The following is a 55083-nucleotide window of genomic DNA, read 5'->3' as shown; positions in this document are numbered from 1 at the left end:
GACAAGGTCGTGGAAGCCGAGTTCGTCTTTCCCTATCTCGCGCATGCGCCGATGGAGACGCTTGACGGTTACATCGAATGGGACGGCACGCAGGCGCTGGCCCGCTTCGGCAGCCAGTTCCAGACCACGGAGCACGCGACGATCGCGACCGTGCTTGGGCTGCCGCCGGAAAAGGTGCAGCTCGAGACCATGCTCGCCGGCGGCTCTTTCGGCCGGCGGGCGCAGGTCAGCCAGCATCTGGCGGCAGAGCTTGCCATGTGCGCCAAGGCGATCGGCCCCAACCGCCCGGTCAAGCTGGTCTGGACCCGCGAGGACGATCTGGCTGGTGGTTATTACCGCCCGCTCTTTCTGCATCGCATGCGCGGCTGCGTGAAGGACGGCAAGATCGCGGCCTGGACCAACAGCATCGTCGGCCAGTCCTTCTTCCTCGGCACGCCGTTCGAGGCGATGACGGTGAAGGCCGGTGTCGACGCGGTGATGGTCGAAGGCTCGAAGGAGCTGCCCTATGAGATCGCCGATTTCTCCTGCGAGGTTCACGTCGCCAAGGTCGGCGTGCCCACTTTGTGGTGGCGTTCGGTCGGGCATACCCACACGGCCTATGCGGTCGAGTGCTTCGTCGACGAATTGCTGCAGGCGGCGGGGCAGGACCCGGTCGCCGGGCGTCTGGCGATGATGGGCAAGCAGCCGCGTCTCGCCGGCGTGCTGAAGGCCGTGGCGGAACTGGCGAAATGGACCGGGCCCGACGCCGGCAATGGCCGCATGCGCGGCGTCGCGGCCGTCGAGAGCTTCGATTCCTACGTCGCCCAGATCGCCGAGGTCTCGATCGGTCCCGATGGCGAGCCGAAGGTGCACAAGGTCTGGTGCGCGATCGATTGCGGCGTCGCGGTCAATCCCGACGTGATCCGCGCGCAGATGGAGGGCGGCATCGGCTTCGGGCTCGGCCATGCGCTCTATGGCGAGATCACGCTCGACGAGGGCCGGCCGGTCCAGGCCAATTTCGACACCTACCGCTCGCTGCGCATCCACGAGATGCCGGAGGTCGAGGTCGCGATCATCGCCTCGACGGAGAAGCCGACCGGAGTCGGCGAGCCCGGCGTGCCGCCGATCGGACCTGCCGTCGCCAATGCACTGGCGCGGCTTGGTCAGGGCCGGCCGAGACAATTGCCGATGGTCGGCGGAGGCGTGTCATGATGCGGCCCCTGATTTTGGCTGGCACGGCCGCGCTCATGCTCGGCCTCGGCGGCACCGCGCTGACCTTCGCGCAGTCGGCGGCGCAACCGCAGGCCGGCGGCAAACCGCTGCGTGATGCGGCTAGCTTTGCCGCGATTCCCGATACGCAGGCCCGCTCGGTCGCGCTCTTCGGCGAGATCGGCAAGGTTTTGACCCATCCGCGTTGCATGAACTGCCACCCCGCGACAGAGCGGCCGCGCCAGACCGATGCGCGACGCCTGCACCAGCCCATGGTCGTGCGCGGCAAGGACGGCCATGGCGCGCCCGGCCTGGAATGCGCGACCTGCCACGGCAAACAGAACTTCGACCCGGCGCGCGTTCCCGGCGACGGGCACTGGGCGCTGGCTCCCGCCTCGATGGCCTGGGAGGGCAAGACGCTCGGGCAGATCTGCACGCAGCTCAAGGACCAGAACCGCAATGGCAGCCGCGACCTCGCGGCGATCATCAAGCACGTCACCACGGATACGCTGGTGCTCTGGGGCTGGAATCCCGGCCCCGGCCGCGAACCCGCGCCGGGCACCAACGCCCAGTTCGGCGCACTGATGCAGGCCTGGGCCGACACCGGAGCGGCCTGCCCCACGCCTTGACGCTTGTGCATCGGATACCGCCGTCATCCCGGACAAGCGGCGCAGCCGCGCCGATCCGGGATGACGTGGTGTTTGCGGGCATAGCCGGGAGACTTACAGAAGGCGGCGAGCGCCTCGCCTTGCCGCATCTCGCATCAGCGCCTACAAGCCGGCAACTTCAAAACTCCGGGACAGACATCCATGCGACCCTCCAAACGCGCGGCCGACGAAATGCGCAAGGTCACGCTCGAACGCGGCGTTGTCCGCTATGCCGAGGGCTCCTGCATGGTCACCTTCGGCGAAACGCGCGTGCTCTGCGCCGCGACGGTCGAGGAAAAGGGACCGCCCTGGCTGCGCGGCACCGGCAAGGGCTGGGTCACCGCCGAATACGCGATGCTGCCGCGCGCCACCCATGAGCGCAATCGTCGCGAAGTCACCTCTGGCAAGCCGTCGGGCCGCACGCAGGAAATCCAGCGGCTGGTCGGCCGTTCGCTTCGCGCCGTGGTCGATCTCACCGCCATAGGCGAGCGCCAGATCGTGGTCGATTGCGACGTGCTGCAGGCCGATGGCGGCACCCGCACGGCCTCGATTACGGGAGCCTGGGTCGCGCTGCACGACGCGCTGAAATGGATGGAGGGCCGCTCCATGCTGAAGGGCTCCAATCCTCTGAAGGACCATGTCGCCGCGATTTCCTGTGGCATCGTCGCCGGCAATCCCGTGCTCGATCTCGACTATATCGAGGATTCCGGCGCGCAGACCGACGCCAATTTCGTCATCACCGGCTCGGGCGGCCTCGTCGAGGTCCAGGGCACGGCCGAGGGCGCGCCGTTCTCCGAAGAAGAGCTGCTGGCCTTGCTGAAGCTCGCCAAGGGCGGCGTGAGCAAGCTCGTGACGCTGCAGAAGGCTGCGGTGGCCTGAGCATGCCCGCCCATCGCCTCCTCACCGGCAAGGTCGTGATCGCGACCCATAACCAGGGCAAGCTCCGCGAGATGCGCGAACTGCTCGGGCCCTATGGCATCGAACTCGTCTCGGCCGGCGAACTCGGCCTGCCCGAACCGGTCGAGGACGGCATGATGTTCTCCGAGAACGCTGCGATCAAGGCGGTTGCGGCGACGAAAGCCTCGGGCCTGCCGGCGTTGTCCGACGATTCGGGCATCTGCATCGATGCGCTCGACGGCGCGCCGGGGCTGTTTTCGGCCAACTGGGCCGGGCCGGGCAAGGATTTCGCCCCGGCGCTGGCGCGCGTGCAGATGGAACTCGCCAAGCGCGGCGCGACCACGCCCGAAAAACGCCGCGCGCATTTCGTCTCTGCGCTGGTGATCGCCTGGCCGGACGGGCATGAGGAGTTGTTCGAGGGCCGCGTCTTCGGCGAAATCGTCGACGGGCCGCGTGGCGCAGGCGGGTTCGGCTACGATCCGATCTTTCGGCCCGACGGCTACGACAAGACCTTCGGCGAGATGAGCGCGGCCGAAAAGCACGGCATCCCGGCGGATGGTTCGGCAGGCCTGTCGCATCGGGCGCGTGCGTTCCATGTGCTCGCCGCCGCCTGCCTCCGGAAGCCGGCGTGAGCGCGCTTGCGGCCTTGCGCGAGCGGCCTGCCGCGCCCGACCACCCGACCGCCGACGCGGGCTTCGCGGTCTACGTGCACTGGCCGTTCTGCCTGGCCAAATGCCCCTATTGCGACTTCAACTCCCATGTCCGGCTGCAGCCGCCCGACCAGGCGCGCTATGTCGCGGCGTTCCGACGCGAGATAGCCCATCGCGCCCAGCTTGCGCCGGGACGTACGGTGTCCTCGATCTTCTTTGGCGGCGGCACGCCCTCGCTGATGGAAGGCCGCACGGTCGGAGCCATTCTCGATGCGATCGGCAAGCACTGGGCCGTCGATAAAAACTGCGAGGTCTCGCTCGAGGCCAATCCGACCAGCGTCGAGGCCGGGCGCTTCGCCGATTTCCGCGCAGCCGGCGTCAACCGGGTCTCGCTTGGCGTGCAGGCGCTGAACGACGCCGACCTGAAGGCGCTCGGCCGGATGCATTCGACGCAGGAAGCGCTCGACGCCGTCGCGATTGCCCGAAAATATTTCGAGCGCTACTCCTTCGACCTGATCTACGCCCGCTCGCCACAGCAGACGCCGGCCTTGTGGCGCGCCGAACTGGAACTGGCGATCAGCCATGCGGCCGAGCATCTCTCGCTCTACCAGCTGACGATCGAGCCCGACACCGCTTTTGAGCGCCTGTTCAAGGCCGGCAAGCTCGCGATCCCCGATCACGAGGCCGGCGCGGTGCTCTACGAGATCACCCAGGAGATCACGCAGCGCCACGGCCTGCCGGTCTACGAGATCTCCAATCATGCGCGGCCCGGCGCGGAATGCCGGCACAACCTCGTCTACTGGCACTATGGCGAATATGCCGGCATCGGGCCGGGCGCGCATGGCCGGCTGGTGACGAGCGAGGGCCGGATGGCGCATTCGACCGAGAAGCGCCCGGAAGCCTGGCTCACAAGCGTCGAAACTCACGGCCATGCACTGGTCGAGGACGAGCGCCTGAACCAGGAGGCGCAGGGCGACGAGTACCTGCTGATGGGCCTGCGGCTGGTCGAGGGCATCAGACCTGCGACATTTGCCGCGCTGTCGGGCAGGGAGTTGAATTCGGCTCGGGTCGAGAGCCTGATCGAAGACGGGATGTTGGCGCGCAAGCCCGGCGGCCGGCTCGCCTGCACACCCGACGGGGCGCTGCTGCTGGATGCGGTGGTCGCCGATCTGGCGGCTTGAAGGCGTAAAGCGTTACTTTACAGGCAACATCCTGCCCGCTATCGTGGCGTGAATGCGAATCCGAAACGTAAAGCACAAAGGTCTGCGTCGGCTCATCGAGGGCGACGACGCATCCGGGCTTCAACCGCAAGCCGCCGACAAACTCCGCAGGATGATCTCGTTCCTGCAGGATATGGAGCACGAAGACGAGCTTCGAGCGGTGCCGACTTGGAAAGCCCATCAGTTGACGGGAGACAGGAAAGGCATCTGGAGTCTGTTCGTCACGAAAAACTGGCGCCTGACTTTCGGGATCGACCGGACAGAGATCGATATTATCGATCTCGACTACGAGGACTATCACTGATGGACGACGAGACCACTTCGCCCCTTGGATATCGCCTGAAAAACCCGGGCCATCCCGGCAGTTTCCTGAAGACCGAAATCATCGAGCCGGCCGGCCTGTCCGTGACGGCGTCGGCTGCCGTGCTCGGCGTCACGCGCCCGGCCCTGTCGGCGCTGCTGAACGAGCGCGCTGCATTGTCGGCGGACATGGCGCTGCGGTTCGAGAAAGCCTTCGGTCTCTCGATGGATACGCTGATGCGGATGCAGAACAGTTACGACATCGCGCAAGCGCGCAAGCGTGCCGGCAGCATCAATGTCAAGCCGTTCGTTTCCGCTGCCTGAAGGCAGCCCCGTGGCGCAAGCTTACTCTACTGCGTGCGCGGCCCGAGATCCTTCGGAGCGGCGTTGATCGTCACGATCTGGCCGTTGCGCAGTTCGAGAACGGCGAGCCCCCGCTCGTTTTGACCATCGGGACGGAAGCGGAAGACGCCGTCGGCGCCGGCAAAGCCCGAGGCATTGGTCAGAACGCCTTCCGAGAAGCGCTGCGAGCCTTGGGTCCGGGCGAGCGCGGCCGCCAGCGAGACCGCGTCATAGGCCAGCGTCGCGGTGCGGGTCGGCGGGCTCGAGAAGCGCTGCTGGTAGCGGCCGGCGAAGGCGTTGAAGCCTGCCGTGTCGGGCGAGGCGAACCAGCCGCCCTGGATTGCCGGCACGCGCGCGATCGCCCCGTCGTTCCAGACGCCGGTGCCCAGCGGCTTGATCTTGGTGGGGTCATAGCCGCCCTGCTGCAAGGCGAGCCCGAGCGCCGGCATGGTGTCGGCGGCGGCCGGCACGAAGAGCGCATCGGACTGGCCGAAAGCCGGCGCGAGCTTGGCGACGGCGGCGCGCATGCTGTTGGCGTCGGCACCGAAGCGCTCGATGGCGACCACGCGCGCGCCGCGGTTGGCGACGGCCTGCTGGAAGGCGGCCTCGACGACCTTGCCATAGGCGGTATCGGGCACCAGCGCCGCGAAGGATTTGCGGCCCTGCTGCGAGGCATAGCCGATGACGCGGTTGACGTCGTTCTCGGGCGGGAAAGAGAGCAGGTAGACGCCGCGCGTCGCGACGTTGCTATCGCTGGAGAAGGCCATGACCGGCTTGTTGGCGGCGCGCGCGACCTGCCCAGCCGCCTGGACCGAGGGCGCAAACAGCGGCCCGATGATGAGTTCGGCGCCCTCGCGGATCGCTTCCTGCGCCGCGGCCTGCGCGCCTTCGGCCGTGCCGCGATCGTCCTTGACCAGCAGCGTCAGATCCGCGCCGGGAAATTCGGCGAGCGCCATCTCGGCTGCGTTCTTCAGCGCATTGCCGACGACCGCGCCCTGCCCCTCGGCCGTCAGCGGCAGGATGAGCCCGACCCTGACCTTGCCGGTCCCAATGGTCTGGCCAGTGCTGGCGGGCTGGCCCTGCGGGCTCGCCGTGCCGGTGTCGAAGCCCGGCAGGCCCGACGTGCCGCCGCTGCAGGCGGCGAGCGCCAGCGAAGCGGCGAACGCCAGCGCAGGCGCGCGAAACGGCAGGACCGGGTGCAGATGCCAGGGGCGCGACACGGGGCGATCTCCAGTCATGGACCGAACTCTCAGGGGCAAAACGCTTGGATCCAAACTCATAGACCGGATGGCGCAACGGCTATCCAGCGAGGCAGCCCCCCGACCGTGGGGCTTTCCTGCCAGTCCGCCATGGTATTTTCAAGTTGTTAACTCTGGGTTGCGCTTTGCCGGCGGCGGTTCGGCTGCCTGCGACCGTGGCGGAAAGCCCGCGCTTGTGGCAGCGTGCCGGCCATGTCGAGTTCCTCGCCCACGCCCCGCATTCCCAGCTACACCGCCTTCGGGCTCAAGGCCGAGGCCGAGCCGCTCAGCCCCGGGCTGCACATCGTGGCGACGCCGATCGGCAATCTGCGCGACATCTCGTTTCGGGCGCTGGCGACGCTGGCGGCCGCCGACGCCGTGCTCGCCGAGGACACCCGGACCTCCAAGACGCTGCTGGCGCATTACGGCATTTCGACGCCACTCTACCCCTATCACGAGCACAATGCCGAGCAGATGCGGCCGAAAATCCTCGGCAGACTGCGCGATGGCGGCACATTCGCGCTGATCTCGGACGCCGGCACGCCGCTGGTCTCCGACCCCGGCTACAAGCTCGTCGCCGATGTGGTGGCCGAAGGGCTGCCCGTCACCGGGATTCCCGGCCCTTCGGCCGTGCTGGCCGCGCTGGTGCTGGCGGGCCTGCCGACCGACCGCTTCTTCTTCGAGGGTTTTTTGCCGCCGAAAGCCGCCGCGCGGCGGGGACGCCTGACTGAACTCGCCACCATTCCCGGCACGCTCGTCTTCTTCGAATCGCCGCGCCGGCTCGCCGAAATGCTTGCGGACGCCATGTCCGTACTCGGTCCTCGCCCGGCCGCCGTGGCGCGCGAACTGACCAAATATTACGAGAACGTCCAGCGCGGCACGCTGGCCGAACTCGCGGCGCATTACGACGCGGAAGAGGAAGCGCGCGGCGAGATCGTCGTCATCATCGGGCCGCCCGGCGCGGAAGCGCTGCAACCGGCCGGCGACATCATCGACGAGAGGTTGCGCGCGGCGCTGGCAACCGTCTCGCTGAAGGAAGCGGTGGCGCAGGTCGCAGCCCAGACCGGCCAGCCGCGCCGCACGATCTATGCCCGCGCGCTCGAACTGACGCGGGAGCCTTGAGCCGGGCCGACCGCTCGGCGCGCGCCAGGCGCTCCGGCACGACCGGCGCGCGCTCGGAATGGATCGCGCTGCTTTGGCTCAACGCCAGGGGCTATCGGTTGTTGGCGCGGCGATTCGGCGGCAAGGGCGGCGAGATCGACCTGATCGTGAAGCGCGGGCGCACCGTCGCCTTCGTCGAGGTCAAGGCGCGCGGGGAGATTGAAGCCGCGCAATCTTCGCTCACACCACAGAAGCGCCGGCTGGTCGAGGCGCGCATCAGGCAGTGGCTGGCGAAAAATCCCTGGGCGATGGACCATCATCTGCGCGTCGATGCGGTCTTTCTCGCGCCATGGCGCTTTCCGCGTCATGTGCCAGATGTGTTCGAGCTTGTCTTGTGACGCAGGGCCTCCCACTTGCCGATGCGGCGCGTCGCGGACGATAAGAGCGCGCCGAACCCGGAGCGCTGCCCATGACCCTGAACGTCGCCATCCAGATGGACCCGATCGAGCGCGTCCGGATCGCCGGTGATTCCGGCTTCGCGCTGATGCTTGAAGCGCAGGCGCGCGGGCATACGCTCTACACCTACACCCCCGACAAGCTGACCCTGCGCGACGGCAAGGTCACCGCCCGGATCAAGCCGGTGACGGTGCGCGATCAGGAGGGCGACCATTTCAGCGCCGGCTCCGAGGAACGCGTCGACCTTTCGACGCTCGATGTGGTGCTGCTGCGGCAGGACCCGCCCTTCGATATGGCCTATGTCACGACGACGCATCTGCTCGAGCGCATCCATCCCAAGACGCTGGTGGTCAACGACCCCGCCCAGGTCCGCAATGCGCCCGAAAAGATTCTCGTCACGCATTTCCCCGAGTTGATGCCACAGACGCTGATCACCCGCGACAAGGCCGAGATCGAGGCGTTTCGCGACGAGTTCGGCGAGATCGTGATGAAGCCGCTTTACGGCCATGGCGGCGCGACCGTGTTCAAGACCGGCAAGGACGACCCGAACTTCGGCTCGCTCTACGACCTCTTCGCCGGCATCTTCCGCGAGCCCTGGGTGGTGCAGCGCTACATGAAAGAGGTTTCCGCCGGCGACAAGCGCATCATCCTGATCGACGGCAAGGCCGCCGGCGCGGTCAACCGCGTGCCGGCCGCCGGCGATCTGCGCGCCAACATGGTGCGCGGCGGCGCGGCAAAGCCGACCGACCTGTCGAAGCGTGAGCTCGAAATCTGCGAGGCGATCGGCCCAACCCTGCGCGAGCGCGGCCTGCTGCTCGTCGGCATCGACGTGATCGGCGGCAATTTGACCGAGATCAATGTCACCGCGCCGACCGGCGTGCGTGCGATCAAGAAGCTCGGCGGGCCCGATCTCGCGGCGCAGCTCTGGGACGTGATCGAGAGCAAGCGCTGACGATGGCGGGCACGACAACCGAAACGGCGGACGGCGCGGACACCTGGCGATCGCCGCTCACGGTCGATCAGGAACTCGTCACCCGCATTTCCTTTACGCCGGACATGGTCAGCGCCTACGCAACGCTCGCCAACGACACCAATCCCCTGCACCATGACGAGGCGCTGGCGCAGGCGACGCGCTTTGGCGGGCTGATCGCCAGCGGCACCCAGACGACAGGTCTGTTGCTGGGAAGCGTCGCCAATTTCCTGTTCCCCGGCAGCGCGTCGCTCGGCCTGGAATGCGCCTTCAAGCTGAAGAAGGCCGTGCCGGCGCGGTCGGAGATGACGATACGCTGGGTCGTGCAGACGATCACGCCCAAGCCGTCGCTGTCGGGCGTGATCGCGACGCTGGCTGGCGGCCTCTATGACGAGGCCGGGGTCGCAGCCGTCGAGGCGACCGCGACGGTTCTGGTGATGCGGCCTGACAGCCTGCGCCGCGCTCCGAAAGACTGACGCGGCGGATTCGTCAGGGGCTTCCGGGCTGTTTAGCCAGTGCTGCCGCGCCGTTCAGCGGATTCTCCGGATCCCAGCCATAGCGCATCGTCTCGAAGCGCATCGTCATGGCGTCGACCAGCAGGAGCTTGCCGACGAGCGGCTCGCCGAAACCGGTGACGGCGCGCACGACCTCCATCGCCATCAGCGAACCCATGACGCCGGCGAGCGCACCGAGCACGCCAGCCTCCTCGCAGGTCGCGACCGTGCCGGGCGGCGGCTCGCTCGGAAACAGGCAGCGCCAGGTCGGGTTGGGCCTGCCGTCGGCGTCGTTTTCATGGGCGCGGATCGTCGTCAGCGAGCCGTCGAAACGGCCGAGCGCCGCCGTCACCAGCGGCCGATGTTCGTGAAAACAGGCATCGGAGACGGCATAGCGCGTCGCGAAATTATCCGAGCCTTCCGCGACCACGTCGTAGAAGGCGATCAGCGCGCGGGCGTTGTGCGGGTCGATGCGGGTGACATGCTCCTCGACCACGACATGGGGGTTGAGCCGGCGGATGAAACGGGCGGCCACCACCGCCTTGTGCTCGCCGATGTCGTCCGTGCCGAAGATGGTCTGGCGCTGCAGGTTCGAGAGCGAGACGATATCGTCGTCGACGATACCGATCTTGCCGATGCCCGCCGCCGCCAGATACTGGATCAGCGGCGCGCCGAGCCCGCCGGCGCCCACGACCAGCACGCGCGCGTTCTTCAGCCGGTTCTGGCCGGGGCCGCCGATCTCCGGCAGCACCAGATGGCGGGCATAGCGCGCGATCTCGTCTTCGTTCAGGCTCATGGCAAAGGGTTAGGCCGATCGGGCGCGGCGGGCAATCGTCGCGGCATGCGGTCGCAATCCCGTCGCGCGGGCGCGGCTTGGCCCGACGCCGAAGCCATGCCATCGTAGCCTCATACGGGAACGGGCCAACCGCTCCGCATCATCGACAGGGGATTTGCCCATGCGTCTGACATCACTCGCCCTGGCGCTGGCCGGCGTCGCCCTTTCGGCCGTGGCGGCGCTCGCGCAGACCGCGATCAAGCCGGCCGTCGTCTATGACAAGGGCGGCAAATTCGACAAATCCTTCAACGAGGCCGCGTTCATCGGCGCGGAAAAATTCAAGGCCGAGACCGGCGTCGAGTTCCGCGATTTCGAGCCGACCAACGATGCCCAGATCGAGCAGGCGCTGCGCCGCTTCGCGCGCGACGGCAACTCGCCGATCATCGCGGTGGGCTTCAGTCAGGCGACCGCGTTGCAGAAGGTCGCGGCCGAATTCCCGGACCTGAAGTTCACCATCATCGATATGGTCGTCGAGTTGCCCAACGTGCAGTCGGTCGTGTTCAAGGAGCAGGAGGGCTCCTATCTCGTCGGGCTGCTCGCCGGCCTCGCCTCCAAGACCAACAAGGTCGGTTTCGTCGGCGGCATGGACATACCCCTGATCCGCAAATTCGCCTGCGGCTATGTCCAGGGCGTCAAGGCGGCCAAGAAGGACGCCGAAATCTTCCAGAACATGACCGGCTCGACGCCATCGGCCTGGAACGACCCGGTCAAGGGCGGCGAACTCGCCAAGTCGCAGATCGACCGCGGCGCCGACGTGATCTACCACGCGGCTGGTGGCACCGGCATCGGCGTGCTGCGCGCCGCGGCCGACGCCGGCAAGCTCGGCATCGGCGTGGATTCCAACCAGAACGGCCTGCAGCCCGGCAAGGTGCTGACCTCGATGCTCAAGCGCGTCGATGTCGCGACCTACGCCTCGTTCAAGGCCGCGCGCGACGGCGCCTGGAAGCCCGGCATCTCCGTGCTCGGCCTGAAGGAGGACGGCGTCGGCTGGGCGCTCGACGACGCCAACAAGAGCCTCATCACCGCGGAGATGAAGGCCGCCGCCGACAAGGCCCGCGCCGACATCATCTCCGGCGCGATCAAGGTGCACGACTACATGTCGGACTCGAAGTGCACGATGTGATGGCTTGCTCCAATGAAGTCGTCTGAACAGTCAACCGGAAGCGCAAGGCTTGTATGGCTTGTCTCGCAAACAATAATTCAGTCTGAGTATAATCGTATCGCACTAGTTTCCAAGAATGCCTCTTTAAAAGATGGATTAGTTATTGACCTTCCTAGTTACGGTTATTTTCAGAATCGAGCTAAGATTCAAATATGCTATGATAATCCTGCCGAAATTATCCATGGAAGGATAGCGGACTACTCTCCAAAAGAAGATGGAGAGAATGCGTTTTTAATTGTTGATGTTCAGTTATTTGATTCAGACAAGCGTCGAATACATTCCGAAATCGATGAAGATTTTAAATCTAGAATCGATAAAGACTTAGAGCCGGGCTCGAATTTTGAATTTAGTTTAAACTTTTCGATTCAGAATCTAGTCCATAATATTGCAAAAAATGTTGTAATATGTGCAAACTTGGCTAAAGTTGGATCTCTTTCTCCGCAGCCGGGATATATTATTGTCGGCGATGATAAAATGGAAATATCTGGATTCTATTCTAGAATGTCATTTTTGAAATATATAGAAGATACATTCTCGTTCAGATTGTTGAGGGATATTTCATTTATCGACGCTTGGCATTGGTACTCAAATTTATCAGGTATACTTACATCAAAACCAACTAATGATGTGGAAATCTCTGTTTGTAACTTTGTATCTTTATTTGATGAGAGTTATGACAATAGCGGCGCGCGCGACCTTATTTGGAGCTTCGCAGGCCTTGAAGCATTGCTGGCGGAAAGCGAGAGCGGTATTGTAAGTCAGCTGAGGAGCAAACTCATCGCTGTATTCGGAAATCAAGTAGATGTAAAAGATTTTGATAAGCAGATTAAAGAGATGCACCAATCACGTTCAAACATAATTCACGGTAAAACAAAAGACGTTCCGACACTACAGCGGTTCACATTACAAAAAGAAGAAATCGAATCTCAAAATCAACAGACAAGAACTTCTAATATAGCCATGTATATTTTGGTGGCGATGATACAATATTGTTGCCAGAATAGAATTTCTGAGTTAAAATTTAAGACTGTTGTTATCTAATTGGAATAGCAATGTCTGAATTTGCGCTATGAACATCACCATTCTCGGCTCCGGCGACGCGTTCGGCACGGGCGGGCGTTTCAACACCTGCCTGCATGTCGAGGCCGCCGGCGAGCGGATGCTGGTCGATTGCGGCTCGTCGAGCATGGTCGCGCTGAACAAGGCGGGCATCGCGCGCAACGGCATCTCGACGCTGCTGTTCACGCATTTCCATGGCGACCATTTCGGCGCCCTGCCGGCCTTCCTGCTCGATGCGCAGTTCGTCTCGCGCCGCAGGGAGCCGCTGACGATCGCGGGCCCCGCCGGCGTCGAGCATCGCACGCTGCATGCCCTCGATGCGGATTTTCCCGGCGCGTCGACCAATCGCTGGCGCTTTCCGATCACTTACGTCGAAGTGACGCCGCAGCAGCCGACGCGGCTTGCCGGCATCGACGTCACCGCCTTCCCGATGGTTCATGACGAGCGCGCCGGGCCGTGCCAGGGCTACCGGCTCAGCGTGGGCGGCAAGGTCTTCGCCTTTTCGGGCGACACGGCCTGGACCGACGCGCTGATCCCGCTCGCGGCGGGCGCCGGCGCCCTGCTGGTCGAGTGCTACAGCTGGGACACGCCGCTGCCCAACCATCTCGACTACCTGACGCTTCGCGCTCACCGGGCCGAACTTGCGACGCCGCGCATCATCCTGACCCATATGGGCGCGGGCATGCTGGCCCATGACGAGCCGCTGCCGGAGGAGCGCGCCTTCGACGGCATGGTGATCGCGCCATGAGCACGGCTGCTCCCGCGATCGAGCTGATCGGCATCTCCAAGCGCTTCGGGCAGGTCGCCGCCAACAAGGATGTCTCGCTCAAGGTGGCGGCGGGCTCGGTCCACGGTATCGTCGGCGAGAACGGGGCCGGCAAATCGACGCTGATGTCGATCCTCTACGGCTTCTACGAGGCCGATGCGGGCGACATCCGGATCGGCGGCAAGCCCTGCGCCATCCGCTCCTCGGGCGATGCGATTTCGGCGGGCATCGGCATGGTCCACCAGCATTTCATGCTGGTGGAGACGCTGAGCGTCGTCGAGAACATCGTGCTCGGGGCCGAGGGCGGCAGTCTGCTGAAGAGCGGCCTGGCCAAAGCGCGCACGGAACTGAAGCGGCTCTCGCAGGATTACGGGCTCGTCATCGACCCCGACGCCATCGTCGGCGATCTCTCGGTTGGCCTGCAGCAGCGCGTCGAAATTCTGAAAAGCCTCTATCGCGGGGCGGATATCCTGATCCTGGACGAGCCCACCGCCGTGCTGACGCCGCCCGAGGCCGACCAGCTCTTCGTGCTGCTGCGGGCGCTCAAGGCCCAGGGGAAAACCGTGATCCTGATCACGCACAAGCTGCGCGAGATCATGGACGTGACCGACCGCGTCTCGGTGATGCGGCGCGGCGAGATGGTCGCCCATGTCGAGACCGCGAGGACCTCGCCGGCCGAACTGGCCGAGGCGATGGTCGGCCGGCGCGTGCTGCTTCGGGTCGAGAAAGCCCCCCGCGCGCGCGGCGCGGCCGTGCTGGAGGCAGCGGGCCTCTCCGTCACCGATGCACGCGGCGTCGCGCTTTTGAGCGACGCCAGCCTGACGCTGCATGCAGGCGAGATCGTCGGCATCGCCGGCGTCGCCGGCAACGGCCAGAGCGAGTTGCTGGAGGTTCTGGCCGGACTGACGCAGCCCTCGCGCGGGGTGATCCGGCTCGGCGGCCAGATCCTCGCCGCCACTGAGCGCACGCCCGCCCGCCTGCGCAAGCTCGGGCTGATGCACATTCCCGAGGACCGGCAGCGGGCGGGGCTGGTGACGGCCTTTTCGGCCGCCGACAACGCCATCCTCGGCTATCAGGACGACGCGGCGTTTGGCCCCGGCCCCTTCCTGTCGCCAGCCGCCATCGAAGCGCATGCGCGCACGGCGTTTGCGGCCTATGACGTGCGCCCGCCGGACCCCGCGCTCAAGACCGCGAAGTTTTCCGGCGGCAACCAGCAGAAGATCGTGCTCGCCCGCGAGATCGAGCGCGCGCCCAAGGTTCTGCTCGTCGGCCAGCCGACACGCGGCGTCGATATTGGCGCGATCGAATTCATCCATCGCCGGCTGATCGCCCTGCGCGATGCCGGCGTCGCGATCCTGCTGGTCTCGGTCGAGCTCGAAGAGGTGATGGCGCTCTCGGACCGGATCATCGCGATGTGCGGCGGGCGGATCACCGGCGAGCGCGACGCGGCAGAGGCCGACGAGAGAGATCTCGGGCTGCTGATGGCGGGCGTGACGGAGCAGGCGGCATGAGCGCCGCGCCCATCGAACTGCCGCGCTGGGCGGACGCCGGCCTCGTCCCGCTTGTTTCGGTCGCCGCCGCACTCGTCGTAGCCGGCCTCGTGGTCATCGGCATCGGCGAGAGTCCGCTGGAGGCGACCGCGATCCTGCTGCGCGGGGCGCTCGGCAGCGTCGAGGGCATAAGCTTCACGCTCTACTACACCACGAACTTCATCTTCACGGGGCTGGCGGTCGCGGTCGCGTTCCATGCCGGCCTGTTCAACATCGGCGGCGAGGGCCAGGCGACGGTCGCGGGCATCTTCGCCGCGCTCGCCTGCCTCTGGCTCGCACCTCTGCCGGGGTTCCTGCTGGCGCCTCTCGCGATCGCGTCTGCAGCCGCGGGCGGAGCGCTCTACGGCTTCATTCCCGGCTGGCTGCAGGCGACGCGCGGCAGCCATGTCGTCATCACGACGATCATGTTCAATTTCATCGCGGCGACGCTGACGGTCTATCTGCTCGTCGAGGTCATCGGAAAACCCGGCTCGATGCAGGCCGAGACGGCCGAGTTCGCAAAGCATGCCGTGCTGACGCCGATGCATCTGCTGGTCGCCCCGCTCGGGCTGAAACTGCCGGCGACGCCGCTGAACTCGGCCTTCCTGCTGGCGCTGGCGGCGCTCGTCGCGGTCTGGGCGCTGATCTTCCGCTCGCGGCTGGGCTATGCCATCCGCACCGTCGGCGCCAATCCCCGCGCAGCCGCCTATGCCGGCATCTCGCCCGCCCGCATCACCATGGTCGCGATGGCGATCTCGGGCGCGCTCGCCGGCGGGCTCGCGGTCAACGAGGTGATGGGCGTGCAGCACCGGCTGTTGCTGGATTTCACCGCAGGCTACGGTTTTGTGGGCATCGCGGTCGCGTTGATGGGGCGCGGCCACCCTGTCGGCGTTGCGCTCGCGGCATTGCTCTTCGGCGTGCTCTATCAGGGCGGGGCGGAACTCTCCTTCGACAAGCCGAGCATCACGCGCGACATGGTCGTGGTCATCGGTGGCGTCATCATCCTGTTTGCAGGCGCGCTCGACGGGCTGTTCCGACGCATCGTCGCGCACGGATTGCTGCTGGGGCGGGTAAACTGACGATGGAGTGGGTCCAGACCATCGCGGTCGTGCTCGATTCCGCGATCCGGCTGTCGGTGCCGCTGCTGTGCGCGGCGCTGGCGGGGCTGTGGTCGGAGCGGGCCGGCGTCGTCGATATCGGGCTCGAAGGCAAGATGCTGATGGCGGCCTTCGCCTCGGCCGTCGTCGCCTATCAAAGCGGCTCGGCCTGGGCGGGGCTGGCTGCCGGCATGCTCGCCTCCATCGCGCTCTCGCTCGTCCACGGCTTTGCCGCGATCACCTGGCGCGGCAACCAGATCGTCTCGGGCGTCGCGATCAACATGCTGGCGGCGGGGCTGACCGTGATCCTCGGCAATGCCTGGTACGGACAGGGCGGGCGCACGCCCTCGCTGGAAGGCCCGGCGCGCTTCCCGGACCTGACGCTGCCATTAGGCCCCTGGGCACGCGAGCATGTGCCGGTCATCGGGCTGCTCTATGACGAGGTCATCTCGGGTCATGCCGCGCCGGTCTATCTCGCGATCCTGGCCTTGGTGGCGACCGCCTTCGTGCTGAAGCGGACCCGCTTTGGCCTGCGCCTGCGCGCGGTCGGCGAAAACCCGGCCGCCGTCGACACGGCCGGCATTTCCGTCGCCGGGCTGCGCTACGGCGCGGTGATCATCTGCGGCGCGCTGTGCGGACTGGGCGGAACCTATCTCGCGGTCTCGCAATCGGCCGGCTTCCTGCCGCATATGACCGCCGGCAAGGGCTTCATCGCACTGGCGGCGGTCATCTTTGCAAACTGGCGGCCGGTGCCTGCACTTTGGGCCTGCCTGCTGTTTGGGCTGCTCGACGCCGTCGCGATACGGTTGCAGGGCGTGGCGCTGCCCGGCGTAGGGCAGGTCCCGGTCCAGGCGATCCAGGCCCTGCCCTATCTGATGACGGTGATCCTGCTCGCCGGCTTCATCGGCAAGTCGACGCCGCCGAAGTCGTCCGGCCTGCCCTATGTCAAGGAACGCTGAGCCGATGGCGGAGATCGATTTCGAAGCGTTGTTTTCAGCCGCAGCGCGAGTCCAGAAACGGGCCTATGCGCCCTACTCCCGTTTCAGGGTCGGCGCGGCCATCCTCGGCGATGACGGCGTCGTCTATGCTGGCTGCAATGTCGAAAACGCGGCCTATCCTTCCGGCTCCTGCGCCGAGCAGGGCGCGATCTCGGCCCTGATCGCCGGGGGCGGACACGGCATCGCCGCCCTCGTCGTCATCGGCGATGGCGAGGCGCTGGTGACGCCCTGCGGCGCCTGCCGGCAGCGCATCCGCGAGTTCGCCTCGCCGCAAACACCGGTCGCCATCGCCGGACCGGAGGGAATCCGGGCGCGCTTTTGCCTTGATGAGCTGTTGCCAGCCTCGTTTGGACCAGACAATTTGCGCCGGTGATTTGCCAGAATGCTCCCGGCGCGTTGCGCCCGATGGCGTGACCCCGGAGAGCGGGGAACCGACGGATGGCCGTGGACGCGGATTTCGACAAAGCGGCGGGCGTGCTGATCGACCACGGCGTCGGGCCGGTGGAATGCGCCTTCGTGCTCGGGACAGGACTCGGCCACATCGCCGACGAGGTCCAGAACCCGCTGACGATCCCGTTCTCGTCGATCCCCGGCTTTCCCGCCGGCGCGGTGTCGGGACATGCGCGCCAGATCTGCTACGGCACGCTCTACGGCCGAAAGGTCCTGATCTTCCAGGGCCGGGCGCATTATTATGAAGGCGGTAACGCCGGGGTGATGCGCGTGCCCATCGGCATGCTGGCGGCCTTCGGCACGCCGCCGCTGATCCTGACCAATGCGGCGGGTTCGCTGAAACCGGAGATGAAGCCCGGCTCGATGACTATGATCACCGACCACATCAATCTCAACGGCCCCAACCCGCTCGTCGGCGACACCGGCGACGGGCGCTTCGTGCCGATGGTCGACGCCTACGATCCGCATCTGCGCGCCCGCCTGCGCAAGGCGGCGACGGCCTGCGGCGCCAATCTCGGCGAGGGCGTCTATATGTGGTTCTCCGGCCCGAGCTTCGAGACGCCGGCCGAAATCCGGATGGCGAAGATGCTCGGCGCCGACCTCGTCGGCATGTCGACCGTGCCGGAGGTCATCCTGGCGCGGCGCTACGGCATCCGGGTGGCGGCAATCTCGGTCATCACCAATATGGGCGCGGGGCTCCATGGCGGCGCGCCCCATCACACCGAGACGCAGGACGTCGCGACCGCGGCGACCGCCGGCCTGCGCCGCGTCTTCCGCGCCTTCCTGACGGAGCTCTGATCCATGTCCGATGTCGCGACCGCCCGGCGCGCGCTGGCGCTGCTCGACCTGACCGACCTCGGCGACGACGCAACCGAGGACGGCCTGCGCAAGCTCTGCGCCCGCGCGGTCTCGACGCCCGGCCCAGTCGCTGCGATCTGCGTCTGGCCGCGTTTCGTGGCGCGGGCGCGCGCGATCCTGGGGGACACTCCCGTCAGGATCGCGACCGTGGTGAATTTCCCCGATGGCGGCACCGCGATCGTGCCGGTGCTGCGCGAGACCGAAGCCGCGCTGACTGACGGCGCCGACGAAATCGACCTCGTCCTGCCCTGGCATGCCGTGCTGGCCGGCAACGCCGTCAGCGCCCGTTCCATGATCGGGAACGTGAAGCAGCGCTGCGGCGAGAAACGGCTCAAGGTCATCCTCGAAACCGGCGAATATCCCGATCTCGAAGCCGTCAAGGCGGCCTCCGAGCTCGCCGTCGAGGCCGGCGCGGATTTCATCAAGACCTCGACCGGCAAGACCGCCCATTCCGCCAGCATTCCAGCCGCACGGGCGATGCTGTTGGTCATCGGCATGGCCGACCGGCCGGTCGGGCTCAAACCCTCCGGCGGCATCCGGACGCTCGCGGACGCAGCGGGCTATCTCGCGCTGGCAGACGCCATCATGGGGCCGGACTGGGCGACGCCCGAAACCTTCCGCTTCGGCGCGAGCGGGCTGCATCAGGTGCTGGTCGACGTCATCGCCGGCGCGACGCCGACCCAGGCCAGCGGACCCTATTGAGATGAGACTGACGCAGGAGATCATCGCCGCCAAGCGCGACGGCGAGGAATTGCCCGATGCCGATATCCGCCAGATCATCGCCGGGCTGACCGAAGGCTCGGTCAGCGAAGGCCAGGCGGCGGCATTCGCCATGGCGGTGTTCTTTCGCGACATGAGCGCCAAGGAGCGCGTCGCGCTGACGCTGGCCATGCGCGATTCCGGCACGGTGCTGAACTGGGACGACCTGCCGGGGCCGGCGCTCGACAAGCACTCGACCGGCGGCGTCGGCGACACCGTCAGCCTGCCTCTGGCGGCGGTGGTCGCGGCCTGCGGCGGTTACGTCCCGATGATCTCCGGCCGGGGCCTCGGCCATACCGGCGGCACGCTCGACAAGCTCGACGCCGTGCCGGGCTATGTCACGCAGCCCGACATCGACCTGTTCCGCAAGGTGGTGCGCGAGGCGGGCTGCGCCATTATCGGCCAGACCGCCGATCTCGCCCCGGCCGACAAGCGCCTCTACGCCATCCGCGACGTCACCGGAACGGTCGAATCGGTGCCGCTGATCACAGCCTCGATCCTGTCGAAGAAGCTCGCGGCGGGGCTGCACGGCCTGACCATGGACGTGAAGTTCGGTTCGGGCGCATTCATGAGCGATTTCGGCAAGGCGCAGGGTCTGGCGACGAGCCTCGTCACCGTCGGCAATGGCGCGGGCCTGCCGACCAACGCCCTGCTGACCGACATGAGCGAGCCTCTAGCGAGCGCAGCCGGCAACGCGCTCGAAGTCATCTATGCGCTCGACCATCTGACCGGACGCAAGCGCGAACAGCGCTTCCATCGGGTCACGGTGGCGCTCGCCGCCGACATGCTGCTGCTCGGCGGGCTCGCCGCCGATTTCGACGAGGCCTGCGCAAAGGTCGAGGCCGCCTTCGCCAGCGGCGCGGCGGCCGAGCGCTTCGCCCGCATGATCGCAGCGCTCGGCGGCCCGACCGACCTGCTGGAAAACCCACAAAGGCATTTCGAGGCCGCGCCGATCATCCGGCCGGTATTTCCCGAGAAAGCCGGACTGGTGCAGTCGATCGACACGCGCGGCGTCGGACTCGCCGTGGTCGCGCTCGGCGGCGGCCGGACGCGACCGGAGGATGAAATCGACCACAGCGTGGGCCTGGTCGAACTGGCGGGCATCGGCGACGAGGTCGGCCCCGACCGGCCGCTCGGCATCGTTCATGCACGCGACGAGGCTGGTTTCACCACAGCGCAGGCACGGCTCCGCAGCGCCTACCGCCTGGGTGCGCAGGCCGGTGCGCGCGGTTTCCTGATCTGGCGCAACGAAAAGGGCATCAGCGTATGAGTTTGCTTCTGGCGATGACCGGCTGGCATGTCGAGGACTGGCGCGCGCGCTTCAAGGCCTTGCTGCCGGAGATGCCGATCGTGACGCTCGGCGAGCCCTTCGACCGGCGCTCGGTGCATTATGTCGCGAGCTGGAAGCATCCGCCCGGCAGCCTGGCGGGCCTGCCGAACCTCGCCGCGATCTTCTCGCTGGGCGCGGGCGTCGATTTCCTCTTCGCCGACGAGCGTCTGCCGCAGGTCCCGATTGCGCGCGTGGTCGACCCCGACCTGACGACGCGGATGAGCGAATACATCGTGCTGCATTGCCTGATGATCCTGCGCCAGCAGCGGCTCTACGACCGCCAGCAGCTCGCCAAAAGCTGGGACGACGACCGCAACCAGCCCGCCGCCCGCTCGGTGCGGGTCGGCATCATGGGGCTCGGCGAACTCGGCCTCGATGCGGCGCACAAGCTCAAGGTCATGGGTTTCGACGTCGCCGGCTGGAGCCGTTCGGCCAAATCGGTCGAGGGGCTTTCGACCTTCGCCGGGACGGAGGGCATGGCGGCGTTCCTGGCGCGCACCGACATTCTCGTCAGCCTGCTGCCGCTGACGCCGGAAACGCGCGGCACGATCAACGCCGGGCTGTTGGCGGGCCTTGCGCAAGACGGGCGGCTCGGCGGGCCGTTCCTGATCAATGCCGGGCGCGGCGGCCTGCAGATCGAGGCCGACATCGTCGCGGCACTGGAGGCCGGAACGCTGAAGGGCGCAACGCTCGACGTGTTCGAGACCGAGCCGCTGCCGGACGCGTCCCCGCTCTGGAGCCACCCAGCCGTGACGGTGACGCCGCACAACGCCGCGATGTCGGAGCCGCAAGCCATTGCGACCCTGATCGCCGCACAGATCAGGCGACTGGAGGCGGGCGAGCCGATGGAGCATGTGGTCGATCCGGCGCGGGGGTACTGAACCTCTGTCATTCCGGGGCTCGCGCAGCGAGAACCCGGAACGGCGCGGCGTGTCACGGCTTCGTCACGGCACCGTCGTTGCTCTGACAAGCGCGGACCTCAAGTGCTGCGGGCCATTCCCCAACCCGGAGCGTTCCATGCGCCTGTCTCTCATAGCGGCCCTGCTGCTGTCCTCCACCATGCTCGCCGGCGCGCAGGAGGCCCAGAAAGAATTTCCGGTCAAGCTGCTGGGCCACGCTTTGCTGCCGGCCAACAGCATCATCCCCGCCCCGGCCGATGCTCCCGCCGACCTCAAAATCTCCGGCAAATTCACGACGCCGGGCAAGCGCGTCGAGGCCGTCGGCACGGTGATGGGTCTTTCAGGCGGACGCCCGACTGGCCTGTCGACGCCGTTTGCCGGCCAGCCGGTGCAGGGCTTCTCCGGCATCCGCTCGCTTGGAAACAACGAGTTTCTGGTGCTGACCGACAACGGCTTCGGCGCCAAAGCGAATTCGCCGGATGCGGCGCTGTTCTTCCACCGGCTCAAGGCCGATTTCGCGGGCGGCGCGATCGAGCGGCTGTCCTCGACCTTCCTGCACGATCCCGACAAGAAGGTGCCGTTCCGCATCGTCCATGAGGGGACCGAGAAGCGCTATCTGACCGGCGCCGATTTCGATCCGGAATCAATCCAGCCAATCGGCGGCAAATACTGGATCGGCGAGGAATTCGGACCCTATCTCATCCGCGTCGACGCCAACGGCAAGGTCGAGGCGGTGTTCGAGACGCTTGCCGACGGCAAGCCGGTGCGCTCGCCCGACCATTACGCCGTAACCACGCCGGCTGCGCCCGACGGCCCGCTGCCGGTGCCCTTCAACGCCCGCCGCTCGAAGGGTTTCGAGGGCATGGCGCAGTCGCCCGATGGCCGCTTCCTCTATCCGCTGCTCGAGGGCGCGCTCTGGTCGCCTGAGACCAAGGCCAATGAGCAGGTCGACGGCAAGGACGCGCTGCGCATCCTGGAATTCGATGTCGCCGCCGAGAAGTGGACGGGCCGCTCCTGGTTCTATCCGCTGGAGGACAAGGCCTACGCCATCGGCGATTTCAACATGATCGACGGAACGACAGCGCTCATCATCGAGCGCGACAATGGCGAAGGCACCGCCGACAAGGCCTGCGCGCCTGGTCAGCGCGGCCCCGACTGCTTCCACGACATCGCCAAGTTCAAGCGCATCGTGAAGATCGAGATGACCGACGCCAGTGTCGGCAAGGCCGTGCGGAAGATCGGCTTCATCGACCTGATGAAGATCGCCGACCCTGACAAAAAGGCGAAGCAGGGCGCGATCGACGGCGTGCTGCCCTTCCCCTTCTTCACCATCGAGAACGTTGACGTCGTCGACCGGGCCAATGGCGTGATCGTCGTCGGCAACGACAACAACCTGCCGTTCTCGTCCTCGCGCGACCCGAAGAAGGCCGATGACAACGAGCTGGTGTTGCTCTCGGTGAAGGAACTGCTCGACGCCAAGTGAGAGCGCGAGCCGCAGCTCCAACCGTCATGCTCGCCCTTGTGGCGAGCATCCACGCCTCGGGGATAGCGCTCGACCCAAGGAAGACGTGGATGGTCGGGACAAGCCCGACCATGACGAGGGAGCGCGGCCGATCGGGCCGCGTCCGGACGCTTCAACCCACCCGTTTGTCGGGCGCATCGCAAAGATCGTTCTGGATGCAGCGCTCGCATTCGGGCCTGAGCGCCTTGCAGGTGTAGCGGCCGTGCAGGATCAGCCAGTGATGCGCGTGCCGGCCGAACTCGACCGGCACCGCTTTTTCCAGTCCCAGTTCCACCTCGAGCACATTCTTGCCCGGCGCGATCCGCAACCGGTTGGCGATGCGGAAGACATGGGTGTCGACCGCGTGGGTGATTTCGCCGAAGGCCATGTTGAGCACGACATTGGCGGTCTTGCGGCCGACGCCGGGCAGGCTCTCCAGCCCCTCGCGCGACGTCGGCACCTCGCTGCCGAACTCGGCGATCAGCTTCTCGCAGAGCGCGATGACGTTCCTGGCCTTGGTGCGGAACAGACCGATGGTCTTGACGAGGTCGCGGACCTGGTCCTCGCCGAGCGCCAGCATTTTCTCCGGCGTGTCGGCCAGCGCGAAGAGCTTTCGCGTCGCCTTGTTAACGCCAGCGTCGGTCGCCTGGGCCGAGAGCACGACGGCGACGAGCAAGGTGAAGGCGTTGACGTGTTCGAGTTCGCCTTTGGGTTCGGGCTCGGCTGCGCGGAAACGCTCGAAGACCTCGCGGATGCCGGCTGCGCCGCGGGCTCGCGGCTTCGTCATTTTCGCGGCAACCGGGGCGCGGCGTTTGGGCCTGTTCTCTTGCGTCATCGGGCGGTTATAGTCGGGGCATGAACCCCGGCAAGCCCGATTCAGGCGCGATCGCCGCAGCCTCCGACAGCACGGCGGAACGGCCTGTCTTCGACGCCACGATCACGCCGCATCGCTCGCTCGGCCAGAACGGCTTTCGCATCGTGATGACGCTGGTCTGCCTGTCCAGCATCGTCTCCTCGGTCCCTTTCATCGTGCTCGGCGCCTGGCCGGTGGCGGGCTTCTTCGGGCTCGACGTGATCGCACTGTTCATCGCCTTCCACGTCAATTTCCGGCATGCGCGCGCCTTTGAGCGGGTGATCGTCACGCCGCTCGAAGTGCTGCTCCGCAAGGTCTCGCATCATGGCCGCGAGGCGGTCTGGCGCTTCAACCCGGCCTGGACGAAGCTGGAGCGCCAGACCGACGAGGATTACGGACTGCTGCGGCTGACGCTGGTCTCGCGCGGACAGAGCGTGGCGGTGGCGGCCGCCCTTTCGCCGGGCGAGCGCGAGGGTTTCGCCGACGCGCTGGGCGCGGCGCTGGCGCGCGCCAGGCGGGGCGGCGATTTCGGTGCGGCGTAGACGTCGGCCGGCCCTCGGATCAGGGCTTCGCGTCGAGGAAAGCCCGGACGAGCTTTACCGTCGCGGCTGGATTTTCTTCCATGATCCAGTGGCCTGAATCGGGCACGACCGCGCCCTGAACATTGTCGGCGGCGAATTTCATCACCTCGGCCATCGTCAGGCCGAAAGACTTCTCGCCGCCCAGCGCCAGCACCGGCATGGCGAGCTTGCCCGCCGTCAGAAACGCCTTGTTGTCGATGGCGTCCTGATCGAAGGCCGCGAACTGGGCAAAGCCCGAATGCATCGCGCCCGGCCTGGCGTAGAGCGCCGCATAATGCCTGCGCGAAGCTTCGGTGAAGCGGGCCGGCGTGGCCGAAAACTCGTTCCAGAAGCGATCGAGATAGATGCGTTCGCGGCCGGCGACGAGACGTTCCATGTCTGGTCCGCCGAAACGGAAATGCCAGAGCAACGGGTTCTTGAGGATGTCCTCCCAGGGACCGACGCCTGGTACCGGAGCATCGATCAATACGAATTTCGTCACGCGGTCGCGATGGGAGGCGGCAAAAGCGAAGCCGACCATGTTGCCGATATCGTGGGTGACGAGATCGGTTTTTCCGATCTTGAGCGCGTCGAGCACGCCCGCGACATCGCCGGCCTGCGTCTTCTTGTCGAAGCCGCCTTTGGGCTTGGAGGATAGGCCCATGCCGCGCAGATCGGGAACGATGACGGTGTGGTCGCGGACGAGATCGGTCGCCATCGCGCCCCACATGTCGCCGGTCTCGCCATAGCCATGCAGCAGGACCACCGCCGGCCCCTTGCCGCCGACGCGGACATGGATCGTCGTGCCGTTGGTCGTGACGTTCTGTGTTTTGAAGGCTGCGGGGAAGGGCGCGATCTGCGCCAGAGCGGGTGCCGCCAGCAAGATGAACCCGAGCGCGGCGGCGAGACGGCAAAGCATGTCAGTTTTCCTTTGGCGACGAGCGGGCTGGGCTTATGGTCGGCCGCTCGACAACACAGTGCCCGCGCTGCACGATCGGGCGCAACCATCACTGGCGACACGCCGGAACGCGCGCAAAGCAGGGCAATGAGGCCCGCGCGACGTCGGCGCCACACAGGAACCAGCGATGGCGGCGGTCATCATTCCGCTGATCTCGGCTGCGATCGTCATCGGGCTGATCGCGACCCTGTTGTCGACGAGGCGCAAGGCAATGCCACCGGCCACACACGAGGAGGAAGGATCGAGCGGCGAGGAGCGGGTGCGCGCCTACGGCCTCGTGCTGCGCGACCGGCTCGATCGCACGCCGTTCGGTCCCGATCTGCCGCGCGCAGTCTGGCGCAGGCTGATCAAGTGCCCGACCGGCGAAGGGCTGGTGCGCGAGTTCCACCGCGACTTCTGTGGGCAGGGTCTGATCCGGACAGCAGACGGGGTGAAACTCTGCGACATCTTCGATGGCGGGCACCATACCGGCGACGCGATCGCGTCATGGACGAGCGAGGACGCATTTGCGGCCTTCTTCACCACTCAGTCGGACTACAGCTGCAGCGGCTGGGACGAGACCTCGGCCGTCTTCGCGACGCAGGACGAATGGTATCGCAACAATCAGCGCCTGACGCAGGAGGGGCTGCAGGCGTTCGCGGAGGGCAGAGGATCGGCGTGATCCTTGCCAGTTTTCGGGTGGGATCGCCCTTCCCGAAGCCCTAGTTTCGCATCATGACAGTCGATGCGAGGTTCAAGACGATGACCGCCCATATCCAGAAGCTCGGTGCGATGACCCCGACCCGTTTTTCCAACGCCGTTCTGGCGCGCGCGACCGAGGCGATGCCGGCCGAGGCCGATTTCCCCTCGACCGCACCCGGCTCCGACTACGATACGGTCAGGCGCATCCTCGCCTTCATCACCGAGACATGGCGCGAGCAGCCGACGATCGAGGCGATCGCGGAGGCCGCCGGCGCGACGCCGACCGATGTCCACCATCTGTTCCGGCGCTGGTGCGGGCTGACGCCAAAGGCGTTCCTGCAGGCGATCACGCTCGACCATGCCAAGGGCCTGCTGGGTGCGTCCGCGAGCATTCTCGACACCAGCTACGAGGTCGGCCTGTCGGGCCCCGGCCGGCTGCACGATCTCTTCGTCACGCATGAGGCGATGTCGCCCGGTGAATGGAAGACCGGCGGCGAGGGGCTGAAGCTCTCCTACGGTTTTCATGTCTCGCCTTTCGGCGAGGCGCTGATCGTGGCGACGGATCGCGGCTTGGCCGGACTCGGCTGGGTCTCGACCAGCGTCGATGGCGGCAAGGTCATCGGCGGGCGGGCCGAGGCGCTGGCCGACATGATGCGGCGCTGGCCCCATGCCGATTACCGCTTCGACCCGGCGACGACGCGGCCGTATGCGGCACGCATCTTCGATCCCGCCGCCTGGGCCGCCGAGACGCCGCTGCGCGTCGTGCTGATCGGCACCGATTTCGAGGTCCGGGTCTGGGAGACGCTGCTGAAGATCCCGGTCGGCCGCGCCACGACCTATGGCGACGTCGCCAGCCATATCGGCAAGCCGAGCGCGGCGCGGGCGGTCGGGGCGGCCGTCGGCAAGAACCCGATCTCCTTCGTCGTGCCCTGCCACCGCGTCATCGGCAAATCCGGCGCGCTGACCGGCTATCACTGGGGCCTGACGCGCAAGCGCGCCATCCTCGGCTGGGAGGCCGGTCAGACGGCCGGCGTCACCGGCTGAGGTCTCACGGCCGCAGATACATCTCCCAGCAGGGCGCAAGCGCCACGCGTTTGCGCCCGTGCAAGGCCTCGGCGAAATGCGCGGCGATCATGCCGCGCGCCGGCGTAAGCGGGCATTTCGGCAGCAGGATCGCGTCGGTGGCGGCAAGCGCCTCGCGCGCCTGATCCGTCAGCCCCGGGTTGCTCCGGCCGGGATCGATGCCGATCGGGACATGACGCGGCGGCTCGCGCCCGAGCAGGCGGTTGAACGGATCGACGAAATCCAGCGCGAAGACGCCGTTGAGGCGCCGGCCGCTCGCCACCTCCCAATCGCGGATCGCCGAGACGCCCTGCTGAACCTCGAGCAGCCAGGTCGCCTGATAGTCGATCTCGGAATAGAGGATCGCCGAGGGATCGAGACCACGCGTGACGAGGTCGCGATAGGCGTCCTGATGCGCGGCGTAGTGCGCGAGCATGGCGGTCGCCCGCTCGGCTGTCTCGGGCTTGACGCTGACGCGGCCGAGCGGGCCGAGACCGGGCAGATCGAGCCCGACATGGGAGGGCGCGCCAAGGACGGCGCGCGCAGCGCGCTCGACATAGATGACGAGGCTCGGCAGCGTGGCCGCCAGCGCCAGCACCAGCACCAGCGGCCGCAAGCGGTTCTGCCGGCCCCACCATTCCAGCAGGATCAGCAGCAGGACGGGCCAGAGCCCGATGAATTCGAGCGAACCGGTGTTCTGCGTCTCGAAGAAGAGCAACGCCACGAACGTCACCGCGAGCCAGCCGAGCGGACTGTCGGCCAAAGCGCGCAACCAGACCAGCGTCACAGGCTGGCGTTCGCGCCAGACCGCCAGCACCAGCACGCCGAGCAGCAGCAGCGCCGGACCGATGACGTTGAACTTGACCGAGGCGACGGTGAGGATGCGCGGAAGCAGCGTGCCTGAGTTCAACGCCACAAGCGTCAGGATATCCCCGACATAGGCGCGCACGAGCCCGGTCGCGAGATCGAGCGCCAGCAGCGCGGCGACGACCGCGCCGGCTGCGATGGCGGCGTCCCGCAGGCGCATGCGACCGGCGAGGACGGCATAGCCGACCAGCATGGTCCCTGCGAGCGCGCCGGTGATCTTGACGAGGAACAGCGTCAGCATCAGCGCCGCGACGAGCCCGGTCAGCATCGCGCCGCGCCCGAACAGCAGGCTCGCAATCAGCAGGTACAGCAGCAGGGCGATGTGGCGGTTGTAATGTCCGTAGCCGTCGAAACCGGGCGCGGGATAGAGGCTGTGCAGATTGATCGGCAGCGAGGCGAAGAGCAGGAACGGCAGCAGCAGGGCCAGCGCCCGCGGGCGGGACTGGCGCTGGACCTGGATGATCAGCAGGCCGAGCAGCGGCAGCATGACCGGCAGCAGGGCCCAGTTGACCAGCAGCATCGGCTGGGCGCGCGGAAAGACAGCGTCGAGCGCGGCCGCCAGCGCATAACCGAGCGGACCAACCGGCGCGAAGAAATCCATGCTCGGCGTCTGGCCGACATGAATGCGCTGGATCGCATCGAGATAAACAGCCGTATCCCAGGCATTGGGTCCGAGCGGCAGCCGCCACGGCAGCGACAGTCCGGCAAGGACCGCGAGCAGAAAGCCGACAAGCCAGAAAGCAGGCGAGCCGAGCAGCCGAAGCAGGGTTCCTGCGCCCGCCACGCCGCCAGACGCCACTCTCACCTCGCTCAACGCCATTGCCGCCCTGCCCTCTGCGCGGCGGCAACCCTGTCAGAAAAACCTTACCCGGAACCTTCCGCGATATCGGCAAAGCGCGACGGCAGGACGAAACCCCAGCCGAGCGGGTCGTCGGCCTCGATGGTGAAGACGCCCTCGCCTGCGAAATAGCTGGTTCCGCCGACAGCGACGGTGACCGCGCCGGGCGCAGGATAGTCGGCATGACCGAGGACGCGGCCGGAAAACGCGCCGCCGGTGATGCTGCGAAACAACCGCTCCTGGCGGTGTGGAATGCGCTTCTTCGCCACGTCCAGCGCCATGCGCGCGGTCACGCCCGAGCCCGTCGGCGACCGGTCGATCTGGCGCTCGGCGAAGACGCAGAGGTTGAAGCTCGTCTCGGTCGGTCCGGCCTCGTCGGTGACGATCGTGCCGTAGAGAAAGCCGAGATCGGGCTCGGTCGGGTGGACGATGGCGGGGCCCGCCCGCACCGCATCGGTGAGCGCAGCCGCCGCCTCGACGATCTCCGTCACCGGCGTCGTCATCAGGTCTAGCCCGAAACGGGAGGCCGGCAGGATGCAGTAGAACGCGCCGCCATAGGCGATGTCGGTGACGATCATTCCAAAGCCCGGCACGGCGACCTTGCGGTCATGGGCATGGACGAAGGCCGGTACGCTCTCGAAGGTGACCTTGCCCACCCTGCCTTCCGAAACCTCGCAGGATAGCCGCACCAGGCCGCAGGGCGCCTCGATCGCAAAACGCGTCACCGGCTCGACGGCGGGCACGAGGCCATGCTCGATCGCGTAGCGGCCAAGCGCGATGGTCGCGTGGCCGCACATGGTCGAGTAGCCTTCGTTGTGCATGAACAGCACGCCGAAGGCCGCGTCGGGGTGGCTCGCCTTGACCGGGATGACGCCATACATGCCGGCATGGCCGCGCGGCTCCAGCATCATCGCACGGCGCAGATGGTCGTGGTGCTCGCGGGCCTGCCGGCGCTTGTCGAGGATGGTCGCACCCGTCAGTTCGGGATAGCCCCTGGTGACGATGCGGACCGGCTCGCCGCAGGTGTGGTAGTCGAGATAGCTCAGCCTTGTCATGTCGCCTCTCGCGCGGAACGGCGCGGCGGGTCGCAGCCCGGCCGCGTGCAGGTGTCGGCCGCAACCGCGCAGGCGAAGCGCAGGGCGGCTTGCAGCTCGGCATGCGTCAGGCCCGGAAGGCCCGGCCCCAGGCGACCGCGCGCGGCGAGGACCGCAAGCATGCCGCCGATGAAGGTATCGCCAGCCCCGACCGTGTCGCTGATCGCCACCGGGAGCGGCGTCGCCTGCGCTGCTTCCGCCGGGCCATACGCGGTCGCGCCATGCGGGCCACGCGTCAACAGGACATATCCGGCGCCGAGCCGCCGCCAGTGCCGGACGATGATTTCGGGTTCCTCGCCGGGATACATCCAGATGAGATCGTCGAGACTCGCCTTGACCAGATCGGCGCGCGCGACGCGCTGCTCGATCAGCAGAAGCGCCTCGGCCCTCGGCGGCAGAGCGGAGGGGCGGATGTTGACGTCGTAGCTGACGCTCGCGCCCTGCGCCCTTGCGCTTTCGATCAGCGCCAGCGTCGCCTCGCCCGACGGGCCGTGGGTCGCGCCGAAGGAGGCGGCATGGACGTGCAGTGTGCCGGCCGGGCATATGCGCGGCGTGCCCGTCGGCTCGGCATGGGCGGTGCTGTCGAGATAGAGCCCGAACTCGGGCACGCCCTCGGGGCCGAGCGGCGCAACGACCGCGATCGCGCTGGGACTGGCGCTGTCGCCGATCATGCTGGCGTCGATGCCCTCGGCCGCGATGGCGGCACGGAAGCGGCGGCCGAGCGCATCGGTCGAGAGCGCCGCGGCATAAGACACCGATGCGTCGAAACGGGCCAGCGCCAGCGCGACATTGAAGCCGGAGCCGCCGAGGACGACCTCATAGGCGCGCCCGTCGGCATCGCGCGGGATGAAATCGCCGATCGCCTCGCCGACGACGAGGATCGAGCCTGCCGTCACAGCAGCCCGCGCCGGGCCAGGCTGCGCATCAGATGCGAGGCTCCAAAGCTCCAGGGCTCGCAATCATCGGTGCGGCGCATGCGGTTGGTCAGGGCTCCAAGCTCCGGCGCCGCGATGGTGACGATGTCGCCGTATTTATGGGTGAAGCCGCCACCGACCGTGTCGCGATCCTTGATCGGCGCGAACATGGTGCCGAGATAGAGCGCCGCACCGTCGGGATACTGGTGATGCGGGCCGATCATCTGCTTCACCAGATCGGCGGGATCGCGACTGATTTTGGCGATCGAGGACGAGCCTTCGAGCCTGAAGCCGTCCTCGCCGACCACAGTCAGCGTCACCGTCGTCTTGCGGACATGGTCGAGCGAGAAGCCTGAATCGAACAGGCGGATGAACGGGCCAACGGCTGCCGCAGCATTGTTGTCCTTGGCCTTGCCGAGCAGCAGCGCCGAGCGGCCCTCGACATCGCGCAGGTTGACGTCGTTGCCGAGCGTCGCGCCGATGATCTTGCCGGTCGAGGTGACGATCAGCACGATCTCGGGTTCGGGGTTGTTCCAGGTCGAGGCCGGATGCAGGCCGGCATCGAAGCCGGTGCCGACCGAGGACATCGGCGGAGCCTTGGTGAAGATCTCGGCGTCGGGCCCGATGCCGACTTCGAGATACTGGCTCCAGGCGCCCTGCTTGATCAGGACCTCCTTGAGATGCATCGCCTCCGACGAGCCGGGCCGGAGCTTGGAGAGATCGTCGCCGATCAGCTTGCCGATCTCGGCGCGGATGGCGACGGCGGCTGCCGGGTTGCCGCGCGCCTTCTCCTCGATGACGCGCTCCAGCATCGAGACCGCGAAGGTGACGCCGGCTGCCTTGACCGCCTGGAGGTCGAGCGGCGAGAGCAGCCAGGGCTTCGTCGTGTCACGGCTGTCCACAGGCGTGTTGGCGAGAATTGCGGCGAGCGTGCCGATCGCCCTGCCCTCCGCCCCTTTCAGTGCAGCGGCAGGATCGGCAGACTCGCAGAGATCGCGCATCGTCGGGAAGGCTCCCGTGATGTCGATCAGGACGCCGTCGCGCAGCACGACGAGCGCCGGCCCGGCGACCTCGGGAAGCCAGGCGCGGCCAGCGAGCGCCGCGCTTGCGGCATCGGCCGGCAGGGTGTTTTCGGGCGTCAGCTGAAACGACATCGTGATGATCCATCGGCAGGCAGGCTGGGTTGCGGAGAACAGCCGCTTCCGCCCGATTGCGCAAGTCCCGGCCTGCGCATGTCTTGCCCCAGGCAGGCGTCCGCCATGGCTGTCATCACTTTGTCATTGAAACGTCGCCTGCGCTTCATGCTAGCTTGCGCACCAACGAGAAGAGCCGCCCGAGACGATCAGCCATGACGATCGAGGGTGGAAGGGAGAAATCTGATGACAGTGAAATCGACGATCCTGATGTCCGTCGCCGCATTCGCGATGACCAACGCAGCGCCCGCGCTGGCGCAGACCGAAATCCAGTGGTGGCATGCGCTGACCGGCGCCAACAACGATGTGGTGGTGAAGCTCGCCGAGGACTTCAACGCCTCGCAGAAGGACTACAAGATCGTTCCGGCCTATAAGGGCTCCTATCCCGATACGCTGAATGCCGGCATCGCCGCCTTCCGCGCCGGCACCTCTCCGCACATCCTGCAGGTCTTCGAGGTCGGCACCGGCACGATGATGTCGGCCAAGGGCGCAGTGAAGCCCGTCTTCGAACTGATGAAGGAAGCCGGCGAAGCATTCGACCCGAAAGCCTATCTGCCCGCCATCACCGGCTACTATTCGACGGCCAAGGGCGACATGCTCTCGATGCCGTTCAACTCGTCGTCGATGGTGATGTGGTACAACAAGGACGCCTTCAAGAAGGCGGGTCTGAACCCCGACGCGCCGCCCAAGACCTGGCCCGAGGTGTTCGAGGCCGGCAAGAAGCTGAAGGCCGCCGGCTGGGACAAGTGCGGCTTCGCCAATGCCTGGCCGACCTGGGCCAACATCGAGCAGTTCGGCGCCTGGCACAACATCCCGATCGCGACCAAGGCCAACGGGCTCGACGGCTTCGACACCGTACTGAACTTCAACAGCCCGCTCTTCCTCAAGCACTGGACCAATCTGGTCGAGCTGCAGAAGGACAAGACCTACGATTATTCCGGCCGCAACAACAATGGCGAGGGCCGCTTCACCTCGGGCGAGTGCCCGATCATGCTGACCTCGTCGGGCTTCTTCGGCAACGTCAAGGCCAACGCCAAGTTCGACTGGGCCAATGCCGCGATGCCATATTATCCCGAAGCCGCCGGCGCTCCGCAGAACTCGATCATCGGTGGCGCTTCGCTGTGGGTGATGGGCGGCAAGTCGGCTGCCGAATACAAGGGCGTGGCGAAGTTCTTCACCTTCCTCTCCGATGTCGACCGGCAGGTGAAGCTGCACACCGAGTCGGGTTATCTGCCGATCACCAAGGCAGCCTATGAGAAGGTCAAGGCGTCGGGCTTCTACAAGGACAAGCCCTATCTCGAGACCCCGCTCCTGGAGCTCAACAACAAGGAGCCGACCGAGAATTCGCGCGGGCTTCGTTTCGGCAGCCTCGTGCAAATCCGCGACATCTGGTCGGAGGAGCTGGAGGCGGCGCTGAACGGACAGAAGACGCCGAAAGCTGCCCTGGACGCCGCCGTGGAACGCGGCAACCAGATGCTTCGCCAGTTCGAGCGGACGGCGGCGCGCTGAGTCGTCGATCGAAACACTGCGTCATTCCGGGCGCAGCGAAGCGGAGACCCGGAATCTATCATAGAGCACCGTCACGCTTTACGATGGATTCCGGGTCTCCCTTCGGTCGCCCGGAATGACGGCCCCGGCCGGAACTCACGATGCAGAAGAACGCCTATTTCAGCGGCCTGACGATCCCTTTCCTGCTGCTGCTGCCGCAGCTGGCGATCACGGTCGTGTTCTTCTACTGGCCGGCGAGCCAGGCGGTCTGGCAGAGCTTTCTGCTGCAGGACGCATTTGGCACCTCGACCGAATTCGTCTGGTTCGAGAACTACACCGCGCTGTTCTCGCAGCCGGGATACTACAAGGCGCTGATCAACACCGCGATCTTCTCGTCCTGCGTCTGCGTGCTCTCGCTCTCGATCGCGCTGCTCTTCGCCGTGATGGCCGACCGGCAGATCAGGGGCGCGGAAATCTACAAGACCCTGCTGATCTGGCCCTATGCGGTCGCGCCGGCCGTCGCCGGCGTGCTCTGGATCTTCATGTTCGATCCGTCGCTTGGCATGCTGGCGCGCGGCCTTGCGCGGCTCGGCATCAACTGGAACCCGCGGCTGAACGGCAACGACGCGATGCTGCTCGTGATCATGGCCGCGACCTGGAAGCAGATCAGCTACAATTTCCTGTTCTTCCTCGCCGGCCTGCAATCCATCCCCAAGAGCGTGATCGAGGCGGCCGTGATCGACGGCGCGCGACCCTGGCGCCGGTTTTGGACCATCGTCTTCCCGCTGCTCTCGCCGACGACCTTCTTCCTGCTCGTCGTCAACCTCGTCTACGTCTTCTTCGACACCTTCGGCATCATCGACACGATCTCGGGCGGCGGACCTTCGGGCGCGACCGAGACGCTGGTCTACAAGGTCTATTCCGACGGCAAGGGCGGCTCGGACCTCGGCGGCTCGGCGGCGCAGTCGGTCGTGCTGCTGGTGATGGTGATCGCGATGACGGCGGTGCAGTTCCGCTTCATCGAGCGCAAGGTGAGCTATTGATGGATCCGCGCCTGGCCGACACGCCGCCGTCATCCCGGACGCGGCGAAGCGGAGATCCGGGATCCATCATGGAGCGCCGTCGAGCCTTACGATGGATCCCGGGTCAAGCCCGGGATGACGGCGGAGTGGTTGGCGGGAACGCGGTCGCTGGAGTCATGTCGTAATGGTCGAGGACCGCCGCCTGGGCGACATCATCGCCTACATCATCCTGTCGATCGGCGTCGGGATCGTCGCCTTCCCGGTCTGGCTGACCTTCGTCGCCTCGACCTGGGACGCGGCGACCATCGTCAACGGCCAGCTGCCGCTCTGGCCCGGCCCGTATTTCCTCGAGAACTACAACCGTATCCTGTTCGTCGGCACCTCGGGCACGACGCGCGAGCCCGTCGCCGGGATGATGCTGAACTCCTTCATCATGGCGATGGCGATTGCGCTCGGGAAAATCTTCATCTCCGTGCTCTCGGCCTACGCCATCGTCTATTACCGCTTCCCGTTCCGGATGGCGGCGTTCTGGATCATCTTCCTGACGCTGATGCTGCCGGTCGAGGTGCGCATCTTCCCGACCTTCAAGGTCGTCTCCGACCTCTCCATGCTCGACACCTATCAGGGGCTGGCCGTGCCGCTGATTGCGTCGGCGACCGGCACGCTGCTGTTCAGGCAGTTCTTCATGACGATCCCCGACGAACTGCTCGAAGCCTCCAAGATCGACAATGCCGGGCCGTTCCGCTTCTTCAAGGACACGGTCGTCCCGCTCTCGATGACGACGATCGCGGCCCTGTTCGTGATCCAGTTCATCTATGGCTGGAACCAGTATCTCTGGCCGCTGCTGGTGACGACCAAGGACTCGATGCAGACCATCGTCATCGGCATCAAGAAGATGATCGTCACCTCCGACGCCCTGACCGAATGGCAGCTCGCCATGGCCACCGCCATGCTCGCGATGCTGCCGCCCGTCCTCGTCGTCATCCTCATGCAAAGGCTCTTCGTGAAGGGCCTGGTCGAAACCGAGAAGTAGCCCGTCAATGGCCCAGGTCACGCTCAACAACGTCAAGAAGGTCTATTTCGGCGGCGTCGAGGCCGTGAAGGGCGTGTCGTTCGACATTCCCGACGGTGGCTTCTGCGTGCTCGTCGGCCCGTCGGGCTGCGGCAAGTCCACGCTTCTGCGCATGGTCGCCGGGCTGGAGACGATCTCGTCGGGCGAGGTCTCGATCGGCAACCGCGTCGTCAACCAGATCGAGCCGGCCGACCGCGACATCGCCATGGTGTTCCAGAACTACGCGCTCTACCCGCATATGAGCGTCTACGACAACATGGCCTATGGCCTGCGCAATCTCGGCACGCCCAAGGACAAGATCGACAAGCGGGTGAAGGAAGCCGCGCGCATCCTCGCCATCGAGGCGCTGCTGGAGCGCCGGCCCAAGCAGCTTTCGGGCGGCCAGCGCCAGCGCGTCGCCATGGGCCGCGCCATCGTGCGCAAGCCACAGGTCTTCCTGTTCGACGAGCCGCTCTCCAATCTCGACGCCAAGCTGCGCGTGCAGATGCGCGTCGAGATCAAGAAGCTGCAGCGCGCGCTCGGCGTCACCGCGATCTACGTCACGCACGACCAGGTCGAGGCGATGACGCTGTCCGACAAGCTCGTGGTGATGAATGGCGGCATGGTCGAGCAGATCGGCCTGCCGGCGGATGTCTACAAGAAGCCGGCAAGCAAGTTCGTCGCGACCTTCATCGGTTCGCCGCCGATGAACATCCTCCCCGGCACAATCGACGGGCCGGGCATCGTCGCGCTGGGCGAGGCGATCCTGGAGGCGCGCGACCTGCGCGAGGATCTGCCGGCAGGATCGGCCGTCGAGGTGGGCCTGAGGCCCGAGGATGTCGAGATCGCCTCGGAGGGCGCGGCCGGATCATTGCCCTTCGATGTCGAGTTCATCGAGGAACTCGGCGCGACGCAGCTCTTCCACGGGCAGCTCTCCGGCCTGCCCTTCGTGATGCAGGCGGCGACCGACACGCTGGTGGCGCAGGCCGGCCGGATCTGGATCACGGTCGACCCCGACAAGGTCCATGTCTTCGACACGGCGACTGGGGCGAGGCTGGGGCGGGGCTAGCCGTCATTCTCGGGCGCAGCGCAGCGCAGACCCGAGAACCTCCTGCAGAAGATGCTCGGGGCAAGCCCGAGCATGACGCCTCGTGGTCAAGCCTCAGCTGACCGGAGCGTATTTCACCGCGCAGCCATAGGACTTGGTGCTCGCCTCGGAGACCGGCTTGCCGGCCTTGAGCTCGGCCACCGCCTGCCGGACGTAGCTTTTCGCACCCGAGAGGCTCGCTGGATTCGAGGACGGTTTGTCGTCGATCGCACCCATATAGGCGAGCGTGCCCTTGGGATTGACGATGTACATGTGCGGCGTGGTGGTCGCGCCATAGGCGCGGGCGACCTTGCTGTTGGGGTCGAGCAGCACGGCGGCCGGCGCGGCGTCGCGCTTGACGCTGAGTTCGTTGGCCTGCGTGCCCTCGACATGGCCCTGCTCGCCGACGGGCGAGGAGATCACCGAAAGCCAGACGATGCCTTCCCTGGCCATGTCCTTCTGCAGCGTCTGCATGGTGGCGCTGTTGTAGTGCTTGCGGACATAGGGGCAGTCGGCATTGGTCCATTCCAGGATCACGGTCTTGCCCGCGAATTCGGAGAGGCTGCGCATCTTGCCGTCGGCATCCACGGCCTGGAAGGCCGGCGCGGGCTGGCCGACCCTGGCTGCGCCCTGGGCGAAGGCAGCGCCGGCGGCAAACGAGAGACCGGCGAGGGTAAGGCCGGCAATGAAAGTCTGTCGGGTCAGGCTGGCTTTCACGATGTCGTCTCCTTCGTCTTGGGTTTGAACGTCAGGGGCGATTGTCGGCGGTCTTCACAGTCCGGCCTGCTGCGCGGGCAGCAGCCGTGATCAGGGTGTCGGGCGTAAGGATCTGCGGCAGGATCTCGGCCTGCCCATTCTTGACCGCCGGAAAGAACAGGTAAAGCGGCACGCCTGCCCGGCCCTGCTCGGCCAACGCCTGCGCGATCATCGAGTTGCGGTTGGTCCAGTCGGCCTTGAGATAGACGACCTTCAGATCGGCGAAGGCGTCCTTGACCTCCTGACGCGAGAGCGCGACGCGCTCATTGGCGAGACAGGTGATGCACCAGGCGGCGGTGAAGTTGACGAAGACCGGGCGGCCTTCCGCCTGCAGCGCGGCCACGCGTTCGGGTGTCCAGGCCTGCATATCGCCGGCTCGCGCTTCCGTACCGGCTGTCGGCACGGCGCTCTGGACGACGAACCAGCCCGCGCCGAGCGCGACGACGACGGCCAGCACTGAGGCGACAAGCCGGCCGCGCCCGGCCCCGCGCGAAACGCCAGTGAGCCAGACGATGAAACCCGCCGCCAGAACCGCGACCAGCGCCGCAAGCACGCCAATCGGGCCGGCCTGCACCGAGGCGACCCAGACCAGCCAGATCGCGGTGGCGAACATCGGGAAGGCGAACGCCTGCTTCAGGATGACCATCCAGCGGCCGGGCTTCGGCAGCAGGCGCAATAGGCCGGGCGCGAAGGAGAGCGCGACCACCGGCAAGGCGAAGCCCAGCGCCAGCGCCATGAACACCGCCAGCCCGAGGCCGGGCGGCTGCGTGAGCGCATAGCCGACCGCAGCCCCCATGAACGGCGCGGTGCAGGGCGTGGCGACGACGACCGCAAGCGCGCCGGTCATGAACGCGCCGATGCGCCCGCCCCGGCTGGCGATATCGCTGCCGACGCCCGCGACCGAGGTCCCGACCTCGAAGGCGCCGAGCAGATTGAAGCCGATCAGCGACATCACGACGGCCAGCGCGATGACCAGCGGCGGCGATTGCAGCTGGAAGCCCCAGCCGACGCCGGAGCCGAGTGCGGCGAAGCCGATGACGAAGCCGGCGAGCAGCAGGAAAGTCGCGACGACGCCGGCCAGAAAGAGCAGGCCCTGCTCGCGAACTTCGCTGCGGCTGGCCCGCGCCAGTTGCGCGAAGCCGAGCGCCTTGATGAACAGCACCGGCAGCACGCAGGGCATCAGGTTGAGGATCAGCCCGCCGAGGAAGGCGAAACCAAGCGCGGCCCAGAGCGTCAGATCGGCGCCCTCGACCGGAACGGGCAGGCGCACGACCGCCGGTCCGGGCGCTCCGGAGCCGCCTGCCGCAGCCGTGACCAATGCAGGCTCGGCATCGGCCGTGAGGCTAAGCGCACGGGCCAGACCGCCCTCCCTGAAGGTGAGGATGCCGGAGAGTTCAGGGCTCGACAGCTTGAAGGCGCCGGAGCGGGTGAGTTGCAGCGTCGCACCGCTTGTGCCGATGGTCGCCGGCTGCGGCGCGGCATGCTCGATCAGCGTGTCCGAGAGCGGGAAGAAACGGATATCGGTCGCGGCGGTATCGAGGCCAGGCAGCACCAGCGAAAGGCTGTCGCCCTCGCCTGTCAGCTTGCCCCTGAAACCGGCTGGCTGCGGCAGCGTCGCGCGCGCCTGATCGATGCGCGCCTGAGCGGCTTCGTCGACGATCGCCGCCGGAGCGACCGGCAGTTGCAGCGTGAAGCTGCCCTCCTCGGGAATGCAGATCTTCTCGCAGACCAGCCAGGTCGCATTCGCCCTGAGATCGACGATGTCGCCGGGTTTGGCGCCCGCCGGCACGGTGATCTCGACCGGCAGCACGAGCGTGCCCTCATAGCCGAAATTGACCAGCGGCTCGACGCGGATGGCCTTTGGCGCCGGCCACTGGATCTCGCCGGCCGACATGCCCGCCGGGAGGGTCCAGTCGATGCGGGTCGCTTCGCCGGAATCGCCGGGATTTTGCCAATAGGTGTGCCAGCCCCGGGCGATGCTCTGAACCAGCGCGACTTGGAAGCGCTCGCCGGGCTGGACGGCATCGCGGCTCGACAGCAGGGTCGCCTTGACGCGCGGGGTCGAGACGGCGGTCGATTCCGCGGCGTGACCGAGGCCCGGCACAAGCAGCACGAGCCCCATCAGTGCGCTTGCCACGAGACCGTGGCGGAAGGTCGGAGCCATGCTGTCCGTCATCATCCCATCAATTTCGCAGTCTATTTGCCCGATTTCACCGGGAAACGCCAATGACAAGCCGGTGATGCCCGGCAATGACGGCCCTATTCGGGCAGACAGGCAAAGCCCGGGCAGCGCCATGATGTCGCCGCGTCGCTCGATCTTATGTGCCGATCCTTTGGATTTTCGAATCGCGAGACGCCATCATGACGACCTTGCCAGCCGCTTTTGCCCCGTCCCATGTCGCCGTCGTCACCGGCGCGGCTTCCGGCATAGGCTTTGCCGCCGCGCGCGCCTTTGCCGGGACAGGCATGAAGATCGCGATCGCAGACAGCGATGCGGAGGGGCTGAAGGCCGCGGGCCAGGTGCTGGCGACGCTCGTCGGCGACGACAATGTGCTCTGCGTGCACACCGATGTCGGCAAGGTCGAGGATGTCCGCGCGCTGCATGATCAGGTGCTCGCCCGGTTCGGCGCAGTGCATGTGTTGATGAACAATGCCGGCATGCAGCCGGGTAGCCAGATGTTCGGCCCTCACGAGGCCTGGGAGCGCATCCTCGCGGTCAATCTCGGCGGCGTCGTCAATGGCAGCCAGATTTTCGCGCCGAGCATGATCGCCTCGGGCGAACCCGGCCTGATCGTCAACACCGGCTCCAAGCAAGGCATCACCACGCCGCCGGGCGACCCGGCCTACAACGTTTCGAAGGCCGCCGTGAAAGCCTTCACCGAAGCCCTGCAGCACGAGTTGCGCGGCACGGAAGGCTGCAAGGTTTCGGCTCATCTCCTGATCCCTGGCTTCGTCTACACTCCGCTGACGGCCAAGGGCCGACCTGAGAAGCCCGCCGGTGCCTGGACGCCGGAGCAGACGGTCGATTTCATGCTGGAGAGCCTGAAGCGCGGCGATTTCTACATCCTCTGCCCCGACAACGACACGACCCGCGCGCTCGACGAGAAGCGCATGGCCTGGGCGATGGGCGACATCATCGAGAACCGTCCGCCGCTGTCGCGCTGGCATGAGGGCTATGGCGAGGCGTTCAAGGCGTTCGTTGACGGGCGGTGAGCGTCGTTACACCCTACCCGTCATCCCGGACAAGCGGCGTAAGCCGCGCCGATCCGGGATCCATCCTAGGGCACGGCGGCGCTCTATGATGGATCCCGGGGCGAGCCCGGGATGACGTGGCGTTTCCGTGCGAAATCAGCAGACGTCAGATCGCCGCACCGTCCGCCACCGTATCCGCGCCCAAGCCCAGCCTGACAGCCCGCACGATCTCGGCCTCGGCCGCTCCACCGCGCTTGCGCGGGCGCGGCTCCCTGATGCGGTGCTCGGCGATGATCTGGCCGGGCGCGCCCGACAGCACCACGACCCGGTCGGCGAGATAGGCGGCTTCATCGATGTCATGGGTGACGAAGAGCACGGTCTTGCCCGTGCGCTGCCAGACCCGGATCAGTTCGTCCTGCAGGTTTTCCCGCGTCAGCGCGTCGAGCGCCGAGAACGGCTCGTCCATCAGCAGGATCTCGGGATCGACCGCGAGCGCACGCGCCAGCGAGACGCGCTGGCGCTGCCCGCCCGAAAGCTGATGCGGCCAGCGCTGCGCCTGCGGGGCGAGCCCGACCAGTTCGAGCATATCCTGCGCCTTGGCCAGCCGCTCGGCGCGCGAGACCCTGCCCTCCAGCCCAAAGCCGACATTCGAGACGACCTTGCGCCAGGGCAACAGGCGCGAATCCTGGAAGACCAAAGCGACTGGCCGTTTCGAAGCATCGGCCGCGTTGATCACGACCTCTCCAGCGCTCGGCTGCGCCAGCCCTGCTATCACGCGCAGCAAGGTCGATTTGCCGACGCCCGACGGGCCGACGATCGCCAGGAACTCTCCTCGCGCAACCGAAAGGTCGAGCTTGCGCAGGACTTCGGTCTGTTCGCCGTCGCGGCTGAAGGTCAGCGACAGGCCCCGAATCTCAATCACATCCTTCTCGATCACGCTTTCCATCGCAGCACCCATTTCTGGAAGGCGACGAACAGCGTATCGAGGAAGCCGTAAAGCCCGGCCATGGTCAGCATGTAGACCACCACGATATCGGTCGCGAGCAGACTGGACGCCTGCATCATGCGCTGGCCGACGCCGGCGACGCCGAAGATTTCGGCCGCTACCACCGCCATCCAGGCCTGCCCCAGCGCCGTCCGCACGCCCACGAGAATGCCGGGCATAGCCGCCGGCAGCAGAATTTTTGTCAGCCTCTGCCAGGGCGAGCGGAAGCCGAAGGCKTCGGCGACCTCGATCAGGTCGCGATCGACACCGCGAATGGCCCCTTGAGCCGCAAAGAAGACGATCCAGAACACGCCGATGGCGATGATGAAGACAGCAGCCGAAGGGTTCACCCCGAACCAGATGATGGCGAACGGCACCCAGGCGAGGCCGGGAATCGGCCGGAGCACCCGCACCACCCAGGCGCTCGCTTCTTCCGCAACGCGCGACATACCGACGAGGACGCCAAGGCCTGCGCCGAGCACCGAGCCGAGGATCAGGCCGGCGAAGTAATGCCCGAGCGAGCCGAGAATAGCTCCTCCCCATGCGCCCGACGTCACCTCGCGCCAGAACGCCTTCGGCAACACGCTCGGGCCGGGCAGGAAGGCGGGATTGACGATGCCGAAAAACGGAATCGCCTCCCACAGCAGCAGGAATGCAACGAGGCCGGCAAAGGCGAGGGCCGGAGCCCGGAGGGAATGCAAGGTCAAACCTCTATGGCCTCAAAATCAAACCGCCGTCATTCCGGGCGCAGCGAAGCGGAGGCCCGGAATCCATCATGGAGTTCCGACAGCGCCTTGCGATGGATTCCGGATCAGCGCCGCTACGCGGCTTGTCTGGAATGACGGTGGGTTCCGAGCACCAGAAACGAATATCAGCCACCGATCTTGATCGCGCGCTCGTAATACTGCGTCTCGAACAGGCCGTCGAAGGGCAGTTCCTTCTCGAGCGAGCCGAGCTTGACCTGGTAGGCCTGCATGGCCCGCGACGGCTCGATGATCTTGCGCGGGTCGATCTCGAAGGTCGAGGCCGGCGAGACCAGCGCCTTGCGGATCAGTTCGGGATCGACGATGCCCTTGCCGAGCGCGGCGGCGACATGCGGCGCGGCCTTGTCGGGGTTCTTCGCGATCAGGTCGGCGGCACGCACCAGGCTGTTGACCAGCTTCTGCACGGCGTCCGGGTTCTTGGTGACGAAAGAGCCGGAGGTTGCGACGACCGTGCCGGGTTGGCCGGGGAAAAGCTCCTGCCCGCCAGCGATCAATTTGATGCCGGGATTGCGGGTCTGGACGATGGTCAGCGCCGGCTCGCGCACGATGCCGCCCTCGACCGCGCCCGCAAGCACCGCCTGCTGGGTCGCGTCGATGCCCATCGGCACGATCTCGACATCGCCTTTATCGGCCTTGGCGACCTCCCAGAGCCAATATTGCAGGACGGTGTTGGGCACCGAGCCGGCCGGCTGCGTGGCCAGCCGCGCGGGCTTTCCGGTCGCGGCCCTGTGGGCCTTGAAGGCGGCGGCCGCTGCCGTGCCGGGCGTGAAGAACTTCGCCAGAGCGGGGGCTGCGACGAAAACGTTCTCGGCGATCGCGGTCGCGGCGACGACGCGGACATCGACGCCGCGCGAGCGCGCCACCGCCAGCGGAGCGATGCCCGCGACGTAGAAATCGATCGTGCCGGAGGCGAAGGCCGCGATCATGTTGGGGCCGGATTCAAACACCGTGAAAGTCGGCGCGATGCCTGCTTCCTTGAGCCAGCCTTCGCCGTTGGCGACGAAGACCGGAGCCGTGCCGATGATCGGGATGTAGCCGATGCGGGCTGCGACCGGGGCCTGCGCGCGCGCCGCTCCGAGCGGGGCGGCGGCCAGAAGCGATGAGCCTGCGAGCAGGAAATGGCGGCGATTCATCGATCAAATCCTTAGCCTATGGCGGCGTGGAAACGCGCCCTCTTGACTGTTTGAGAAAAGGATTTTCTATCTGAAAACAAGTCATCGCCGCCAAAAAGATAAATTTTCTTTTCTTGGCGGATTTTGCGATATCAATCTTCTCTTTCTGACGGATTCTTTGGAATGGACGCGATCGACCGGAAAATCCTGACGGTGCTGCAGGGCGACGCCAACATCTCGATCGCCGAACTGGCGGACAAGGTGGGCCTGTCGCAGACGCCGTGCTGGAAGCGAATCCAGAAGCTCGAACAGTCGGGCGTGATCCTCAAGCGCGTCGCGCTGGTCGCGCCCGAGAAGATCGGGCTCGGCCTCACCGTCTTCGTGCAGATCGAGACCGCAGACCATTCCGGCCCCTGGCTGGAGAAGTTCGCGCAGATGGTCTCGTCGATGCCGGAGGTGATGGAGTTCTACCGGATGGCGGGGGATGTCGATTACATGCTGCGCGTCGTCGTCGCCGACATGTCGGCCTATGACGGCTTCTACAAGAAGCTGATCGAGACGATCCCGCTGAAGAACGTGACCTCGCGCTTCGCCATGGAGCGGATCAAGTCGACGACGGCTTACAGGGTGCCGGAACTGGCGCGGGTTTAGGGTATTTTCACCCTCCGCCCTCATCCCGGACGTAGCGAAGCGGAGATCCGGGATGACGGCGGAGGGTCACCTCGCAGACTCGGTTACGACCGCCCGCCATCCACCGAGAGCACCTGCCCGGTGATCCAGCCGGCCTGCTCGCTGAGGAAGAAGAGGCTCGCCGTCGCGATGTCGGCGGGCGTGCCGAGCCTGCGGGTGTGGATGCCCTCGACCAGCCGCTTCTGGCCCTCGGAGCCGTAGCTCTCCCATTGCCGCTCGGTCGCGGGGTTGGAGCGGACGAAGCCCGGCGCGACGGAGTTCACGGTGATGCCGTGCGGCCCGAACTCCCACGCAAGCTGCTTCGTCAGCCCGACCAGCGCATGCTTGGCCGAGGCATAGGCTTGGATGCCGGTCAGGCTCGGGCGCAAGCCCGCGCCCGACGAGATCGTGACGATGCGGCCATAGCCGGCGCTTTTCATCACCGGCGCGGCAGCCTGCGCCAGGAAGAAGGCGGCGTCGACATTGGCGGCGAAGATGACGCGCCAGTCCGCCTCGGGGATCGCCTCGATTGGCCGGCCGATCTGGCCGCGCACGCCGCCGGCGGCATGAACCAGCAGGTCGAGCCGGCCGCTTGACGCCACGATCTCGGAGACCAGCGCCTGCGCGGCTTCGGGCGAGCCGAGATCGACGGCATGGGGCACAGCCCCGATCGCGTTCGCCGTCGCCGCGACGCCGGCTGCGTCGATATCGGCGAGATGGACGGTCGCGCCGGCATCGCGAAGCGCGGTCGCGATCGCCCGGCCGATGCCCTGGGCCGCGCCGGTGACGAGGGCTACACGGTCGTCGAAGCGGATCTGCATGTGTCGAGAAGCACTTTCAGCGTGTCGAAGGAGAGCGGGCGCTTGCCGTCCTCTATCTCGTGGATGAGCGAAACGAGGGTTTCCAGCGCGGGCGTCGGCACGCCGGCCTCACGGCCCAGCGTCGCGATGATGCCGATCTGCGGATCGACCTCGGTCTTACGCTTGCGCACGGCGAGATCGCGCCAGATGCCGGAATGGGTTTTCGCGGATGTCGCGGTGTAGTCGGTCAGCCATGCGATCGTTTCGATCTGCGGGCCTTCGGGAGCGCCTGGCGCAAACACCAATGGGTCGAAATTGCCGAAGCCGAGGCTCTTGACGCCCCGCGCCGCCGCAACGGCCCCAACCTCGCGGCCGAGCGCGAGCCAGACCGGCAGACGCTGCGGATCGGCGAAATTGGCCGACATCGAATCGTCCGTGAGCGCCGTGCCGAACAGCATCGCGCCATAGGCGAGCTTGCCCCAGAGATAGCCCCAGATGTTGTCGGTCAGGATCGATTCATCGTCGAAGAGTTTCAGCAGATCGAACATGTCGCGGACGCGCGGCGTCATCGCGCCGTCGATCTCGCCGACGACGACCGCGCCGCGATTGCCGTAGAGGATGTCGCCCGGCCCGTGCCAGTCCGCACCGAAATTGACGAAGCAGCCCATGGTGCGGGCCTCGCCTACGACCCTGGCGATGGCGATTTCGTTCAGGCCATTCTGGGCGGAAAGCACGAAACCGTCCTCGGCGAGGTGAGGTTTCAGCGCCGCAATCGCGGCCTCGGTCGCGCCGGCCTTCACCGCCAGCACGATGCGGCTGTAGGTTCCCGTCAATTCGGCCGGCGTCACGGCCGGGATGACCTGCCGGAACTGTTCGATCGGGCCGGTGATCTGGAGGCCGATGGTCCGGCAGGCCTCGACATGCTCCGGCACGATATCGACCAGCAGCACGGGAACGCCGGCGCGCGCCCAATAGGCCCCGAGCGTGCCGCCGATGGCGCCCGCACCCCAAATCAGGATGGGTTCGCGCGTGCTCATGCCTGCCCCGCCGTTTCGACCTCGGAATGGGTCGCGACATGGATCGTCCCGTCGGGCGTCACCCAGCCGCGATACATGCCCTCGGAATTATAGGGCGCAACGATCTCGCCATTCGCGCCGACCGCGACGAGGCCTGCGCCGATCTTGTGCGCGGTCAGTTCGGCCAGCACCGTGTCGCTGGCGTCCTTCAGGCTCAGGCCCTTGTAGGCGATCAGCGATGCGATCTCGTGGCCGACGCAGTGGCGGATGAAATACTCGCCCTTGCCGGTGCCAGAGACGGCGCAGCGGCCGTCACGCGCATAGGTGCCGGCCCCGATGATCGGCGAATCGCCGACCCGGCCAACCGGCTTGTTGGTGTAGCCGCCAGTCGAGGTCGCCGCCGCCAGATGACCCTGTACGTCGCAGGCGACGGCGCCGACCGTGCCGTGTTTTTCCGCCTCGCTGGCCTCCGAGACCGAGCCGACCAGTTCGCGAATCTTCATCGAGGACAGGTTCTTGCGCCGGCGCTCGGTCGAGAAGAACTCGTTCTCGACCATCTCATGGCCCTCCTCGGCGGCGAAGCGGTCGCCGGCATCGCCGATCAGCATCAGCGGGTCGCCCCGACGCAGCAGGCTGCGCGCCGCGCTGACGGGGTGGCGGGTGCGCTTGACGCCTGCAAGCGCGCCGGCTGCCAGCGTCGCGCCATCCATGATCGAGGCGTCGAGCTCATGCTCGCCATCGGCGTTGAAGGCCGCGCCATGGCCGGCATTGAAATGGACCGAATCCTCCATGACGCGAACGGCGGCCTCTACGGCCTCCACCGCGCTGCCGCCCGCTGTCAGAATGGCCCAGCCGGCGCGCAGGGCGTCTGCGAGATGGGTCTTGGCCTCCGCCCATTCGGCGTCGGTCATCTCGGCTTTGGGCAACGTGCCGCAGCCGCCATGGATGGCGAGAGCGATGGTCATGGGAACCTCGGAGCAGTCTTCCTTCTCCCCTCGGGGAAGAAGGTGGCCCGGCGAAGCCGGGTCGGATGAGGGACGGGTGGTCTTGACGAGGGCCTTGCCGGTTGCGTGTCGGCCGGGCCCTCATCCGTCATGGCTTCGCCATGCCACCTTCTCCCCCAAGGGGAGAAGGATAACGCAGCGCCTCACTTCTTCGCGGGCTTGATGTCCATCGCCAGCGTGTCCTCATCGACGCGGGGCGCGATCGTGACCTTGTCCTTCTGCATCGCCCAGGCGGAGCCGACGGCGACGATCGGCAGGCGCGGCCGGTCCTTGGCGACGATGGCGTTGGCCTGCGAGAGCAGGTCGTTGCGCTTGGCCTCGTCGAGCTCGATCGAAGCGTCCTCGATCAACTTGTCGATCGCCTCGTTCTTGTAGCCGAGCACGTTGAAGGCGCCGAGCTTCTTGGCCGGGTCGTTGGAGTGCACCACCGAGGACAGCGTGTAGTTGGCCTCGCCGGTCAGCGTGCCCCAGCCCGACATCGCCAGCGAATATTCGGCGCGGGTGCGGGCCGGGAAGAAGACCGCGCCGGGCTGGGCGCTGGCGTTCACGTCGATGCCGATGCGGGCGAGCATCTGGGCGATCGAGGTGCCGACCTGACGGTCGCCGGGCAGGCGGTCATTGGTGAAGGAGAAGGTGACCTTGAAGCCGTTGGCGTAGCCGGCCTCCTCCATCAGCTTCTTGGCCTTGGCGAGGTCGGGCTTCAGCGGCGGCAGGCTCTTGTTGTAGCCGGCGATGTTGGGGGTGACGAGCTGGTTCACGGCTGCGCCGAGGCCTTCCATCGCGATCTCGACCAGCGCCGGGCGGTCGATGGCGAGATCGATCGCCTCGCGCACCTTGGCGTCCTGCAGCGGGTTCTTCGCCAAAGGCGAGCCGTCCTTGGCCGAGATCTGCGGGGACTTGTCCCGCAGGTCGAGCTCCATGTTGAAGACATAGACCGTGTCGATCGTGGCGACCGAGAGCTTGGGGTCCTTCTTCAGCGTGGCGACGTCCGAGGACGGCGCGCGCACGATGATGTCGACCTGGCCGGCCTTGAGCTGCGCGACGCGGGCGGCGTCATTGGGCAGTTCCTTGCGGGTGACGTGCGCCCAAGGCTCCTTTTCGCCCCAGTAGCCGTCGAAACGGTCCATGACCATCTGGTCCTTGGGCGTCCAGGAGACGTATTTATAGGGCCCGGTGCCGATAGCGGCCTTGCCGGAGTTGAAGGCCTCGTTGGCGGTCTCCTTGGTCAGGCCGGCAGCGGCCTTGGCCGAGACGATGAAGAGCCGGATGAAGTCGTTGGGCAGGTTGGGGGCCGGGCCGTCGGTGACGATGTGGATGGTGAGCGGATCGACGATCTTCACCTCCTTGACGCGGCGGACATAGATCGTCGTCGGGTTGGGGCCGGCGACGACCGGAATACGCTCGATCGAGAACTTGACGTCTTCAGCCGTGAAGTCAGAGCCGTCATGGAATTTCACGCCCGAACGGAGCTTGAACTCCCAGACGTCGGGCGCGATCGCCTTCCAGCTCGTGGCGAGGCGGGGCTCGATCTGGAGCTTGTCGCCAGACCAGGTCAGCGTGTCGAAGACGTGCTTCAGCGCCTCGGCATGGGTGCCGGTCGCGGTGAAGTGCGGATCGATCGAATCGGGGCCGGCACGAACGCCGATGGTCAGGTTCTGGGCGAGCGCGGCTGTGGAAACCGAGGCTGCCAGCAGGGCGGCGAAGGCGGCAAGGCGAAGCGTACGGGCAGCGATCATGGTGAAGTCCCCTCTTGTTCGAGATCGTTTGGCCAGGTGGGTGAGGAAATGACGAGCTTGTCCATCAGTTCGCAGAGCTGGCGCTGCTCGGCGTCGGTCAGGCCGGCCAGCATCGCGGTCTGCTGCCGCACCATCAGCGGCATCGTTTCCTCGAAGATGGCGCGGCCGGCGGTGGTCAGGCGCAGCACGAAGCTGCGCAGGTCGTCGCGGTCGGTCTCGCGCTTGAGAAGGCGGCGCTGCAGCAGTTTCTGGATGGCGCGCGAGAGCGTGTTCTTGGGCAGGCCCGAGGACGAGACGATGTTCTTGGCCGCGACGCCCTCCTTGAGACCGACTGCGTAGAGCGCGACGAATTCGGGCCGGACCAGACCGTAACGCGTCTCGATCCAGCGATAGACCGGATCGTTGAAGCGAAAGGACACGAAATTCAGCCGGAACGAGAGCCAGCAGGGATTGTCCCACAGCTTGGTGATGGTCAGCGGATCGAGATCGCGCAGCGCGGCCTCGCGCTCATGGTCGAGGCGTGAAAGGGCGGTCGGAGCGCGGCGCATGGTCAGCTCCCTTATTTAGTTCCAGATGGAACTTGACGCCGTGGAAGGCGAGAGTCAAGGATGGCGCAGCGCCAGCATTTTGCCAGTCTTTTTGTCGGCGTCGCCCGCCCGATAGGGTTCGGGATTTATGTCACTGGCCGCGCTGCGATTTCGGGCGTCGTCAGTTTAGCAAGGATCAGGCCGTGCGTGTCGCTGGGATGAACTGGATGCAGGTCGAGGCGCAGGCCAAGCGCGACGACCGTTGCGTGCTGCCGCTCGGCTGCGTCGAGCAGCACGCCTATCTCAGCCTCGCGACCGATGCGATCCTGGCCGAGAAAGTCGCCAACGACGCCGCCGATCCGCTTGGCCTGCCCGTGTTTCCCGTGCTCGCCTATGGCATGACGCCCGGCTTTGCCGCCTATCCCGGCACCATCTCCCTGCGCATGAGCACGTATATTGCAGTGATGGAGGACATGCTCGAAGGGTTCTACCGCTCAGGCTTCCGCCGCATCGTGCTGGTCAACGGCCATGGCGGCAATTCGCCGGTGATGACCTTCTGCACGGAATGGATGGACGCGCGCAGCGACGCTAGCGTCAAGCTGCACAATTGGTGGGCCGGACCGCGCTTCCAGAGCGCGGTGAAGGCGGTCGACCCGGCGGCCTCTCACGCCTCCTGGATGGAGAATTTCCCGTGGACGCGGCTGGAAGGCGTGACGATGCCCGATGCCTCGAAGCCGCCCTTCAATACGGCGCTTTATCAGGCAGCCAATCCCGCAAAGAAGCGCGAGATCCTGGGCGACGGCAATTTCCTGGGCCGCTACGAGCGCTCCGACAACGAGATGCTCAGCCTCTGGCAGGTCGGCGTCGAGGAGACCCGGGCGGTCATGGCGGAGGACTGGCCTTGAACCACCTTCTCCGCGCGATCCCATGCTAGGTCACATCCTCGAACGCGTGGTGCAGGCGCTTGCCGTCATGCTGGTCATGTCGGCGCTGGTCTTCATCGGCGTCTACGCCATCGGCAACCCGATCGACGTGCTGATCGGCCCCGACGTCACCCAGCAGATCAGGCTCGAGACGATCGCCCGCTACGGCCTCGACCGGCCGCTCTGGGAGCAATATTTCACCTTTCTCGGCCGCGTGCTGCATGGCGATTTCGGGCGCTCCTTCGTCTTCGGCAGCTCGGTGCTCGACCTCATCCTGTCGCGGCTGCCAGCCACGCTGGAGCTGACGCTGCTCGCGGTCTGCGGCGCCGCGCTGATTGGCGTTCCCGCCGGCATCTATGCCGGCTACCGGCCCGACGGCCTCCCCGCCCAGATCATCATGGCGGTCTCGATCCTGGGCTTCTCGGTGCCGACCTTCTGGATCGGCCTCGTGCTGATCCTGACCTTCGCGGTCGAGCTGCAATGGCTGCCGGCCGGCGGGCGCGGCGACACGGCCTCGTTGTTTGGCGTGCAATGGAGCTTCCTCACGCTGAATGGGCTCTCCCATCTGCTGCTGCCGGCGCTCAACCTCGCCTTCTTCAAGCTTGCCCTGATGACGCGGCTGGCGCGGGCGGGCACGCGCGAGGTCATGCTGACGGATACGGTGAAGTTCGCGCGCGCGGCCGGACTCTCCGAATGGACTGTGCTGCGCCGGCATGTGCTGCGGCTGATCGCGATCCCGATCGTGACCGTGTTCGGGCTCGAATTCGCCTCGACGCTCGCCTTCGCCGTCGTCACCGAGACGATCTTCTCCTGGCCCGGCATCGGCAAGCTGATCATCGATTCGATCACCTCGCTCGACCGTCCCGTGATGGTCGCCTACCTAATGCTCGTCGCCTTCGTCTTCATCATGATCAACTTCGTCGTCGACCTGACCTATTTCGCGCTCGATCCGCGCCTGCGCAAGGCGCGGGCCTGATGGCCGGAGCATCGCCCGTCGCCCTGTTCTGGGCCGAGTTCCGCGAGAGCAAAGTCGCGCTCGTCGCACTCGTCGTCGTCGTCGTGATGATCGGCGTCGCGCTGCTCGCGCCGCTGATCGCGCCTCAAAACCCCTACGATCTCGCCAATCTCGTCCTGATGGATGCGCGCCGCCCGCCGGGATATGTAGGGGGGAGCGGCTATACCCATATCCTCGGCACGGATGCGCAGGGGCGCGACCTGTTCTCGGCGATCCTCTACGGCCTGCGCATCTCCCTGCAGATGGGCCTGATCGCGGGTGGCGTCGCCTTCGTCATCGGCGTGACGCTGGGTCTTGGCGCGGCCTATGTCGGCGGCAAGCGGGAGGCCTTCATCATGAGGGTGATCGATCTCCAGCTCGCCTTCCCCGCGATCCTGCTCGCGCTCGTGCTGTCGGCGCTGCTCGGGCAGGGCAAGGCGCAGCTGATCACGGCGCTGGTCGCGGCCCAATACGCCTATTTTGCCCGCACGGCCCATGGCGCGGCCTCCGCCGAGCGCGGCAAGGACTATGTCGAGGCCGCGCTGTCGACGCCGCTGCCGGGCCTGAGCGTGGTCTGGCGCCATATCCTGCCGAACTGCCTGCCGCCGCTGATCGTGGTCGCGACCGTACAGGTCGCCAATGCGATCGCACTGGAGGCCACGCTCTCGTTCCTCGGCGTCGGCCTGCCGGTGACCGAGCCCTCGCTCGGCGCGCTGATCGCCAACGGCTTCCAGTACATGCTCTCGGGGCGCTACTGGATCTCGATCTATCCCGGCATCGCGCTGATCGTGCTGATCGTTGCGATCAACCTCGTCGGCGACCAGATCAGGGATCAGGTCAATCCGAGGCTGAAGCGATGAGCGCCGAGGCTGAAGCGATGAGGCGTGGCCATCCCTATCCGTCATGGTCGGCCTTGCGCCGACCATCCACGTCTTCCCTCGCCGCGCTCTCCGATCAAGACGTGGATGCTCGCCACAAGGGCGAGCATGACGGTGGAGGCAAATCGTCATGACCGCCCCCCTCCTCGCGGTCGAAAACCTCGCCACGCATTTCTTCACCCGCGCCGGCGTGGTGAAGGCGGTCGACGGCGTCTCCTTCTCGCTGGCGCGCGGCGAGGTGATGGGCCTCGTCGGCGAATCCGGCTCGGGCAAGAGCATCACCGGCTTCTCGCTGATCGGGCTGGTCGATCCGCCCGGCCGCGTCGTCTCCGGCTCGATCAAGCTGGAGGGGCGCGAACTCGTCGGCCTGTCGGAGCCCGAGTTGCGGGCGATCCGCGGCAAGGCGATCTCGATGGTCTTCCAGGACCCGTTGATGACGCTGAACCCGGTCCTGACCATCGGCGAGCAGATCGGGCTGGCGCTGGCGGCCCATGAGAAGGTTTCGCGGGACGAGGCGCGCCGGCGCAGCATCGCCGCGCTCGAACAGGTCCGCATCCAGGGCGCGGCCGACAAGATCGACTTTTACCCGCATCAGTTTTCCGGCGGCATGCGCCAGCGCGTCGCGATCGCGATCGCCCTGCTGCACCGGCCCAAGCTGATCATCTGCGACGAGCCGACGACGGCGCTCGATGTCTCTATCCAGGCCGAGATCCTCGCCGAGATGCGCGAGATCGTGGCGGAACTCGGCACCGCGCTGATCTGGATCAGCCACGATCTCGCCACGGTGTCCTCGATCGCCGGCAAGGTCGCGGTGATGCGCAAGGGCGTGATCGTCGAGGCCGGGCCGATGCTGGAGGTGCTGACGCGCCCGAAACACGCCTACACGCAGGCCCTGCTCGACGCATTGCCCTCGCGCGGGACGCCCGGCCAGCCGCTGGGCCGCAGCGACAATATCGACGCCGCCCCGCCGCCGCGAAAGGCGCTCGATCCATCGCAAATGCGGTCGGCCGCCGGCACGCCGCATCTCGTGCTCGACCGGTTGGAGAAGCGCTTCAGCGAGACGCCGGGCATGCTGCGGCTCGTCGGGCAGAAGCTCGGCCTCGCCAAAGCGCCGCCGGTGGTTCTGGCCGTCGCAGGCGTCAGCCTGACGCTGATGCGCGGCGAGGCGCTCGGGCTCGTTGGCGAGTCCGGCTCGGGCAAATCGACGCTCGGGCGGATGGCTGCGGGCATCTACGCGCCGAGCGCCGGCTCCGTTCGGCTCGACGGCGCGGCCGTGATGAGCGCGGGCAAGCCGGAGCGAAAGCTCACCACCCATGTCCAGACCATCTTCCAGGACCCGTTCGCCTCGCTCGATCCGCGCCAGCGCATCGGCGACAGCGTCGCGGAAGGGCCGCTGGCGCATGGGCTGGTGACGCGTGCGCAGGCGGGAGCTTATGTCGCGCGCTGGCTCGAGGCGGTCGGTCTCGATCCGGCGCTCGCCTCGCGCTATCCGCACCAGTTCTCGGGGGGACAGCGCCAGCGCGTCGCGATCGCGCGTGCGCTGGCCATGCAGCCGGAGGTCGTGATCTGCGACGAGCCGGTGGCCTCGCTCGACGTCTCGATCCAGGCGCAGATCATCAACCTGCTGATGCGGCTGCGCGCCGAACTGGGCTTAACCCTGCTGTTCATCTCGCACGACCTCGCCGTGGTCCGCCATCTCTGCGACCGCGTCGCGATCATGTATCGCGGCGTGATCGTCGAGGAGGGCGGCGCGGCCGAAGTCTACGACAATCCGCAGCACGACTATACCAAACGCCTGCTGGCTGCGGTGCCGGTGCTGCCGGCCGCCTGAAGGAGACCGTCATGACCCAACCCGAACTCCTCCCCTGGCAGTGGCCCGAAGAGACCTGGCGCGCCAAGGTCGATCTCGTTCGCGCCGGGCGCAACCTCAAGCCGAAGATCTGGCCGGGCGGAGCGCGCTGCGCGGTGGCGCTCTCCTTCGACGTCGATCACGAGACCAATGAATTGCGCGACGGCGGCAAATCGGTCGGCCGGCTGTCATGGGGCCAATACGGCAACCGTGTCGGCATGCCGCGCATCCTCGAACTGATGAAGCGCGAGGACATCAAGGCGAGCTTCTTCGTGCCGGCAGTGACTGCCCTGCTCTACCCGGACGAGCAGCGCCGCGTCATCGCCGAGGGCCACGAGATCGGCCTGCATGGCTGGATCCACGAGGTCAACACGGCTGTCCCGCCCGCCGATGAGCGCGAGTTGCATCTGCGCTCGGCCGACACGCTGGAGAAGGTCACCGGCGTCCGGCCCGTGGGCATGCGCACGCCGTCCTGGGACTTTTCCGAGGTGACGCTGGCGATCGAGCGCGAACTCGGCCTGATCTACGATTCGTCGCTCTTCGCCGACGACGACCCCTATGAGCTGATCGACAAGGGCGAAGCGACCGGCATGGTCGAATTGCCGGTCGAGTGGATCAGGGACGATGCGGTCTATTTCAACATGAACCGCTTCCAGGCCTTGCGGCCCTACACCGCGCCGGAGACGGTTCTCGACATCTTCCGGCGCGAATTCGACGGCGCCTACCGCGATGGCGGCTTGTTCCTGCTGACGATGCATCCCCACATCATCACCTATCGTTCGCGGCTCTGGATTCTCGAGGAGGTGATCCGTCACGCCAAGGCCAAGGGCGACGTCTGGTTCGCGACGCATGCCGAAATCGCGGCCTATGTGAAGGTGGAAGGCGGCTTGTAGAGGTCAGCGCAGTCCCGTCAGTGCCAGGGCAGCGGAACCGTGCCCGATTTCGGCCGTTTTCGCTTCATCGGGGGTTCAGCGCCAAAAGACGCTGATGTCCGTCGCTGAAACGGAAACGGACATCATGACCCGCATCAAGAACTGGCTCCTGATCGGAACCATGCTGCCGGCGATCTCGCTGGCGCAGGGCGGCTTCGCCGCGCCCGCCCTCCGGGCCCATCCGCAGATGGCGCAGGCCCAGCCGCCGGCGGCGGGCGAGGATGATCCGGCGCGGCCGGGACGACCGCGCCCCCCTGGCGCGCCGCGTGCGCCCGGCGAGCAGAGAGCGCCGGGTACCGAGCGTCCGCCTGCCGGCCGCCCTGCGCCGGGACAGCCCCCGGGACAACCGCCGGCCGTGCAACGTCCTGCCCCGCCCGCCGTGCCAAACGCGGCGCCTCCCGCCGCGCCGCGCCCGCCGGCAGGACCAGCGCCTGAACTCCGCACCGTCCCGCCTGCCCCCGCGCCCCGCGCCGAGCCGCCAGCCGCGCGCCCTGCGCCGGCTCCGACCGCGCGCCCTGCGCCGGCTCCGACC

The 55083-nt window shown here is 66.6% G+C and carries 55 protein-coding genes and 1 pseudogene (1 of these 56 only partly in view); 38 read left to right on the top strand and 18 right to left on the bottom strand.

Going from position 1 to position 55083, the window contains the following annotated elements; all coding sequences use genetic code 11:
* The 7 genes from AC1DZY_RS13250 to AC1DZY_RS13220 all read left to right on the top strand — a co-directional run.
* Nucleotides 1–1191, top strand: partial view of a xanthine dehydrogenase family protein molybdopterin-binding subunit gene (locus tag AC1DZY_RS13250; protein ID WP_476820585.1) — the 3' portion only. The gene continues 993 nt to the left of window position 1, outside the view; only the last 1191 of its 2184 coding nucleotides appear in the window; the start codon falls outside the window, past its left edge; the stop codon is at nt 1189–1191.
* The gene (locus tag AC1DZY_RS13245; RefSeq protein ID WP_476820584.1) at nt 1188–1817 is read left to right on the top strand and encodes an Isoquinoline 1-oxidoreductase subunit; all 630 of its coding nucleotides are present in this window, start codon (nt 1188–1190) and stop codon (nt 1815–1817) included. The genes AC1DZY_RS13250 and AC1DZY_RS13245 overlap by 4 nt, the downstream gene beginning before the upstream one ends.
* A 180-nt stretch (nt 1818–1997) precedes the next feature.
* Entirely contained in the window at nt 1998–2714 is a 717-nt protein-coding gene (gene rph, locus AC1DZY_RS13240) for a ribonuclease PH (RefSeq protein WP_476820583.1), read from the top strand.
* A gap of 2 nt (nt 2715–2716) precedes the next feature.
* Nucleotides 2717–3364: a non-canonical purine NTP pyrophosphatase gene (locus AC1DZY_RS13235; RefSeq protein ID WP_476820582.1), complete on the top strand. Its 648-nt coding sequence runs from the start codon at nt 2717–2719 to the stop codon at nt 3362–3364.
* The gene (gene hemW, locus AC1DZY_RS13230; protein ID WP_476820581.1) at nt 3361–4563 is read left to right on the top strand and encodes a radical SAM family heme chaperone HemW; all 1203 of its coding nucleotides are present in this window, start codon (nt 3361–3363) and stop codon (nt 4561–4563) included. The genes AC1DZY_RS13235 and hemW overlap by 4 nt, the downstream gene beginning before the upstream one ends.
* A 52-nt stretch (nt 4564–4615) precedes the next feature.
* Nucleotides 4616–4906, top strand: a complete 291-nt coding sequence (locus AC1DZY_RS13225) for a type II toxin-antitoxin system RelE/ParE family toxin (RefSeq protein ID WP_476820580.1) — start codon at nt 4616–4618, stop codon at nt 4904–4906.
* Nucleotides 4906–5226, top strand: a complete 321-nt coding sequence (locus AC1DZY_RS13220) for a HigA family addiction module antitoxin (RefSeq protein ID WP_476820579.1) — start codon at nt 4906–4908, stop codon at nt 5224–5226. The genes AC1DZY_RS13225 and AC1DZY_RS13220 overlap by 1 nt, the downstream gene beginning before the upstream one ends.
* 26 nt (nt 5227–5252) lie before the next feature.
* Here the strand turns inward: AC1DZY_RS13220 and AC1DZY_RS13215 are convergent, their stop codons facing one another.
* Complete coding sequence (locus AC1DZY_RS13215) at nt 5253–6464, bottom strand: penicillin-binding protein activator (protein WP_476820578.1); 1212 nt, start codon at nt 6462–6464, stop codon at nt 5253–5255.
* A 231-nt stretch (nt 6465–6695) separates the two neighbouring features.
* On the opposite strand from AC1DZY_RS13215, the gene rsmI reads away from it, so the two are divergent.
* The 4 genes from rsmI to AC1DZY_RS13195 all read left to right on the top strand — a co-directional run bounded on the left by rsmI (nt 6696) and on the right by AC1DZY_RS13195 (nt 9485).
* Nucleotides 6696–7604 carry a 16S rRNA (cytidine(1402)-2'-O)-methyltransferase gene (gene rsmI, locus AC1DZY_RS13210; RefSeq protein ID WP_476820577.1) on the top strand — a complete coding sequence of 303 codons (909 nt, stop codon included), beginning with the start codon at nt 6696–6698 and terminating at the stop codon, nt 7602–7604.
* Nucleotides 7601–7981 (top strand): YraN family protein, encoded by a 381-nt coding sequence (locus AC1DZY_RS13205; RefSeq protein WP_476820576.1) that lies wholly within the window; start codon nt 7601–7603, stop codon nt 7979–7981. Before rsmI ends, AC1DZY_RS13205 begins: the two co-directional genes overlap by 4 nt.
* Before the next feature lie 71 nt (nt 7982–8052).
* Complete coding sequence (gene gshB / locus AC1DZY_RS13200; protein ID WP_476820575.1) at nt 8053–8991, top strand: glutathione synthase; 939 nt, start codon at nt 8053–8055, stop codon at nt 8989–8991.
* A gap of 2 nt (nt 8992–8993) precedes the next feature.
* Complete coding sequence (locus AC1DZY_RS13195) at nt 8994–9485, top strand: MaoC family dehydratase (RefSeq protein ID WP_476820574.1); 492 nt, start codon at nt 8994–8996, stop codon at nt 9483–9485.
* A gap of 13 nt (nt 9486–9498) precedes the next feature.
* On the opposite strand, the gene AC1DZY_RS13190 is transcribed toward AC1DZY_RS13195, so the two are convergent.
* Entirely contained in the window at nt 9499–10299 is an 801-nt protein-coding gene (locus AC1DZY_RS13190) for a HesA/MoeB/ThiF family protein (protein ID WP_476820573.1), read from the bottom strand.
* Nucleotides 10300–10459: 160 nt separating this feature from the next.
* On the opposite strand from AC1DZY_RS13190, the gene AC1DZY_RS13185 reads away from it, so the two are divergent.
* The 12 genes from AC1DZY_RS13185 (at nt 10460) to AC1DZY_RS13130 (ending at nt 22728) form a co-directional block, all read left to right on the top strand.
* Nucleotides 10460–11461, top strand: coding sequence for a BMP family lipoprotein (locus AC1DZY_RS13185; RefSeq protein ID WP_476820572.1), 1002 nt, complete (start codon nt 10460–10462; stop codon nt 11459–11461).
* Between the two features lie 12 nt (nt 11462–11473).
* Nucleotides 11474–12541 carry a hypothetical protein gene (locus tag AC1DZY_RS13180; RefSeq protein WP_476820571.1) on the top strand — a complete coding sequence of 356 codons (1068 nt, stop codon included), beginning with the start codon at nt 11474–11476 and terminating at the stop codon, nt 12539–12541.
* A 28-nt stretch (nt 12542–12569) separates the two neighbouring features.
* Nucleotides 12570–13307 carry an MBL fold metallo-hydrolase gene (locus AC1DZY_RS13175; RefSeq protein WP_476820570.1) on the top strand — a complete coding sequence of 246 codons (738 nt, stop codon included), beginning with the start codon at nt 12570–12572 and terminating at the stop codon, nt 13305–13307.
* Nucleotides 13304–14836, top strand: coding sequence for an ABC transporter ATP-binding protein (locus AC1DZY_RS13170; protein ID WP_476820569.1), 1533 nt, complete (start codon nt 13304–13306; stop codon nt 14834–14836). The genes AC1DZY_RS13175 and AC1DZY_RS13170 overlap by 4 nt, the downstream gene beginning before the upstream one ends.
* The gene (locus AC1DZY_RS13165; protein ID WP_476820568.1) at nt 14833–15933 is read left to right on the top strand and encodes an ABC transporter permease; all 1101 of its coding nucleotides are present in this window, start codon (nt 14833–14835) and stop codon (nt 15931–15933) included. The genes AC1DZY_RS13170 and AC1DZY_RS13165 overlap by 4 nt, the downstream gene beginning before the upstream one ends.
* Nucleotides 15934–15935: 2 nt before the next feature.
* Nucleotides 15936–16910, top strand: coding sequence for an ABC transporter permease (locus tag AC1DZY_RS13160; RefSeq protein ID WP_476820567.1), 975 nt, complete (start codon nt 15936–15938; stop codon nt 16908–16910).
* A gap of 4 nt (nt 16911–16914) precedes the next feature.
* A complete protein-coding gene (locus tag AC1DZY_RS13155) occupies nt 16915–17322 on the top strand; it encodes a cytidine deaminase (protein WP_476820566.1) in 408 nt (135 codons plus the stop codon).
* Between the two features lie 65 nt (nt 17323–17387).
* On the top strand, nt 17388–18197 hold the full coding sequence (locus AC1DZY_RS13150) for a purine-nucleoside phosphorylase (protein WP_476820565.1): 810 nt from the start codon (nt 17388–17390) through the stop codon (nt 18195–18197).
* Nucleotides 18198–18200: 3 nt separating this feature from the next.
* On the top strand, nt 18201–18959 hold the full coding sequence (gene deoC, locus AC1DZY_RS13145) for a deoxyribose-phosphate aldolase (RefSeq protein WP_476820564.1): 759 nt from the start codon (nt 18201–18203) through the stop codon (nt 18957–18959).
* A 1-nt stretch (nt 18960) separates the two neighbouring features.
* Nucleotides 18961–20286 carry a thymidine phosphorylase gene (gene deoA / locus AC1DZY_RS13140; RefSeq protein ID WP_476820563.1) on the top strand — a complete coding sequence of 442 codons (1326 nt, stop codon included), beginning with the start codon at nt 18961–18963 and terminating at the stop codon, nt 20284–20286.
* Complete coding sequence (locus tag AC1DZY_RS13135; protein ID WP_476820562.1) at nt 20283–21227, top strand: 2-hydroxyacid dehydrogenase; 945 nt, start codon at nt 20283–20285, stop codon at nt 21225–21227. Before deoA ends, AC1DZY_RS13135 begins: the two co-directional genes overlap by 4 nt.
* A 136-nt stretch (nt 21228–21363) precedes the next feature.
* On the top strand, nt 21364–22728 hold the full coding sequence (locus AC1DZY_RS13130) for an esterase-like activity of phytase family protein (RefSeq protein WP_476820561.1): 1365 nt from the start codon (nt 21364–21366) through the stop codon (nt 22726–22728).
* Between the two features lie 151 nt (nt 22729–22879).
* On the opposite strand, the gene nth is transcribed toward AC1DZY_RS13130, so the two are convergent.
* Entirely contained in the window at nt 22880–23581 is a 702-nt protein-coding gene (gene nth / locus AC1DZY_RS13125; RefSeq protein ID WP_476820560.1) for an endonuclease III, read from the bottom strand.
* Nucleotides 23582–23601: 20 nt separating this feature from the next.
* Between nth and AC1DZY_RS13120 the strand changes: the two genes are divergently transcribed.
* On the top strand, nt 23602–24141 hold the full coding sequence (locus tag AC1DZY_RS13120; RefSeq protein WP_476820559.1) for a DUF2244 domain-containing protein: 540 nt from the start codon (nt 23602–23604) through the stop codon (nt 24139–24141).
* A gap of 19 nt (nt 24142–24160) precedes the next feature.
* On the opposite strand, the gene AC1DZY_RS13115 is transcribed toward AC1DZY_RS13120, so the two are convergent.
* The gene (locus AC1DZY_RS13115) at nt 24161–25078 is read right to left on the bottom strand and encodes an alpha/beta fold hydrolase (protein WP_476820558.1); all 918 of its coding nucleotides are present in this window, start codon (nt 25076–25078) and stop codon (nt 24161–24163) included.
* 166 nt (nt 25079–25244) lie between these two features.
* Here AC1DZY_RS13115 and AC1DZY_RS13110 point away from each other — a divergent pair, with 166 nt between their 5' ends.
* The gene (locus tag AC1DZY_RS13110; RefSeq protein WP_476820557.1) at nt 25245–25778 is read left to right on the top strand and encodes a hypothetical protein; all 534 of its coding nucleotides are present in this window, start codon (nt 25245–25247) and stop codon (nt 25776–25778) included.
* A gap of 161 nt (nt 25779–25939) precedes the next feature.
* On the top strand, nt 25940–26842 hold the full coding sequence (locus AC1DZY_RS13105) for a methylated-DNA--[protein]-cysteine S-methyltransferase (protein ID WP_476820764.1): 903 nt from the start codon (nt 25940–25942) through the stop codon (nt 26840–26842).
* A 4-nt stretch (nt 26843–26846) separates the two neighbouring features.
* Here AC1DZY_RS13105 and AC1DZY_RS13100 read toward each other — a convergent pair whose 3' ends face one another.
* The 4 genes from AC1DZY_RS13100 to AC1DZY_RS13085 are packed head-to-tail and all read right to left on the bottom strand — an operon-like array spanning nt 26847 to nt 31727.
* A complete protein-coding gene (locus AC1DZY_RS13100) occupies nt 26847–28541 on the bottom strand; it encodes a hypothetical protein (RefSeq protein ID WP_476820556.1) in 1695 nt (564 codons plus the stop codon).
* Nucleotides 28542–28591: 50 nt separating this feature from the next.
* The gene (locus AC1DZY_RS13095) at nt 28592–29620 is read right to left on the bottom strand and encodes a proline racemase family protein (protein ID WP_476820555.1); all 1029 of its coding nucleotides are present in this window, start codon (nt 29618–29620) and stop codon (nt 28592–28594) included.
* Nucleotides 29617–30555: a carbohydrate kinase family protein gene (locus AC1DZY_RS13090; RefSeq protein ID WP_476820554.1), complete on the bottom strand. Its 939-nt coding sequence runs from the start codon at nt 30553–30555 to the stop codon at nt 29617–29619. The genes AC1DZY_RS13095 and AC1DZY_RS13090 overlap by 4 nt, the downstream gene beginning before the upstream one ends.
* Nucleotides 30552–31727, bottom strand: a complete 1176-nt coding sequence (locus AC1DZY_RS13085) for a fumarylacetoacetate hydrolase family protein (protein WP_476820553.1) — start codon at nt 31725–31727, stop codon at nt 30552–30554. The genes AC1DZY_RS13090 and AC1DZY_RS13085 overlap by 4 nt, the downstream gene beginning before the upstream one ends.
* Before the next feature lie 225 nt (nt 31728–31952).
* Between AC1DZY_RS13085 and ugpB the strand changes: the two genes are divergently transcribed.
* From ugpB to AC1DZY_RS13065, 4 genes are all read left to right on the top strand, one after another.
* On the top strand, nt 31953–33275 hold the full coding sequence (ugpB, locus tag AC1DZY_RS13080) for a sn-glycerol-3-phosphate ABC transporter substrate-binding protein UgpB (protein WP_476820552.1): 1323 nt from the start codon (nt 31953–31955) through the stop codon (nt 33273–33275).
* Nucleotides 33276–33415: 140 nt separating this feature from the next.
* Nucleotides 33416–34297, top strand: a complete 882-nt coding sequence (gene ugpA / locus AC1DZY_RS13075) for a sn-glycerol-3-phosphate ABC transporter permease UgpA (RefSeq protein WP_476820551.1) — start codon at nt 33416–33418, stop codon at nt 34295–34297.
* A gap of 163 nt (nt 34298–34460) precedes the next feature.
* Nucleotides 34461–35309 carry a sn-glycerol-3-phosphate ABC transporter permease UgpE gene (ugpE, locus tag AC1DZY_RS13070; RefSeq protein ID WP_476820550.1) on the top strand — a complete coding sequence of 283 codons (849 nt, stop codon included), beginning with the start codon at nt 34461–34463 and terminating at the stop codon, nt 35307–35309.
* A 7-nt stretch (nt 35310–35316) separates the two neighbouring features.
* Entirely contained in the window at nt 35317–36396 is a 1080-nt protein-coding gene (locus AC1DZY_RS13065; protein WP_476820549.1) for a sn-glycerol-3-phosphate import ATP-binding protein UgpC, read from the top strand.
* 93 nt (nt 36397–36489) lie between these two features.
* On the opposite strand, the gene AC1DZY_RS13060 is transcribed toward AC1DZY_RS13065, so the two are convergent.
* Nucleotides 36490–37131 (bottom strand): thioredoxin family protein, encoded by a 642-nt coding sequence (locus AC1DZY_RS13060; protein WP_476820548.1) that lies wholly within the window; start codon nt 37129–37131, stop codon nt 36490–36492.
* Between the two features lie 31 nt (nt 37132–37162).
* Nucleotides 37163–39334 carry a protein-disulfide reductase DsbD family protein gene (locus AC1DZY_RS13055; RefSeq protein WP_476820547.1) on the bottom strand — a complete coding sequence of 724 codons (2172 nt, stop codon included), beginning with the start codon at nt 39332–39334 and terminating at the stop codon, nt 37163–37165.
* Between the two features lie 197 nt (nt 39335–39531).
* Between AC1DZY_RS13055 and AC1DZY_RS13050 the strand changes: the two genes are divergently transcribed.
* Nucleotides 39532–40383: an SDR family NAD(P)-dependent oxidoreductase gene (locus AC1DZY_RS13050; protein WP_476820546.1), complete on the top strand. Its 852-nt coding sequence runs from the start codon at nt 39532–39534 to the stop codon at nt 40381–40383.
* A gap of 145 nt (nt 40384–40528) precedes the next feature.
* Here the strand turns inward: AC1DZY_RS13050 and AC1DZY_RS13045 are convergent, their stop codons facing one another.
* From AC1DZY_RS13045 to AC1DZY_RS13035, 3 genes are all read right to left on the bottom strand, one after another.
* Nucleotides 40529–41308, bottom strand: a complete 780-nt coding sequence (locus tag AC1DZY_RS13045; protein WP_476820545.1) for an ABC transporter ATP-binding protein — start codon at nt 41306–41308, stop codon at nt 40529–40531.
* Nucleotides 41296–42048, bottom strand: a complete 753-nt coding sequence (locus AC1DZY_RS13040; protein WP_476820763.1) for an ABC transporter permease — start codon at nt 42046–42048, stop codon at nt 41296–41298. Before AC1DZY_RS13040 ends, AC1DZY_RS13045 begins: the two co-directional genes overlap by 13 nt.
* Nucleotides 42049–42218: 170 nt before the next feature.
* A complete protein-coding gene (locus tag AC1DZY_RS13035; RefSeq protein WP_476820544.1) occupies nt 42219–43244 on the bottom strand; it encodes an ABC transporter substrate-binding protein in 1026 nt (341 codons plus the stop codon).
* 162 nt (nt 43245–43406) lie between these two features.
* Here AC1DZY_RS13035 and AC1DZY_RS13030 point away from each other — a divergent pair, with 162 nt between their 5' ends.
* A complete protein-coding gene (locus AC1DZY_RS13030) occupies nt 43407–43874 on the top strand; it encodes an Lrp/AsnC family transcriptional regulator (protein ID WP_476820543.1) in 468 nt (155 codons plus the stop codon).
* An 83-nt stretch (nt 43875–43957) separates the two neighbouring features.
* Here AC1DZY_RS13030 and AC1DZY_RS13025 read toward each other — a convergent pair whose 3' ends face one another.
* The 5 genes from AC1DZY_RS13025 to AC1DZY_RS13005 all read right to left on the bottom strand — a co-directional run bounded on the left by AC1DZY_RS13025 (nt 43958) and on the right by AC1DZY_RS13005 (nt 48996).
* Nucleotides 43958–44713 carry an SDR family NAD(P)-dependent oxidoreductase gene (locus AC1DZY_RS13025; protein ID WP_476820542.1) on the bottom strand — a complete coding sequence of 252 codons (756 nt, stop codon included), beginning with the start codon at nt 44711–44713 and terminating at the stop codon, nt 43958–43960.
* The gene (locus AC1DZY_RS13020) at nt 44686–45729 is read right to left on the bottom strand and encodes a ketopantoate reductase family protein (protein ID WP_476820541.1); all 1044 of its coding nucleotides are present in this window, start codon (nt 45727–45729) and stop codon (nt 44686–44688) included. Before AC1DZY_RS13020 ends, AC1DZY_RS13025 begins: the two co-directional genes overlap by 28 nt.
* Entirely contained in the window at nt 45726–46673 is a 948-nt protein-coding gene (locus tag AC1DZY_RS13015; protein WP_476820540.1) for an isoaspartyl peptidase/L-asparaginase family protein, read from the bottom strand. Before AC1DZY_RS13015 ends, AC1DZY_RS13020 begins: the two co-directional genes overlap by 4 nt.
* Before the next feature lie 182 nt (nt 46674–46855).
* Nucleotides 46856–48448: an ABC transporter substrate-binding protein gene (locus AC1DZY_RS13010; protein ID WP_476820539.1), complete on the bottom strand. Its 1593-nt coding sequence runs from the start codon at nt 48446–48448 to the stop codon at nt 46856–46858.
* Nucleotides 48445–48996, bottom strand: coding sequence for a MarR family winged helix-turn-helix transcriptional regulator (locus AC1DZY_RS13005; protein WP_476820538.1), 552 nt, complete (start codon nt 48994–48996; stop codon nt 48445–48447). Before AC1DZY_RS13005 ends, AC1DZY_RS13010 begins: the two co-directional genes overlap by 4 nt.
* Nucleotides 48997–49178: 182 nt before the next feature.
* Between AC1DZY_RS13005 and AC1DZY_RS13000 the strand changes: the two genes are divergently transcribed.
* From AC1DZY_RS13000 to AC1DZY_RS12975, 6 genes and pseudogenes are all read left to right on the top strand, one after another.
* The gene (locus tag AC1DZY_RS13000) at nt 49179–49880 is read left to right on the top strand and encodes a creatininase family protein (RefSeq protein WP_476820537.1); all 702 of its coding nucleotides are present in this window, start codon (nt 49179–49181) and stop codon (nt 49878–49880) included.
* Nucleotides 49881–49902: 22 nt separating this feature from the next.
* Complete coding sequence (locus tag AC1DZY_RS12995; protein ID WP_476820536.1) at nt 49903–50874, top strand: ABC transporter permease; 972 nt, start codon at nt 49903–49905, stop codon at nt 50872–50874.
* On the top strand, nt 50874–51752 hold the full coding sequence (locus tag AC1DZY_RS12990; RefSeq protein WP_476820535.1) for an ABC transporter permease: 879 nt from the start codon (nt 50874–50876) through the stop codon (nt 51750–51752). Before AC1DZY_RS12995 ends, AC1DZY_RS12990 begins: the two co-directional genes overlap by 1 nt.
* 148 nt (nt 51753–51900) lie before the next feature.
* Nucleotides 51901–53601, top strand: a complete 1701-nt coding sequence (locus AC1DZY_RS12985) for a dipeptide ABC transporter ATP-binding protein (protein ID WP_476820534.1) — start codon at nt 51901–51903, stop codon at nt 53599–53601.
* Nucleotides 53602–53612: 11 nt separating this feature from the next.
* Entirely contained in the window at nt 53613–54512 is a 900-nt protein-coding gene (locus tag AC1DZY_RS12980; protein ID WP_476820533.1) for a polysaccharide deacetylase family protein, read from the top strand.
* A 124-nt stretch (nt 54513–54636) separates the two neighbouring features.
* A pseudogene (locus AC1DZY_RS12975) lies at nt 54637–55083 on the top strand (hypothetical protein); the annotation flags it as partial.

It is taken from the genome of Allobosea sp. P2_A10 (assembly GCF_056405115.1).
The sequence above is the reverse complement of the archived record's forward strand: the minus strand, read 5'-3'. Positions and strand labels throughout refer to the sequence as shown.

What these genes read in the sequence shown, in the direction of transcription:
- AC1DZY_RS13245 (WP_476820584.1), top strand. Translation starts at nt 1,188, where the DNA reads ATGATGCGGCCCCTGATTTTGGCTGGCACGGCCGCGCTCATGCTCGGC.
- rph (WP_476820583.1), top strand. Translation starts at nt 1,998, where the DNA reads ATGCGACCCTCCAAACGCGCGGCCGACGAAATGCGCAAGGTCACGCTC.
- AC1DZY_RS13235 (WP_476820582.1), top strand. Translation starts at nt 2,717, where the DNA reads ATGCCCGCCCATCGCCTCCTCACCGGCAAGGTCGTGATCGCGACCCAT.
- AC1DZY_RS13225 (WP_476820580.1), top strand. Translation starts at nt 4,616, where the DNA reads ATGCGAATCCGAAACGTAAAGCACAAAGGTCTGCGTCGGCTCATCGAG.
- AC1DZY_RS13220 (WP_476820579.1), top strand. Translation starts at nt 4,906, where the DNA reads ATGGACGACGAGACCACTTCGCCCCTTGGATATCGCCTGAAAAACCCG.
- rsmI (WP_476820577.1), top strand. Translation starts at nt 6,696, where the DNA reads ATGTCGAGTTCCTCGCCCACGCCCCGCATTCCCAGCTACACCGCCTTC.
- gshB (WP_476820575.1), top strand. Translation starts at nt 8,053, where the DNA reads ATGACCCTGAACGTCGCCATCCAGATGGACCCGATCGAGCGCGTCCGG.
- AC1DZY_RS13195 (WP_476820574.1), top strand. Translation starts at nt 8,994, where the DNA reads ATGGCGGGCACGACAACCGAAACGGCGGACGGCGCGGACACCTGGCGA.
- AC1DZY_RS13190 (WP_476820573.1), bottom strand. Translation starts at nt 10,299, where the DNA reads ATGAGCCTGAACGAAGACGAGATCGCGCGCTATGCCCGCCATCTGGTG.
- AC1DZY_RS13185 (WP_476820572.1), top strand. Translation starts at nt 10,460, where the DNA reads ATGCGTCTGACATCACTCGCCCTGGCGCTGGCCGGCGTCGCCCTTTCG.
- AC1DZY_RS13180 (WP_476820571.1), top strand. Translation starts at nt 11,474, where the DNA reads ATGAAGTCGTCTGAACAGTCAACCGGAAGCGCAAGGCTTGTATGGCTT.
- AC1DZY_RS13175 (WP_476820570.1), top strand. Translation starts at nt 12,570, where the DNA reads ATGAACATCACCATTCTCGGCTCCGGCGACGCGTTCGGCACGGGCGGG.
- AC1DZY_RS13170 (WP_476820569.1), top strand. Translation starts at nt 13,304, where the DNA reads ATGAGCACGGCTGCTCCCGCGATCGAGCTGATCGGCATCTCCAAGCGC.
- AC1DZY_RS13165 (WP_476820568.1), top strand. Translation starts at nt 14,833, where the DNA reads ATGAGCGCCGCGCCCATCGAACTGCCGCGCTGGGCGGACGCCGGCCTC.
- AC1DZY_RS13160 (WP_476820567.1), top strand. Translation starts at nt 15,936, where the DNA reads ATGGAGTGGGTCCAGACCATCGCGGTCGTGCTCGATTCCGCGATCCGG.
- AC1DZY_RS13155 (WP_476820566.1), top strand. Translation starts at nt 16,915, where the DNA reads ATGGCGGAGATCGATTTCGAAGCGTTGTTTTCAGCCGCAGCGCGAGTC.
- AC1DZY_RS13150 (WP_476820565.1), top strand. Translation starts at nt 17,388, where the DNA reads ATGGCCGTGGACGCGGATTTCGACAAAGCGGCGGGCGTGCTGATCGAC.
- deoC (WP_476820564.1), top strand. Translation starts at nt 18,201, where the DNA reads ATGTCCGATGTCGCGACCGCCCGGCGCGCGCTGGCGCTGCTCGACCTG.
- deoA (WP_476820563.1), top strand. Translation starts at nt 18,961, where the DNA reads ATGAGACTGACGCAGGAGATCATCGCCGCCAAGCGCGACGGCGAGGAA.
- AC1DZY_RS13135 (WP_476820562.1), top strand. Translation starts at nt 20,283, where the DNA reads ATGAGTTTGCTTCTGGCGATGACCGGCTGGCATGTCGAGGACTGGCGC.
- AC1DZY_RS13130 (WP_476820561.1), top strand. Translation starts at nt 21,364, where the DNA reads ATGCGCCTGTCTCTCATAGCGGCCCTGCTGCTGTCCTCCACCATGCTC.
- nth (WP_476820560.1), bottom strand. Translation starts at nt 23,581, where the DNA reads ATGACGCAAGAGAACAGGCCCAAACGCCGCGCCCCGGTTGCCGCGAAA.
- AC1DZY_RS13120 (WP_476820559.1), top strand. Translation starts at nt 23,602, where the DNA reads ATGAACCCCGGCAAGCCCGATTCAGGCGCGATCGCCGCAGCCTCCGAC.
- AC1DZY_RS13115 (WP_476820558.1), bottom strand. Translation starts at nt 25,078, where the DNA reads ATGCTTTGCCGTCTCGCCGCCGCGCTCGGGTTCATCTTGCTGGCGGCA.
- AC1DZY_RS13110 (WP_476820557.1), top strand. Translation starts at nt 25,245, where the DNA reads ATGGCGGCGGTCATCATTCCGCTGATCTCGGCTGCGATCGTCATCGGG.
- AC1DZY_RS13105 (WP_476820764.1), top strand. Translation starts at nt 25,940, where the DNA reads ATGCCGGCCGAGGCCGATTTCCCCTCGACCGCACCCGGCTCCGACTAC.
- AC1DZY_RS13095 (WP_476820555.1), bottom strand. Translation starts at nt 29,620, where the DNA reads ATGACAAGGCTGAGCTATCTCGACTACCACACCTGCGGCGAGCCGGTC.
- AC1DZY_RS13085 (WP_476820553.1), bottom strand. Translation starts at nt 31,727, where the DNA reads ATGTCGTTTCAGCTGACGCCCGAAAACACCCTGCCGGCCGATGCCGCA.
- ugpB (WP_476820552.1), top strand. Translation starts at nt 31,953, where the DNA reads ATGACAGTGAAATCGACGATCCTGATGTCCGTCGCCGCATTCGCGATG.
- ugpA (WP_476820551.1), top strand. Translation starts at nt 33,416, where the DNA reads ATGCAGAAGAACGCCTATTTCAGCGGCCTGACGATCCCTTTCCTGCTG.
- ugpE (WP_476820550.1), top strand. Translation starts at nt 34,461, where the DNA reads ATGGTCGAGGACCGCCGCCTGGGCGACATCATCGCCTACATCATCCTG.
- AC1DZY_RS13065 (WP_476820549.1), top strand. Translation starts at nt 35,317, where the DNA reads ATGGCCCAGGTCACGCTCAACAACGTCAAGAAGGTCTATTTCGGCGGC.
- AC1DZY_RS13055 (WP_476820547.1), bottom strand. Translation starts at nt 39,334, where the DNA reads ATGGCTCCGACCTTCCGCCACGGTCTCGTGGCAAGCGCACTGATGGGG.
- AC1DZY_RS13050 (WP_476820546.1), top strand. Translation starts at nt 39,532, where the DNA reads ATGACGACCTTGCCAGCCGCTTTTGCCCCGTCCCATGTCGCCGTCGTC.
- AC1DZY_RS13045 (WP_476820545.1), bottom strand. Translation starts at nt 41,308, where the DNA reads ATGGAAAGCGTGATCGAGAAGGATGTGATTGAGATTCGGGGCCTGTCG.
- AC1DZY_RS13035 (WP_476820544.1), bottom strand. Translation starts at nt 43,244, where the DNA reads ATGAATCGCCGCCATTTCCTGCTCGCAGGCTCATCGCTTCTGGCCGCC.
- AC1DZY_RS13030 (WP_476820543.1), top strand. Translation starts at nt 43,407, where the DNA reads ATGGACGCGATCGACCGGAAAATCCTGACGGTGCTGCAGGGCGACGCC.
- AC1DZY_RS13025 (WP_476820542.1), bottom strand. Translation starts at nt 44,713, where the DNA reads ATGCAGATCCGCTTCGACGACCGTGTAGCCCTCGTCACCGGCGCGGCC.
- AC1DZY_RS13020 (WP_476820541.1), bottom strand. Translation starts at nt 45,729, where the DNA reads ATGAGCACGCGCGAACCCATCCTGATTTGGGGTGCGGGCGCCATCGGC.
- AC1DZY_RS13015 (WP_476820540.1), bottom strand. Translation starts at nt 46,673, where the DNA reads ATGACCATCGCTCTCGCCATCCATGGCGGCTGCGGCACGTTGCCCAAA.
- AC1DZY_RS13010 (WP_476820539.1), bottom strand. Translation starts at nt 48,448, where the DNA reads ATGATCGCTGCCCGTACGCTTCGCCTTGCCGCCTTCGCCGCCCTGCTG.
- AC1DZY_RS13005 (WP_476820538.1), bottom strand. Translation starts at nt 48,996, where the DNA reads ATGCGCCGCGCTCCGACCGCCCTTTCACGCCTCGACCATGAGCGCGAG.
- AC1DZY_RS12995 (WP_476820536.1), top strand. Translation starts at nt 49,903, where the DNA reads ATGCTAGGTCACATCCTCGAACGCGTGGTGCAGGCGCTTGCCGTCATG.
- AC1DZY_RS12990 (WP_476820535.1), top strand. Translation starts at nt 50,874, where the DNA reads ATGGCCGGAGCATCGCCCGTCGCCCTGTTCTGGGCCGAGTTCCGCGAG.
- AC1DZY_RS12985 (WP_476820534.1), top strand. Translation starts at nt 51,901, where the DNA reads ATGACCGCCCCCCTCCTCGCGGTCGAAAACCTCGCCACGCATTTCTTC.
- AC1DZY_RS12980 (WP_476820533.1), top strand. Translation starts at nt 53,613, where the DNA reads ATGACCCAACCCGAACTCCTCCCCTGGCAGTGGCCCGAAGAGACCTGG.